Consider the following 57,671-nt stretch of genomic DNA (forward strand, 5'->3'; position numbering starts at 1 on the left):
TAACAAGGTAGCCGTAGGGGAACCTGCGGCTGGATCACCTCCTTTCTAAGGATGTTTCTAGTAAATGAGCTTGCTCATCTCGTGAAACACTTAGCAGGACAGCAAACAAAGCTGTCCATATTCGGTTACATCTTATGATGTAACTTGAACCGAGCCGTCCTCATATCTCTTCAGAACAAGAACACGAGCTACCGCTCGTATGGGTCGGTAGCTCAGGTGGTTAGAGCGCACGCCTGATAAGCGTGAGGTCGGAGGTTCAAGTCCTCCTCGACCCACCATATCCCCACGGGGAATGATGGGGCCTTAGCTCAGCTGGGAGAGCGCCTGATTTGCATTCAGGAGGTCAGGAGTTCGATCCTCCTAGGCTCCACCAAGCTTTTCCGAAAGGGAAAGCGTCGACCAAACAGGGTTTTGCGAAGCAAAGCACGAGTTGGTCAAAGGACAAGATAGTGATTAGATCGGCAAGCAGTTTCGACTGTTTGCCCGTCCAATCGGACGGTGCGACCGCGCATTGCTTTGCAATACGCTCATCGCATTGGTGACATTCCTTTGGAATGCACCTGATTGACATCGTAAAGAGAGATAAAGTTACTTTGAGAGTAATCTTAAAGTAACAAACAACACTGTTTGTTTACACCGAGTAAGGTTGTGAACTCAGTTGCTGCTCCCTCGGGAGCCGGCGTTTAACGGACTGTTTCCTCGGTCTTTTAGGCGTATCGCGATTGAAACGAACGTGTTGTCCAAGTCAAGTACACTAACCAGAGACATGACGCCTACTTCCTGCACGGAAGGTGGGCTAGATGCATGTCTCGCTGTCCAACCTATAGTGGTTGGGCGGGTAAAAAAGTATGCTTTTGATCTGGAATAAGGAAAGACAGTTTCTTACCAGCTTCTGTCTTCCACGTTAGACTGGTGTTCTACACTCTACCGGCCGTTGAGGGTCTAAATTATCCTCAAGTAGCCGAATAGGCGGTAGGACATTAAACCAGTCTTGCTTTTTCTGGATCAAATCAAGCGCGAAAAGGGCGTTTGGTGAATGCCTTGGCAGTAAGAGGCGATGAAAGACGTGATACTCTGCGATAAGCCATGGGGAGCTGAGAATAAGCTTTGATCCATGGATTTCTGAATGGGGCAACCCACCTGATATTTTGTTATTACTGCTCTTCGGAGCAGCTAATAATGAGGTAAACCAGGTATTTATAGACTGAATACATAGGTTTATAAAAGCAAACCCGGGGAACTGAAACATCTAAGTACCCGGAGGAAAGGAAATCAATTGATACTCCCCTAGTAGCGGCGAGCGAACGGGGACCAGCCGAGCCTCAATTGTGGTTAGAATGCGTTGGAATGCGCAACCAAAGTGGGTGATAGTCCCGTATAAGAAGCATGAGAGGACGTATTAAGTAGGGCGGAACACGTGAAATTCTGTCTGAAGATCGGAGGACCACCTTCGAAGGCTAAGTACTCCTTACTGACCGATAGTGAACCAGTACCGTGAGGGAAAGGTGAAAAGCACCCCGACGAGGGGAGTGAAACAGTACCTGAAACCGAACGCCTACAATCAGTTGGAGGGGCTTTACGCCCTGACAGCGTACCTTTTGTATAATGGGTCATCGACTTGGTCTCACAAGCAAGCTTAAGCCGTTAGGTGTAGGCGCAGCGAAAGCGAGTCTTAATAGGGCGTTGAGTTTGTGGGATCAGACCCGAAACCGAGTGATCTAGGCATGGCCAGGTTGAAGGTAAGGTAACACTTACTGGAGGACCGAACCCACATCCGTTGAAAAGGATCGGGATGAGCTGTGCCTAGGGGTGAAAGGCCAATCAAACTCGGAGATAGCTGGTTCTCTGCGAAATCTATTTAGGTAGAGCGTCATCCGAATACCCTCGGGGGTAGAGCACTGGATGGGTAATGGGGCCCCACAGGCTTACTGATCCTAACCAAACTCCGAATACCGAGGAGTACTAGATGGCAGACACACGGCGAATGCTAACGTCCGTCGTGAAGAGGGAAACAACCCTGACCTACAGCTAAGGCCCCTAATTCATGGCTAAGTGGGAAAGCAGGTGAGACGACCAAAACAACCAGGAGGTTGGCTTAGAAGCAGCCATCCTTTAAAGATAGCGTAACAGCTCACTGGTCTAAATAAGTTGTCTTGCGGCGAAGATGTAACGGGGCTCAAGCCATGAGCCGAAGCTTAGGATGCATTTATTGCATGGTAGCAGAGCGTAGTGTGACATAATTCCATGTCTCCTTAACCACTTCGGTGGGATTGGAGACGCGGAGTTTTCTGTGAAGCGGGCCTGTGAGGGATCCCGTGGAGAGATCACTAGTGAGAATGATGACATGAGTAGCGACAAAGAGTGTGAGAGACACTCTCGCCGAAAATCCAAGGGTTCCTGCTTAAAGCTAATCTGAGCAGGGTAAGCCGACCCCTAAGGCGAGGCCGAAAGGCGTAGTCGATGGGAACCAGGTTAATATTCCTGGGCCAGATGGAAGTGACGGATCTCGAGGGTAGTTCATCCTTATCGGATTGAATGGGCTGCTTAGAGGTCCCTGGAAATAGCTCCATCGTTAGATCGTACCCTAAACCGACACAGGTGGATAGGTAGAGAATACCAAGGCGCTTGAGAGAACTATGTTGAAGGAACTCGGCAAAATACCTCCGTAAGTTCGCGAGAAGGAGGCCCGGTTTCTAGGCAACTAGAGGCTGGGGGCACAAACCAGGGGGTGGCGACTGTTTATTAAAAACACAGGGCTCTGCGAAGTCGTAAGACGACGTATAGGGTCTGACGCCTGCCCGGTGCCTGAAGGTTAAAAGGAGGGGTGAGAGCTCTGAATTGAAGCCCAGGTAAACGGCGGCCGTAACTATAACGGTCCTAAGGTAGCGAAATTCCTTGTCGGGTAAGTTCCGACCTGCACGAATGGCGTAACGACTTCCCCGCTGTCTCCAACATAGACTCAGCGAAATTGAATTACCTGTCAAGATGCCGGTTTCCCGCGGTTAGACGGAAAGACCCCGTGCACCTTTACTACAGCTTCACACTGGCATTAGGCCGAACATGTGCAGGATAGGTGGTGGGCTTTGAAGCGTGAACGCCAGTTTGCGTGGAGCCTCCCTTGAGATACCACCCTTGTTCTGCTTGATGTCTAACCGCGGTCCGTTATCCGGATCCGGGACCCTGTGTGGTGGGTAGTTTGACTGGGGCGGTCGCCTCCTAAAGCGTAACGGAGGCGCGCGAAGGTTGGCTCAGAGCGGTCGGAAATCGCTCGTTGAGTGCAATGGCAGAAGCCAGCCTGACTGCGAGACTGACAAGTCGAGCAGAGTCGAAAGACGGCCATAGTGATCCGGTGGTCCCAAGTGGGAGGGCCATCGCTCAACGGATAAAAGGTACGCCGGGGATAACAGGCTGATACTGCCCAAGAGTCCATATCGACGGCAGTGTTTGGCACCTCGATGTCGGCTCATCTCATCCTGGGGCTGGAGCAGGTCCCAAGGGTACGGCTGTTCGCCGTTTAAAGAGGTACGTGAGCTGGGTTTAGAACGTCGTGAGACAGTTCGGTCCCTATCTTCCGTGGGTGTAGGATACTTGAGAGGAGTTGCCCCTAGTACGAGAGGACCGGGGTGAACGATCCACTGGTGGACCAGTTGTTATGCCAATAGCAGTGCTGGGTAGCTATGATCGGACAGGATAACCGCTGAAGGCATCTAAGCGGGAAGCCCCCCTCAAAACAAGGTATCCCTGAGAGCCGAGGTAGACCACCTCGTCGATAGGCCAGAGATGTAAGCGTAGTAATACGTTCAGTTGACTGGTACTAATGGCTCGATAGGCTTGATTTGATCCAGTAGAAGCAAGACTTTTACTAATCACTCAAAAGCATACACACATACATAACTGTACTGACTTGGACATTTGTTGAATTTATTCGGTTTGGTGGTCATAGCGTAAGCAAAACACCCGATCCCATCCCGAACTCGGCAGTTAAGTGCTACTGCGCCAATGGTACTGCGTCTTAAGACGTGGGAGAGTAGGTCACCGCCAAACCTAATAAGTTCAATAAATGCGTATCTCTCTAAACGATAACAATATAAAAAACGCCCGCCTAGGATAATCCCTAAGCGGGCGTTTTGCGTTAGAGGATAGCGAGACTTGACCCGGAACAGTTTCAACATTACTCAGATCGCAGGCCGTGGACGCCTGCCTCCCGCTGACGTTTGTCTTGGTTAAGTTCTACGCTCGATTATTTCTATTACCTCTTTCCGCATGTCGCGCGGATGGTAACGCGGGTCCCATCTCTAGCTGCGCGATCAAGCGAGAGAGATATGGGATATGTCTGATACCCCCACAAATACCTTCACCGATGGGCCGCTAGGCACCATCTATCTGAAAACAGCCTTGCCGATCATTGTCGTGATGGGGATGAACGGGCTTTTATCCGTTGCTGACGCGTTGTTTCTCGGCATCTATGTCGGCCCCGAAGCGCTGGCGGCGGTCACGCTGATGTTTCCGATCTATATGCTGATCGTCGCGCTCTCCACGCTGGTGTCGAACGGCATGTCCAGTTTGCTCGCTCGGTATCTTGGTGCTGGCGATTTGGAAGATGCCCGTGCTGTGTTTACCGGCGCGCACGGGCTGGCAATTGGGCTGGGTGCCTGCCTGATCCTGTCGTTCATCTTCCTGGGGCGGCCGATGACACTGCTCGCTGCTGGCGGGTCGGATGTTCTGGCCGAGATGGGCTTGGCTTATCTACGGATCACGGTGTTCTTCTCGCCGCTTCTGTTCATTCTATCGGTCAATTCCGACGCTTTGCGTAACGAAGGCCGAGTGGGTTTTATGGCCGCGATGAGCCTGCTGGTTTCTATTGCCAACATCGGCTTTAACTATGTTTTGATCGCCCTGTTAGACATGGGCGTCGCGGGGTCTGCATATGGCACTGCCGCTGCACAGGCGCTCGCTTTTGCGATTATTCTGGCTTTTCGTTTCTTGGGCGACACGTCGCTGCGGCCATCGACCTTACTGTATCATTCACTGAGAGGGGGCTGGGGCAGGATCCTTGCATTGGGCGCGCCGCAAAGCCTGAACTTCATCGGTTTGGCGCTTGGTTCGGCTGCAATTATGACGGCTCTACAATGGGTTGATAGCCCCAGCTACGCCGATACGGTTTCTGCTTACGGCATCATTACCCGCGTTATCACCTTTGCCTTTCTACCGCTTTTGGGGCTGTCCTTTGCAATGCAGACGATCACGGGCAACAACTATGGTGCAGCACTTTGGCAAAGATCGGATGCCAGCCTGCGGATCGCGATATGGATCGCGTTCATATACTGCCTTGTGATCCAGTTGCTGGTGACGCGGTTCCCCAGCCAGATTGCGGGCACATTTGTCGAAGACATGGGCGTCATTATTGAGGTGGCCCGCATCCTGCCAATCATGACCTGCGTCTTTTTCCTGATGGGGCCATTAATGATGGTTGCCGCATATTTTCAGGCCATCGGCTCGGCGACCAACGCCGCGATCTTGGGGTTGTCAAAAACCTACGTCTTTGCGATCCCGCTGACGTTCTGCCTGCCTGTTTGGTTTGGGGAGATTGGTGTCTGGTACGCAGGCCCGCTGGCCGAGCTCATGTTGCTCGCTCTTACGGGGCTGGTGCTTTGGCGCAGCGCGCAAGGGACCCAGCTGAAATGGGGTATCTTTCATCGTGAAAAGGCAGCGGCCTTATGAACACCTGAACCTGTTAGTCCTTGTCCGGTTCATCATCGTCCAGCAATAGCCGTGCGGCGCTGCCTTCGGCATCGTCGTACTGGCCGCTGCGCAGGGTCCATAGAAAACCGCACAGGCCCAAGCCACCCAAGATGATGGATACTGGGATCAGGATTAGCAGGACATTCATCGGACAAACCTGACCCGCATGGCGTTGAGGATAACGGTGATCGACGATGCGGACATGGCGATCGCGGCGAGCAATGGGGTCGCATAGCCGAGCAGGGCGACGGGAATGGCGATGGCGTTATACCCGGCGGCGATGGCAAAGTTCTGTTTCGACAAACGTGACGTGCTGCGTGCAATACGGATCAGCAGCGGGAAATCATCAAGGTTTTCGCGTAGTAATACAACATCTGCCGCGTTGCGTGACGCGTCCAACGCGGAGGACGGGGCCACGGAGGCATGTGCGGCGGCCAAAGACGCGGTATCGTTCAGCCCGTCGCCGACCATCAACACATGGTGCCCTTCGTTCTGTAATTCCGTCAGGTAGCTGTGTTTTTCCGTCGCGCTTATCTCGGCGTGAATATCCTGAACGCCAAGCTGGCGCGCGAGGGCGCTGACAGTTCCCTGCCTGTCACCGCTAAGGATTTGCGGCGGAATGCCCAAATCACGAAGCCCTTGAAGGGCCACATTGACCCCTTGGCGTGGGGTTTCGTGCAAGGGGAGTTCGACCGCAGGCTGTTCCCCGATTTTCAGCCCAAGCCCGTCAAACGATGCACCCAGCCATGCGCCCCGTCCAAGTTTGACGGTTTCACCCTCGCAAACCGCCTCCATGCCATTTCCCGAAATTTCAGTGATATCGGTAAGCGTTGCTGCTGACGCATCGGGCAACGCACCGATCAGCGCACGGGATACGGGATGGTCAGACGCTTGCGCCAACCCGCGTGCGATGGCGGCCTGTTCGGCTGTCAGATGATCCAACCGCGCACTGCCCCCGGCAAGGGTAAGCGTTCCGGTCTTGTCAAAAATCGCGACATCAACCTCGGCCAGACGTTCCAGCGCGGTGCCGGATTTGACCAAAAAACCCAACCCGTAGAGCCGCCCGATTGCCGCCGTGGCCACGGCTGGCACAGCCAGACCGAGGGCGCAAGGGCAGGTGATAATCAGCACGGCAACGGCGATATTCAACGCATGTCGGACGTCACCATCGATCAAAATCCACGCCACGAAGGACGCGAACGCCAGCAGATGCACCGCCGGCGCATAGATACGCGCCGCGCGGTCAGCGAGGTTGGTATAGCTGTTGCGGCTGTTCTCAGCCATCTCGACCAGATGCGCGACGCGCCGCAATGTTGTGTCATCGCCGACGGCGGTGGCGGTCATCTCGAACGGGGCGCCCAGATTAATCTCGCCGGCTTGAACCTGTTGACCTTTCGCCAGTGTGATCGCGGCGGATTCACCGGTCAGGAACGACCGATCTGAAAGCGCCTGCGCGCTGTCCAATCTGCCATCAACGGGCACACGCACGCCCGAGGGGATCAGCAAACGGTCACCGACAGCAAGGTCGGACACTGGCGTTTTGACGGCCTTACCGTCCTCGATCCGTTGGGCTTGGTGGACCTCAAGTGCGGCAAGTTCCTTGGCCGCGGATCTGACAGAACTGCGCGTGTGATGATCCAGATAGCGACCGATCAGCAAAAAGAACGTCAGCGAAAGTGCCGCGTCGAAATAGGCATGCGCGCCGCCGTTCAATACCTCGTACAGCGACATGCCTGTGGCCAGCAAGATCGCCAGCGAAATCGGCACGTCCATGTTCAACCCGCGCACCCGCAGGGCAGACCACGCGCTGGTGAAAAACGGTTGCCCGCAATACAGCACCGCAGGCAAGGAAATCGCGGCAGAGATCAGGTGAAACAGCTCGCGGGTGGTATCGGTGGCACCCGACCATATCGCGACTGAAAACAGCATGACATTCATCATGGCAAAGCCAGCCACCGCCAGACGCACCAACAGGTTGCGCCCCACGCTGTCTTGGCGTGTTTCAAGCATCCCGACATCCAGCGGGTAGGCGTCATATCCGATAGACTTTAGCGCCGCGACGATTGCGTCAGTGTCGATATCATCGCCATAAACCGACAACTGCTTGAGCGACAGATTGACCCGCGCGCTGTCCACATCGGGCATGGCGTTCAGCTTGCGTTCAACCTTGCCGATGCAGGCGGCGCAGTGGATGGTGGGCAGGGATAGGACAACAGCAGGGGCCGCATGATTTTCGGCGTGTTTCAACGCCAACGGGGCCGCAACGCAGCCCGGACATGCGGCAACCATTGTCATTTCTGCACCCTTACAATCACACGCTGTTGAAACAATGCCCCGTCGATCGACCGCATTTTCAGACGCAGGTTCCAGTTGCCTGCCCCCGCATCAACATCGGCCACATAGGATTGACCGTTGAATTTGAAATCCGGCGTTTGATCTGCGGCAACGCTGGTGGCGCGGCCAAAGATGGCCTCTTCGATCACGGGGGAAACCGGCGCGTCGCCTTTCAGAATGGTCAGCACCAGATGATCGCCCGTCAACGTCGCTGCGACATCCCAATTCAGCGCCTCTTGCGTCGCGCGGTCCGCGTCGAAACTTTGCGAGGCGACATAGGAATTCTTGACCTCAAGGCCCGGAAAGGTGCGCACGGCATTGAATGCCAGCGTCAGATTGACGGCGATGATGACACCAAAAGCCATCGCGAAGCCCGTGAAAACATGCCAGCCTTTAAGCTCGTGTTGCATCTAGTTTCCCTTTCCATTGAACGTTGTCGCTTTGGACGCACGTGTTTGTGCGGTGGTGTCTTCGACCCAGATACGCAGATCGGTTGCGGCGCTATTTGCCGCCTGATCTTGGGGGCGGGCCGTGACATAGACGCGCTGCAGAACCGTTGTATCCGCCGGAACATTCAGGGAAAGATCATCAGTCCCTTCCAGTTCGATGCGCAGGGTTTCATCGCTGCTCAGCCGCAGGCGGAAGTCGCGGTCTTCGCCTGACTTGTTGCGCAAACGCACGTCATAGATGTTGCGGATCGTACCGTCGGACAGGGTCACATAGGTCGGGTTCCGGACCGGGCTGACCGTCAGTTCAATATCAGAGCGGACAAACAGCGCATAGACAAGCCCCAGACCGATCAGCAGCCAAATGGCCGTGTATAGAATCGTGCGCGGCCGCAGGATATGTTTCCACAATGGTTTGACAGGCGCGCCCGCACGTTCGGCGGTTTCGTCGGACAGGGCCAGATAATCAATCAATCCGCGCGGTTTGCCGATCTTGTTCATGACATCATCGCAGGCATCAATGCACAGCGCACAGGTGATACACTCCATCTGCTGGCCGTTACGAATGTCGATACCCATGGGGCAGACGTTCACGCAGGCCATGCAATCGATGCAATCGCCTGTCTCGGCGACGGGTGCCAGAACGGGCGCGGCGGGCTTGTCGTCTTGGCGGTATGGCGTGCCGGGATAGCGTGCTTCGCCCGGGCCAGCGGCCTGCGCGTCAGCTTCGGCTTTCAGGGCTTGGGCTTTGCTGCGGCGGCGGTTGTTGCCCTTGCCACGCGGTTCACCGCGCCAATCGCGATAGGCGACGGTGATGGTGTCTGGGTCCATCATTGCGGCTTGGATGCGGGGCCAGGGGCACATGTAAATACACACCTGTTCGCGCAGGAACCCGCCAAAGATAAAGGTCGTCGCGGTCAGAATCGCGATGGTGATATAGGCCGCCGGATGCGCCGTGAGGCTGACCAGATCGCGGGCCAATGTCGGCGCGTCGGTGAAATAGAACACCCAAGCGCCACCCGTCGCCACGGCAATTGCCAACCACACCGCCCATTTCGTCAGGCGCAGCCGCCATTTGCGAAAGCCCCAGCTGGCTTTGTGCAGTCTGACGCGGGCGTTCCGGTCGCCTTCGATCCAGCGTTCCACAAGGATAAACAGATCGGTCCAGACGGTTTGCGGGCAGGTGTATCCGCACCAAACCCGGCCCAATGCCGATGTGAACAAAAACAACCCCAAGCCCGCCATGATCAGCAAACCCGCCACGAAATAGAATTCATGCGGCCAGATTTCGATCCAGAAGAAATAGAACCGCCGGCTGGCCAGATCGACCAAGACCGCTTGGTCCGGCAGGCTGGGGCCGCGGTCCCAGCGGATCCATGGGGTGATATAGTAAATGCCCAGCGTGACGATCAGGATCGCCCATTTGAAACGGCGGAAAAACCCCGTGACCTTGCGCGGAAAAATCGGTTCGCGGGGTGCATATAGGGATGGGGGGGATGTTTGATCGGTCATATGTTTCTTCCTGTTCGCCCCATTCCTTAGCCGGGTTCAGGGCCGCCCATATTGATCTTGATCAACAAACATCCCCGAAGCGGCAAGTTTTGCGAACAGGCACGCTTTCGGGGATGGACCAGTTGGGGACGCAACTGGTTGCTGCCGTGCTACTCTCCGCCTCCCAAAGAGTGCACGTATGCGGAAACGGCGCGAACGTCGGCTTCGGTCAGGCGCGGACCCCAAGCGGGCATCACTCCAAAGCGGGCGTTTTTCACGGTTTCGGTCAGGGTCTTGCGATCCCCGCCATAAAGCCAGATCGCATCGGCCAGATTGGGGGCACCCTGTGTGCGGTCACCCAATCCGGTGTCCCCGTGGCACACCGAACAATTGTCGGCGAAAACGGTGGCACCGGTCTCGGCCAGATTGGCGTCGAATTCGGCGTTTGACAGCGACACCACATGTTCGACCACGGCGGTAATCTCGTCTTTCTCCAGCATCTCGCCAAAGGCGGGCATCTGGGAATAACGCGCATCATCGTCTTGTTCGTTGCGGATGCCGTGGCGGACTGTGTATTCAATCTCGGCCATATCACCGCCCCAAAGCCAGTCATCATCCAGCAGGTTGGGATAGCCTTTGGCCCCAGCCGCACCTGACCCGTGACATTGCGAACAATTGGCGCGGAACACCGCACCGCCGCGTGCCACAGCATAACGGTTCAGATCGGCACTGGCGGGCAAGACGTCCATATCGGTCGCCAAAAGTTGCGTCACCAGATCGGCATTCTTGCCCTCATGGGCCGTAATCTCGGCCGCGACATTCGCGCGGGTGGACCACCCCAACAGGCCCTTGGTCGCCCCGGAAACCATCGGCCATGCGGGATAGGCAATCGTGTAAAGAATGCCCCAGATGATGCACAGGTACAGCGTCCAAAGCCACCAGCGCGGCAGCGGTGTGTTCAACTCTTCGATACCGTCCCAGCTGTGGCCGGTGGTGTCGGTGCCGGTGACGTCGTCTGTTTTGCCCTTAGACATGGTCATCCCCTTTATTCGTCATGCTTTTGGGTTTTGTGTCGTCGCCCAAGGGTATCTTGGCCACGCTGGCGTAAACCTTGGTGCTGCCGGGCCGAAAGGCCCACAGGACAGCGCCGGCAAAGAACAGGAACATCGCAAGCAAAACCCAGCTATCGGCGAGTTCGCGCAAGAAGGAATAGGTGTTCATTTCAGCTCTCCTTAGCGGCTGGCGTCTGGGGTGAAGGTCGAAAAATCAACCATGGTTCCAAGAACTTGGAGATAGGAAATTAGCGCGTCCATTTCCGTCAGTTCCGGTTGGCTGTCAAAGTTGGCCACGGCGGCACCGGGATAGCGTTCCAACATACCGTCATAATCGGAATCCGGGTCTGCCTGGGCGCGGAAATCTGCGCGGGCCTCTTCGATCTGTTCATCAGAATAGGGCACGCCGACAAACCTGTGGGTCTTCAACAGCGCCTCGATATGGGTCGGCTCGATCTGCGCGTCCATAAGAAAGGCGTATTTCGGCATGATCGATTCCGGCACAACGGATTGCGGATCGCTTAGGTGATCCACGTGCCACGCATCGGAATAGCGCCCACCGACGCGGGCCACGTCAGGCCCCGTTCGTTTGGACCCCCATTGAAACGGGTGGTCATACATCGATTCAGCCGCCAGCGAATAGTGGCCATAGCGTTCCACCTCGTCGCGCATGGGGCGGATCATCTGGCTGTGGCAGACATAGCAACCTTCGCGCACATAGATGTCGCGCCCCGTCAGTTCGAGCGGCGAATAAGGCCGCACGCCTTCGACTTCTTCGATGGTGTTTTCCAGCCAGAACAGCGGGGCGATTTCTACGATCCCCCCGACCGTGACCACCAGCAGCGATGCAACCAGCAGCAAGGTGGGGCTTTTCTCAAGGATGGCGTGTTTGTCGATAAAGGCCATTGTTTCAGCTCCTTATTCTGCTGGTGTTGCGTTGGAGGGCAGGGCCGTGGTGACCGGTTTCGCACCGCGAATGGTCATCCACATGTTCCACACCATGATCAGCCCACCAGTGAGGTAGAGAACCCCACCCAAGCCGCGCACCACATACATCGGGAACTTCGCAGCAACGGTGTCGGCAAAGGAGTTAACCAAGAAACCCTGATCATCGACTTCACGCCACATCAGACCTTCCATGATGCCGGTGACCCACATCGACGAGGCGTAGAGAACGATGCCAATCGTGGCCAACCAGAAGTGCCAGTTGATCGCGGACATCGAGAACATCTTGTCACGACCCCAGAGCTTCGGCGTCAGGAAGTACAGCGCACCAAAGGTGATCATACCGTTCCAGCCAAGTGCACCGGAATGCACGTGCCCGATGGTCCAGTCGGTGTAATGCGACAGAGAGTTCACAGCGCGGATCGACATCATCGGACCCTCGAAAGTGGACATGCCGTAGAACCCAAGCGAGATAACGAACATCCGCAAGATCGGGTCGGTGCGCAGTTTGTCCCAAGCCCCTTGCAGGGTCATCAGACCGTTGATCATGCCACCCCAGCTGGGCATCCACAGCACGATGGAAAACACCATACCAAGGGTCGCGGCCCAATCGGGTAGGGCGGTATAGTGCAGGTGGTGTGGACCCGCCCAGATGTACAAAAAGATCAGCGACCAAAAGTGGATGATCGACAGCTTGTAGGAATAAACCGGACGGTTCGCCTGTTTAGGGACGAAATAATACATCATCCCCAAGAAACCGGCGGTCAGGAAAAAGCCCACGGCGTTGTGGCCGTACCACCACTGCGTCATCGCGTCTTGGACACCCGAAAAGACCTGAACGGATTTTGAGCCCCAAAAGCTGACCGGGATCGACAGGTTGTTGACGATATGCAGCATCGCAACGGTGATGATAAAGCTAAGGTAAAACCAGTTGGCCACATAGATATGGCGTTCGCGGCGCTTGAAGATCGTGCCAAGGAAGACGACCAGATAAGCGACCCAAACGATGGTCAGCCAGATGTCGGTGTACCATTCGGGCTCGGCGTATTCTTTCGATTGTGTGGCCCCCAGCAGATAGCCGGTGGCGGCCAGAACGATGAACAGCTGATAACCCCAGAACACAAACCACGACAGGTTGCCGCCGAACAGGCGCACCGAACTGGTCCGCTGCACAACATAGAACGACGTACAGATCAGCGCGTTGCCCCCAAAGGCAAAGATCACCGCCGAGGTGTGCAAAGGCCGCAACCGGCCAAAGTTGGTAAAAGGCTGACCCCAGTCAAAGTTCAGCTCTGGAAAGGCCAGCTGAAAGGCGATGAAGGTGCCGACAAGGAAACCCGCGATGCCCCAAAAGGCTGTCGCGATCACACCGGCGCGGATCACACCGTCAGCGTATCCGGTTTCAGGGACGGGTACAGGTTCATCAATGCGCCGCAGCACCCAGATGAACATACCGGCGGCAACCGCCATGATGACGAAAGCATGAAACTTATAGGCCAGATCGTGACCCCAGTTCATGCCCATAGCGGCAATCAGGGCAATAATCCCCAAAACGATGAGTTTAAAATAGTTCATAATGCACCTTCTTCTTGGCGTGCCCTATTCGGGTACGCGCAGCTGTTCGCAATTGTCGGGTAGCGGCTGGGAGACTGGGCTTCTTTGATCTAAATCAATTTTGCCCAAACACTGGGCTACCGGATCACATGAACCGCGCATTTTGCGTGCCGCACGACGTAATGCGCGACCGATCCCAACAAGATGTCCGAGATGTTCGGCTGATGGGACGCGATAACGATGCAATCAGAATTGTTCTGGCTCGCCCATTTCAGGATCTGCGTGCCGGGTCGGCCTTCGGCGGTGGCGGCATGGCAATTGGGCAGCATCTTGGCCAGCTCGTCCAGCCTGCTGCGCAATGTTTTGCGCGCCTCGACGATAAAGTCGTTCGGAACGTATTCGGACACATACACCGGTATTTCTTCGATCACATGCAGCAGCGTGAAATGCGCCCCCTCGTCAGCCAGCGCACGCGCGGCCTCGAATGCGGTCTCGTTTTTCTCGGGATGGTCCAGAATCACTGGAATCAGGATATTCTTGTACATCAGGTGGTCTCCTCTTGGCTGAGAGAAGATAATCAGGTCGCAGCAGCGGCCGTTTTGATGCAGATCAAGTCTCGTTATCGACGGGTGTGTTGCGCGCCAAATTCAACGGCCATCCTTGATCTAAATCAAAGAAAACGATCCCCCGTGTATGCAAGATATTTGCATGACAGAATTTAAGCAACTTCGCCGCTATGGCATTCTGGATGCCAAAGTGCCGCGGTACACCAGTTACCCGCCCGCCAATCATTTCAGCGATCAGGTGGGGCAGGCCAACCAGTCTGAATGGCTGCGCGCCGTGCCTCAGGGTTCCGCTGTGTCACTTTATATACATATCCCGTTTTGCAAACGTCTGTGTTGGTTCTGTGCCTGCCGCACGCAAGGAACATCAACGCTCCGCCCGGTCGAGGTATATGTAGAGACCCTTTTGCACGAGGTTGATCTGATCCGCGCGCGCCTGCCCAAGGACGTGTCATTGTCGCGGCTGCATCTTGGCGGGGGAACGCCAACGATATTGCCCTCTGATCTGATGGCGCTGTTGCTGGATAAAATCTTTGCGAATTTTGAAAAGGGTGACGCGTTTGAATTCTCGGTCGAGATCGACCCGACCGAGGCATCGCCGGACTTGCTGGATACTTTGCTAAGCTATGGCATGAACCGGGCCAGCATTGGCGTCCAAGACTTCGACCCCGACGTGCAAAAGGCAATCGGGCGTTTGCAGTCGTTCCAACAGACATCAGATGTGGTGCATCACCTACGGTCCGGAAATCTGCACAGCCTGAACATGGATTTGCTCTATGGGTTGCCCTTCCAAACCCAAGAAAGCCTGAGCCAGTCCTTGCAAGAAGTGATGTCACTGCAGCCCGACCGCCTGGCGCTTTATGGCTATGCCCATGTGCCATGGATGTCTAAACGTCAGGTGTTGATCGACGAATCCGCCCTCCCCGATCCGCAAATGCGCTATGAACTGTCGGAAATCGCGCGGGTTTTGCTGACCTCTGACGGGTTTGAACAGATCGGCTTTGACCATTTCGCGCGCCCCGGCGACGGGCTTTCAATCGCCAAGGCAACAGGGCATCTGCGGCGCAATTTTCAGGGATATACCGATGACACCTCCGACGTCCTTATCGGGCTTGGGGCATCGTCGATCTCAAAATTCCCCCAAGGCTACAGCCAGAACGAATCCGCCACCGCAAAATATGTCACCGCGATCGAGGGGCAAACCCTTGCCGGCGCGCGGGGCTATGCCCTGTCTGATGCCGATCGCTGGGTGGCGTTGGCCATTGAACAGCTGATGTGCGGCTTTGCCGTGAACATCGCGCAGTTGCAGGCCGATTTTCCGACCTATGCGCCAATCATATCAACTGCGTTTACGCAGCTTGCGGCGGCATTCCCCTTGGGCGTCACGCTTCATGACAGCAGCCTAACCGTGAATCCGGGGTTCGAGCCGTTGGTGCGCATTTTGGCCGGTCAACTGGACGCATTTCAAGCATCGCAAACGTCACATAGCAGCGCGATCTGATTTCATCCCACCTGCAACAGCGACTTGGGCAATCGCCCGTGTACGCCTTTTTCTTGGTTCACCGATTGCGTCACTGCAAAATCCACCGCCAGCGAACACAGCTGATAGGCTTGGGTTTCGCTGATATCCACGCGTTCGCGGATCATCGCGATCATTTCACGCAGCGCGATTTGCAGCGCCGTATCCAGACTGGCGTGAAACCCCATCGAGATAATCTCGTCCTTGGTCTCTGCCCTTGGCAGGGTCATCTGCGCACCCGCACCTTTCAGAACGTCAAAGCGGAATGTACCGGTCAAAGCAGTCTCTAACGCGGTGATACAGACCTCTCCATCGCCTTGGCATCCATGCCCGTCACCACAGGAAAACAGCGCGCCTTTCGCGTGAACCGGCAGATACAACGTGGCCCCTTCGGTCAGCAGTTTCAAATCCATGTTGCCGCCATGCAGCCGCGGCTGGATCGACGTGACCTCGCCCCAGTTGGCGGGCGGGGCGACACCCATCACGCCAAAGAACGGGTTGAGCGGCAAAACAGCCCCCCACGGCAACCGTGCGGTTTTCGCGGCGACATCAATCGGAATATGGGTGAGCGTTTCGGCCGAAACAGGGAATTCACCGGGCAGGGTGCCCGCCGTCGGGCGCACAACATTGAACCCCCAGTCCGCACCCAGTTCGATCTTTTCGATGGTGATCTTCAGCACGTCGCCGGGCATGGCCCCCTGAACCGCGATGGGCCCGGTCAGCAGATGCGCCTGCCCCGGAATGTCCGCCGCCAAAATGGCGTGCTGTTCTGGTGCAACTGTCATCCCTGACCCATCGGGCGGCAGAACGGCGGCGCGCCCGGAAAAGGTTTGAATGGTGGCGCGGTCCCCGTCTGCGATGGTCAGAACCGGGGGATGGTCCGACCAGAAGCGCCCCCAATGAACGGTTTCAGGGGTGGCCAGAAGGGAATGATCGGGCATGTTTTGAATTCCAAAGGGATGGCAGGGCTAAAACAGGCCAGCCTCGCGTGCGATTAACGCAGCTTGGGTGCGGTTGGCCGCCCCGATTTTACGATAGAGCGTCTTCATATGCAGTTTGACAGTTGGCTCTGTAATGTCCAGATCGCGCGCGATTTCCTTGTTCGATTTCGCCTCGGTCAGCCCCTTTAGAACCTGCAACTCGCGCGGTGACAGTTTTTCGGCCAGGGGGTGTTCGGGGCTTTCATCCAGCGCGGTCATGAAATCGATGGGGGCATATTGCTCGCCCATGGCCATAAACTTGACCGCGTTGATCATCGACTTGGCCGGCAGTGTTTTCGGCACAAAACCGGCGGCACCTGCCTCAAGCGCGTTTTCAGCAATCTCGCGGGTGGCTTCGCCGGACAACAGGGCCACACGCTGACCGCCCTTCATGGCCAATGTCACGCGCAGCCCTTCAAGGCCGTTCATGCCGGGCATATTCAAATCCAGTAGCACCAAATCAAAGGGGTCTTCCGCGTCGATCAGCTTGTGCGCCTCGCCCAGATTGGCAGCCTGACGGACAGCAATATCGCCTTGCGCCTCTAGAAACATAACCAATGTATCGCGCACGAGGTCATGGTCGTCGGCGATAAGTACGCGCATTAAGGTCTCCTTGATTAGTAATACACGTAAGCCGAGATGGTGATTATTGCACGATAATAATATGATTATCCGGTCGTTTCAGCCAACGCCCTTTAGGATAGTTTTGCCCTCATATGGGTAATGATCTGCCGCAATAATCCTATATACAGCACACACATGTAGCCAGATGACGCACGTAACCGGGAATGCCGATCTGGACACTCAAGCGGCGTCAAGTGAGCGCGCAGGGGCTTACCCTATCAGTATTTTGCCAGCGTTTTTCAGGCCGCGCTTTGCATGACTATACGAAAGGATAGGTTGGTATCCAAATGCTCAGTCGTACGATCGGCGGTCTCATGTCATAGAAGCCGCAGTCAAGGATAGGATTCGCGTTATGTTGTCATCATTTTTCAAGGCCGTTATGTTTTTAACGATTTCAGTCATGCCAGTTTGGGCTGACGATCTTGGGATGGCACAAGGCGACGTACTTCTGACTGTTTCGGGTGCCATCGAAACAACAAACGCCGACGGTATGGCACAGTTTGATCTGGAAATGCTCGAAGCGCTTGATGCGGCGGTGATCGATACATCGACCATCTGGACCGATGGCACCCAATCCTTTCAAGGTGTGTCATTGGACGTATTGGTCGACCGCTTGGGTCTTACCGGCGACACCCTGCGTGCCACGGCGATCAATGACTACGCGGTCGATATCCCCATCTCTGACGCGGTAGAGGGCGGACCGATCATCGCGTATCGGCTGAACGGCGACACATTGTCCGTGCGCGACAAAGGCCCGCTTTGGATTGTGTACCCTTACGATTCAGATGCATCCTACCGCAGCGAAGTGATCTATTCGCGCAGCATCTGGCAGCTCGACCGGATCGTCGTAATAGACTAAAAGGAAGGGGCATATCGTCCCTTCGGGTGCCGCCGACCACAGGAGGCAAGCCTATATTACGTTTGGCAAAGACATCTTTACGCCTTCGGCTTGTGCTTTCAGTACTGCTGGGGGCGATTGGCATTGTGTCTATCGTATTTCTGGCCACCCACGTCGCGCGTGACCTTAGGCTGCTGAACTCCGCCAGTTCCGACAACGTGCAATGGACGCTGTCGCAAGCTGAGGTGGAGTTTGTCGAATTTCAACTGCATCTCGCGACGCTGGACACGGCGGACCCCGCCGACCTTAAAATGCTCCGGCGCGATTTTGATATTTTCTACAGCCGCATTCGAACGCTTTCGCAATCGTCGCTTTATGCCGACCTGCGCAAACAGTCCGAGTTCTTCAATAGCCTTTCAAACGTCGAACGCTTTCTGGATGAAACGGTTGATGAAATCGATGCCGATGATGCGGGCTTGATTGCGGCATTGCCTGGTATGCGCGAACGGGCCGACGACATACGCAAAATCGTGCGCCGGATGTCGAATTCGGGGCTGAACTTCTTTGCCCGCGATTCAGATATACGCCGCACCAGCGTCGCCGTTACCCTGATGCAAATGGCGTTTGGCGTTACTGCCCTGCTTGTGGCCTTGCTGTTGCTATCCCTTTATCTGGGGGTGGTGAACCGCCAGAACATTCGCCGCCGGTCCGAGGTGATCGAAGCCAGTAAACGGATGAATGTGGTCACCAGCACCGCACTGGACGCCGTAATCGTGGCAAATGCCGAAGGTCACATTCTGGATTTCAACACCGCCGCCGAACAGATTTTCGGATACACCGCACAAGAGGCGCTGGGCCAAGAGCTGGGCGCCATGATCGTGCCGGATCAGTACCGCGATGCCCACGAGGCGGGTATGCAACGCATGCGCGACCAAGGCGAAAAACGCGTCGTCGGCAAGGGCCGGATCAAGCTTGAGGCCAAGCGCAAGTCCGGCGATAGCTTTCCTGTGGAACTGGCCGTGCAATCGGCCACCACCAGCGAGGGCGAGATTTACATCGCCTTTCTGCGCGATATCTCGACCCAGGTCGAAGCGGAACGCGAATTGGTGATGGCCCGCGACAGGGCGATGGCGGGCGAAAAGGCCAAGACCGATTTCCTTGCCACGATGAGCCACGAAATACGCACGCCTTTGAACGGGCTTTTGGGCAATCTAACCTTGCTGTCCGAAACCAAACTTAGCGCTAAACAGTCGCGGTATATCAAGAATATGGACACCTCGGGCAAGCTGCTGATGAGCCATATTTCAGACGTGCTGGACATCACGAAATACGACGCGGGCAAGCTGCGCCTGCGCCCCGTTGCGATGGACATCAGTCTGCTTTTGCAAGACATCGTTGATAATCAAAGCGGTGCTGCCTCGGCCAACGGCACCACGTTGGAGTGGAGCTGGATCACTGCCCCCGTAAACTGGATTCGTGCAGACCGTGACCGCATCCAGCATATTTTGATGAACGTGATCGGCAATGCGGTGAAATTCACCCGCGACGGGCAGATCGTCATTCAGGTCGAAACCGATGAACAAGCGGGCCAATTGCCTGAATTGCAGATCACCGTATCTGACACCGGCATCGGCATGACCGAAGACCTGCAAGAGCAGATATTCGACGACTTTATGACCGGGGACAGCTCTTACGACCGGGATGTTGGCGGCACCGGTTTGGGTCTGGGCATCGCGCAACGTTTCGTCAAAGCGTTGGGTGGCAGGATTGATGTGGCCAGCAGCGTGGGGCAGGGCAGCACCTTTAGCATCCGCTTTCCGATTGAACCGATTGACGCCCCCGACCCGAAAATCGCGCAGCGCAAACCTGCGGCGCAGCCCAAAGGCAGCGCGATCCTGCTGGTCGAGGATAACGAGATCAACCGCGTTGTTGCCCGCGAAATGCTCACAGCCGCCGGGCACCTCGTGACCGAGGCACACAACGGGGCCGAGGCGGTCGAGATCGCCCAAGACATCCGTTTTGACCTGATCCTTATGGACATCAGCATGCCGGTATTGGACGGGCGCGGGGCGACCCGTGCCATCCGCGCAGGCCAGGGCGTGAACGCCAAGACGGCGATTGTCGCGCTGACCGCCAATGCAATGGCAGGCGAACAACAGACGTTCCTATCAGACGGTATGAACGACATCCTGACCAAACCCTTGGTGCGCAAAGACCTGCTGACGGTGATCGCGCAATACGGTCATCCCCAAAATGCCCCGTCCAAGCCCGCCGAGGCCGCCTCTTCCTCCGTAGCGACGCAGTATCTTGACGATCTGCGCGAGACTCTGGGGGTGGATCAGCTGTCGTCGCTGCTGGACCGCTATGCGCAAGAGGTCGACCGCACAATAACGACTTTGTCCGACCCCGCGCATAACGCGTTGCCGGACATCGCAGCTTTGGCGCATCGCTTGGCAGGGTCCTCTGCCTCAATGGGTGCGATGGAAATGCGCGCCGCATTCCTTGCGATCGAAACGTCCGCCAAAACCGGTGACAAGCTGCGCACGGATAAATGGATCGCCGGACTGCCCGAAATTTGGGCCAGAACGCGCCCCTTGCTGCAAGCCGAACGTCGCACAGTGCCCCGCGCCGACAGCTAAACCGCGCGGGTTTCTCTGCGCATACCTGTTGCAATCTCTCTTGAATAAAACGGTCTGACAGACATTCGGCTGGGGCCGCGTATCCCAAAGGATAGGGGACTAGGCGATTGCGCCCTCCACCTCTCCGGCAGCGTCGGAGACGTCGACCAAACCCTTCGGTAGGAAGAGTTCAATAATTTGATTGGACCCCCCATGCCGACAGCAACGAACGACATACCACGCATCGCGCGACCCAGATGCACCCCTCCCAAATCTGGTCGCGCCACTGCGGCGTCACGCCCGTTGACGTCACGGTTCGGTCTGGCGGCACATATACCAGTGTCCCCGGAAAGGTTTCTCCCATGACGCGCGCCTCAATTATTGTGCCAGCCTTTAATGTGGCCAGCACGCTTAAACAAACGATGCAGGCGTTGCTTGCTCAAACCTATGGTTCCTACGAGATCATCATCGTGGATGACGGATCGTGCGATGAGACACCCCAGATCGCCACGCAGTTTTCAACTGATTCACGGGTCAGCGTACTGCGTCAGGCGAACCGCGGTGTTGCGGCGGCGCGCAACGTGGGTATCTCCGTCGCACAGGGTGAGTTCATCGGCTTTTGCAACGCGGGCGATTTGTGGCTGCCCAACAAGCTGGCCCGCCACGTCAGCCATCTTCGCGCGCACCCCAAGGTCGGGGTCAGCTTCTCCGGCTCTACATTGATTGACGGGGCGGGCACTGTGAAAGGCCGCGTGCCGATGCCCTGCGTTACCGACATCTCGCCGGCCTGTATTTTCAAACGTAACCCGATTGATAACGGGTCCGCGATGGTGATCCGCCGCGCCGCGCTGACCGACATTGCCTACCGCCCCCGCCGTGAAATCCAGCGCGACTGGTATTTTGACGAAACCTTTCGCCATTGCGCGGATATCGAATGTTGGACGCGCATGGCCTTGACCACCGATTGGGCGTTCGAGGGGATACGCGATGCGTTGACCCAGACCCGCGTTACCGACGGGGGGCTGTGTGTTAAGGCCGACCGCCAGTTGGACGCGTGGGAACGTATGGTCGCCAAACTGACGCCGCTGGACCCCGCTTTCTTTCGCATGAATGCCCCTGCGGCTCGCGCCTATCAGCTGCGCGACATGTCACGCCGGGCGATCCGCGATCTTAACGGGGCACGTGCGGTTAATCTGACCTATGGCTCAATGGCGCAATCGCGCGCACCCTTGATCGAAGACCCCGGTCAATCGCTACGCACCATTTGCGCAGCCGCAGCGCTGTTTTGCGCAGGCCCGAAAACCTCGCGCCGCGTGATGCAGATAAAGGCCGCGCTATTTGGCTCCAAGGCCGTCTTGTAAGCGCGGGCATGGTGGCAAACCGCGCCGGTATCTGATCCCCAGACTTGACGCCGCGCGTGGTGGCTGACACGACTTTGGCGAAGCTCATTCTTAAGGACCAGCCATGCCCACACGCGCAATCATGATTCAGGGCACCGGCTCTAACGTGGGTAAATCGATGCTTGTGGCAGGGCTGTGCCGTGCGGCATTACGGCGGGGCATTTCGGTCGCGCCGTTCAAGCCGCAGAACATGTCAAACAACGCCGCCGTCACCCATGACGGCGGAGAGATCGGCCGCGCACAAGCCCTTCAAGCCATTGCATCGGGCCGCAGCTTGTCGGTCCATATGAACCCCGTGCTGCTCAAGCCCGAAACCGACACCGGTGCGCAGGTCGTGGTGCAGGGCCGTGCCCGATCACGGCTTGAGGCCGGCGATTTTGGCGCGGCCCGCAAGGCGTTGCTGGAACCCGTTTTGGAAAGCTTTGGCATCCTTGGCAAAACCGCTGATCTGATCATCGTCGAAGGGGCAGGCAGCCCGGCCGAGACGAACCTGCGCAAGAATGACATTGCCAACATGGGCTTTGCCCGCGCCGCAAATGTGCCGGTGATACTCGCGGGCGATATCAATCGCGGCGGTGTGATCGCCCAGATCGTCGGCACCCAAGCGGTGATGGACCCTGATGACGCGGCCATGATCGCGGGCTTTCTGATCAATAAATTCCGCGGCGATGTGCGCCTGTTTGATGACGGGTACCAAGACATCATCGACCGCACCGGCTGGACGGGGTTTGGGGTTCTGCCATGGTTCAGCGGCGCGCATTTGCTGCCCGCTGAAGATGCGGTTGATCTGGCTCGCGCACGGTCGGACGGGGCGTTTCATATTGTCTGCCCGATGCTTTCGCGCATCTCGAACTTTGATGACCTTGACCCCTTGGCGGCAGAGCCATCGGTGCGGCTGACCATGATCCCGCCGGGCATGCCGCTGCCTGCGGATGCGGATATGGTGATCTTGCCCGGTACAAAATCCACCCGCGGCGACCTGAATTTCATGCGCGCCCAAGGCTGGGATATCGACCTGCTGGCGCATGTACGGCGCGGCGGCCATGTCTTGGGGATTTGCGGCGGCTATCAGATGCTGGGGCAAACCGTGGACGACCCCCAAGGGATCGAAGGCCCCGCTGGTCAGGACGCGGGGCTTGGCCTCTTGGATGTGGATACGCGCATGGCGGCGGATAAAACCCTGACCCGCGTCACCGCGACCCATAGTGCCACAGGTGCCCAGATCGACGGCTACGAAATACATATCGGCCAAACCAAAGGCCCCGATTGCCAGCGCCCCTATTGCCAGATCGACGGTGTGCCGGATGGCGCGGTGGCGCGGGATGGCAAGATTGCAGGCACCTATCTGCACGGGCTGTTTTCCAATGACAGCTTTAGGAAATCATGGCTGGCCCAATACGGGCTGGCGGCGGCACCGGTATCCTACAGCCAAACGGTCGAGGACACGCTGGACCAGCTGGCCGACCATATGGAGCAGCATCTGGATGTCTCCGCGATTCTAGACAGCGCGGGCCCGGTCTAAGCCTTCCGCCAAAGCACTCTTGTGTCTTGATCGGATCAAGGGGATACAAGCGCACCTAATAGAAAGCAGTCTAAATGGAACGTAATCTTACACTTGTTGCCTTGTTTGCAGCACTTATCGCAGCGCTTGCGCTGATCCCCCAATTCACGCTGGCCTTTGGTGTGCCAATCACGGCGCAAAGCCTTGGTATCATGCTGTGCGGCACCGTTCTTGGGTCCAAACGCGGTGCCCTTGCTGTGCTGTTGTTCATGTTGCTTGTCGCCATGGGCTTGCCCCTGCTGGCGGGTGGTCGTGGCGGTCTGGGCGCGTTCATGTTGCCGTCGTCCGGCTTCTTGATCGGCTTCCCCTTTGCCGCATTTGTCACTGGCCTGATCGTTGAAAAATGGCAGGGCCCGTCGCTGGCCATCGTCGCGGGTGTCGCGTCGATCATCGGCGGCATCATTGTGCTTTATGCCTTTGGGATTGCCGGTCTTGCCATCGCGCTGGACAAAACCCTGCTGGAATCGGCCGCATTGGTTACCGTCTTTATCCCCGGTGACATCATCAAGGCGGTACTGGCTGGCCTGATCACAGCAGCGCTGTACAAGGCCCGCCCGGCAAGCGTGTTGTCACGCGCCTAAAGCCAAGGGTTTAAACGATTGTGAAAGCGCCCTGATGACGGGGCGCTTTCGCCCATATCCCGAATAGCCGTCATGATTTGCAGCCCGCTGTAAGTCGCGCTTAGCGCCGCGGGTTACTGGCGGGCATACACATCCTCATACCTGATAATATCGTCTTCACCCAGATAGCTGCCGGTTTGCACTTCGATCAGCACCATGGGGACTTTGCCGGGGTTTTCCATGCGGTGCACGGCCCCGAGCGGGATATAAACGGACTGGTTTTCGCTGATCAGTTGCACGGTGTCATCAACGGTGATCTTAGCGGTGCCTTCGACCACGATCCAATGCTCTGACCGGTGGTGATGGCTTTGCAGGCTCAGCGATGCACCGGGGTTCACCACGATGCGTTTCACCTGGAAACGCCCGCCAATGACCAGACTTTCGTACCACCCCCATGGCCGGTAATCGCGGGGCAGTTGGATCGCTTGGCTTGATCCCTTGGCCTTGAGCGCATCAACCGCTTCCTTCACGCGCTGCGCCTTGGATTTGTCGGCGACCAGCACCGCGTCGCCCATGGCGATGGCCACGATATTGTCCAGCCCGATACCAACCAGCTGCAACCCGTCGGTTTCCGACCGCAGCAGGGTATCTTTGCAATCAATCGCGGTGGCATTGTCCGAACAGACATTGCCCTGCGCATCGGGGCCGGATTCCATCCACACGGCATCCCAGCCGCCCAGATCGGACCAGCCCGCGCCAAAGGGCATCACGGCCAGATTGTCGGCCTTCTCCATGATCGCATAATCGACCGAGATATCATCGGCCTTGCCCCATGCAGCAGGGTCTAGCCGGGTAAAGCCAAGGTCCGGATCGGCCTTGCTGAGTGCGTCGGTGACGGCCGTCAGCAAGGCAGGTGCATGGGCCTCGTAAGCGGCAATGATCGCATCCGCAGTGAACAGAAATATCCCCGCGTTCCACAGGAAATTCCCCGCCGCCAACATCTTGGCCGCACGGTCAGCGTCGGGTTTTTCAACAAAGCGCGCCAGCGATTGTGGCGCATCTGCCCCCGCATCAGCACCCGCCGCCAGCTCAAGATACCCATAGCCGGTTTCAGGGCGCGTCGGCGTGATCCCAAAGGTCACCAGATCGCCCGACTGCGCCCGCGGCACAGCAGCCTGAACCGTCGCGGCAAAGGCATCCGTGTCGGGGATCACGTGATCCGACGGGGCCACCAGCATCAGCGCGCTCGGGTCGGTTTTGGCAATCCACAACGCAGCAGCAAGGATCGCCGGCGCGGTATTGCGCCCCTCGGGTTCGATCAGAATACCCATCGCCGCTTGTTCCACCTGCGCCAGTTGTTCGGTCACAATAAAGCGGAACGGGTCCCCCGTCACAATCACAGGTGCCGCAAAACCGTCACCAGACAATCGCCGCGCCGAGGCCTGAAACAGGCTTTCCTCGCCCATCAGCTTGGCAAATTGTTTAGGGTATGACTTGCGCGACAGCGGCCAAAGACGCGTACCAGAACCGCCACAAAGAAGAATAGGATGGATCATGATAGGAACCTTAATAGCGATTAATCTAACGAGACATTAATAAATTGGCGGGGCGAAGTCTGCGGTGCAGCGGCTAGGCACGTAATTCAGCCAACGCCTCAACAGCTTCGGGGATCGGATAGTGATGATTGCCGACAAACAGCCCGTTCACATCGATATACTGCGCATTCGGCAGGTCACCGTGGATGACATGGGGGATATGCTCCATCACCGGGTTCTTGGTAAAGTTGCCCGCGACGATGGGGCGACATTCAAACCCAAGGCCGTTCAGCTTGGTCACCAGTTCACTGCGCGTGATCCCAACATCGGGGCGCAGCAGCAGCGAGAACCCGAACCAGCTGCTTTCGCCGATTTCTTCTTGCAGGGTGAACAGCGGATGGTTTGACAGCCCGTCAACGAACAGCTTGGCATTGTCGCGCCGTCCCTTGATCAGGTCGGGCAGCTTTTTCAACTGCTCTTTGCCCAACGCGCCGGACATCTCAAGCGGGCGCAGGTTGTAGCCCGGCAATACAAAGTTAAAGCTTTCCTCGAACGGATCGTCGCTTTTGGTGCCCGTCACAAGGTTTTCTTTGGGCAGGTGCCGCGTCCAGCCATGGGACCGCATGGACAACATAATATGGTACAGCTCTTCGTCATCGGTGGTGACAAGGCCACCTTCCATGGTCGAGATGTGATGCGAGAAGAAGCTGGAAAAGCTGCCCACATGGGCGAATGTTCCGGTCTGTTTCCCGCCAAAAGTCGCACCCATAGATTCGCAATTGTCTTCCAGCAGCACGATCTTGCGGTCGCCGATGATTTCCTTGATCCGGTCAAAATCATTGGGATTGCCCAACAGGTTCACGATCATGATCGCGCGGGTCTTGTCGGTGACGGCCTCTGCCAGCGCATCCAGATCATAATTCAGCGTGCCACGGTCGATATCGACGAACTTCTGTACCAGACCGTATTGGGCCAGCGGATAATATGTCGTGGACCAACTCACGGCGGGCACGATAATCTCGTCCCCGGCTTTCAGGCGCAGGTCGTCGTTTTTCGAATAGAACAACGCGCCGGTCATCAGCAGGTTGGCTGAGGACCCGGAATTAACCATAACCGCGTATTTCGCGCCAAAGAACGCAGCAAACTGTTCTTCAAAGCTGCGGACCTCGGGGCCCATTGAATACATGTCCGATTTGATCACCCGTTGCAGGGCATCCTGCTCGGCCTGATCCCAAGAGGAGGTCGCAAGAGGAAAGCGCGCGCTCATGATTTTGATGTCTCCAGATAGTATTGATAGGTCTTGGTGATGCCATCCTCGAGAGAGGTTTGCGGCTGCCATCCCCAGGCGGTTTGGCGCGATGTATCGGACAGCTTGCGGGCCATGCCTGTTGGCTTGCTCAGATCATGGGTAAAGCTGCCGTCCCATCCGATCACCCGCGCGACGGTCTCGTAATATTCGTTGATACTGTGGTCTTGGCCGACGCCGACATTCATCAGATCGGGGATGTTTTCAATGTCATCCGCCGCGCGGAACACCGCATCCGCCAGATCGGCAGAATACATAAATTCACGCCGCGCCATACCATCGCCCCAGATTTCGACCGTCGGATCGCCCGCCAGTTTGGCGTCATACACCTTTTGAATGATCGCGGGCAGCAAATGCGATACCTGCGGATCAAACTTGTCATAGGGCCCGAACAGATTGCAAGGGATCAGCGTCTTGTACTGAAACGTCGGATCTTCGCGACGGATATATTCGCACAGCCGCAGCGCAAAAATCTTGGCAATGGCATAGCCTTCATTCGTCGGTTCCAGCTCTCCGGTCAGCAGCAAATCCTCGCTTAGCGGGTTGGCGGCAGCGCGCGGATAAATGCAGGTCGATCCCAGATTGATCAGCCGCTTCACACCGGCCTCATAGGCCCCCATGATCACGTTGCGACCAATGGTGATGTTACGGTCCAGAAACGCGACAGGTTCGGCCATATTGGCGCGGATGCCGCCGACCTTACCAGCGGAATGCACGATCAGATCGGGCTGTTCAGCCTTGATAAAATCCGCCACAGCGGCGCCGTTCATCAGGTCCAGTTCGCGGCTGGACGGGGCAACAATCTGCCAATTTGCGGCGGCGGCATGATCTTGCACATTCCGGCCCACCATGCCGGAACCACCGGTGAGGAATAGTTTCCCTGACATGGATTAATCCTCGCGCGCGATGAACGCATCAAAGCCGTGATCGATCAGCAGCCGCGCACGTTTGGCGATTTTCAGATCGCTTTGCACCATCTCCACACACATTTCCTGCGTTGTGATCTGCGGTTCCCAACCCAGCTTTTCTTTGGCTTTGGCGGGCGACCCCAGCAGCGTTTCCACTTCGGCGGGGCGGAAGTATTTCGGGTCGATCTTCAGAACCACATCGCCGGGTTTGACGCCGGGGGCATTGTCGCCTTGGATGCTGTCCACGATGGCGCATTCGTTGACGCCGGTGCCCTCGAACCGCAGGGTGATCCCCAGCTCGGCCGCCGACCAGATGATGAACTGGCGCACGGAATATTGCACACCCGTCGCGATCACAAAATCATCGGGTTCGTCCTGTTGCAGCATCATCCACTGCATGCGCACGTAATCCTTGGCATGGCCCCAATCGCGCAGCGCGTCGATGTTGCCCATGTACAGACAGTCCTCCAGCCCTTGGGCGATATTGGCCAGCCCGCGGGTGATCTTGCGCGTGACAAAGGTCTCGCCGCGGCGGGGGGATTCATGGTTAAACAGAATGCCGTTGCAGGCATACATGCCGTACGCCTCGCGGTAGTTCACCGTGATCCAATAGGCGTACATCTTGGCCACCGCATAGGGGCTGCGCGGGTGGAAAGGCGTGGTTTCGGTCTGCGGTGTCTCTTGGACCAAACCGTATAGCTCGGACGTCGACGCTTGGTAAAACTTGGTCTGTTTCTCAAGACCCAGAAACCGGATCGCCTCAAGCAGACGCAATGTCCCGTTGGCATCCACATCCGCCGTATATTCCGGCGATTCAAAGCTGACGGCGACATGGCTTTGCGCGCCAAGGTTATACACCTCGTCGGGCCGTACTTCGCTAATGATCCGCGTCAGGTTGGAACTGTCGGTCAGATCGCCATAATGCAAATGCAGCTGTGGGTTGGACACATGGGGATCTTGGTAAATATGATCGATCCGCTGGGTGTTCAGCGACGATGCCCGCCGCTTGATCCCATGCACCTCATACCCCTTTTCCAGCAGGAATTCCGCAAGGTAAGACCCGTCCTGGCCTGTAATCCCGGTGATTAGCGCGCGTTTCGTCATGGATAGCCCCGTTTCTGCCGTCAACATTATAGCGTCCCCGTCCGTGCAGGGCTAATTGTTGTTTAATCAGGATACGGGGGCACTGGCAAACCCATGCGGCACGTCGCGGGTGCAGATCAGGCGTTTGGGCGCAATATTGCCCTTGGCGGGCAAAGAAAAACCCCGCCCCCTGTGATAAGGGGCGGGGTTCAGATTGTTTAGCCGATGATGGCGTTCAGCGTGGCCGAGGGGCGCATGACCGCTTCGGTCTTGGCCGGGTCCGAATGGAAGTACCCACCCAGATCAACCGCTTTACCTTGGACCTCGGCCAGTTCGGCCATGATCTTGTCCTCGTTCGCGGCCAGCTTTTCCGCGATGGGGGCAAAATGCGCGGCCAGATCGGCGTCGCCAGTCTGTGCGGCCAAGGCTTGCGCCCAATACATCGCGAAATAATAGTGGCTCGCGCGGTTGTCGGGCTGTCCCACTTTGCGCGAAGGCGATTTGTTGTTGTCGAGGATACCTTGCGTGGCATCATCAACCGCCTTGCCCAAAATCCGCGCCTTTTCGTTGTTCTTTTGATCGGCCAGGAACTTGAGGCTTTCACCCAAGGCGCAGAATTCACCCAGTGAATCCCAACGCAGGTGGTTTTCTTCGACCAACTGCTGAACGTGCTTGGGGGCGGACCCGCCAGCACCGGTTTCAAACAAACCACCGCCCTGCATCAGCTTCACAATCGACAGCATCTTGGCCGAGGTGCCCAGTTCCAAAATCGGGAACAGGTCGGTCAGATAGTCGCGCAGCACGTTGCCGGTGATCGCGATGGAGTTCGCACCAGTGCGGATCGTCTCAAGCGTTTGGCGCGTGGCTTTTGCAGGCGACATGATCTGGAACTTGTCAGCCACGCCTTTCGCCTCAAGGATCGGCTTTACATAAGCGATCAGCTCGGCGTCATGGGCGCGGTCTGCGTCCAGCCAGAAAATCGCTTCGCAACCTTCGGCCTTTTGACGGTCGATGGCCAGTTGCACCCAGTCTTCGATCGGTGCCTTGCGGGCCGATGCAGCACGCCAGATGTCATTCGCCTCAACGCTATGTTCGGAAATCACATCGCCATTGGCCGCGATCATTTTCACAGTGCCATCGGCAGGAATTTCAAACGTGGTGGGGTGCGAGCCGTATTCCTCGGCCTTTTGGGCCATCAAACCGATGTTCTGGACGGTGCCCGATGTCGTCGGATCCAGCGCGCCGGTTTCTTTGAAATACTTGATGCTTTCGTCATAGACGGGGGCATAGGAATTGTCAGGGATCACACAGTTGGTGTCGTGTTCCTTGTTGTCCGGGCCCCAGCCCTTGCCGCCAGCGCGGATCAGCGCGGGCATGGACGCATCGATGATCACGTCAGACGGGACATGCAGGTTGGTGATGCCCTTGTCAGAGTTGACCATATACATCGGCGGACGCTCCGCCATGGCGGCTTCGACCGCGGCAACAATCTCGGCGTTGCCTTCAATGCGGGCCATCATGTCGCCGATGCCTGCGTTCGGGTTCACGCCCGCGGCTTTCAGCTCTGCATCATATTTATCGAACACCGGCTTCAGGAATTCGCGCACGGCGTGGCCGAAAATGATCGGGTCCGACACCTTCATCATCGTCGCTTTCATGTGCAACGAAAACAGCGTGCCGTCTTTCTTGGTCTCTTCGATCTGCTCGGCCAGGAACTTGTCCAGCGCCTTGGCAGACATGAATGTGGTGTCCACAACCGTGCCCGCTGGGAATGTCACGCCGTCTTTCAAAACGGTCTCGGACCCGTCCGCTGCCACATGCACGATTTTGGCTGCACCGGCTTGGGCGTCGCTCAACGTCAGGGATTTCTCGTTCGAGAAGAAATCACCGCCCGACATCGCGGACACCTTGGTCTTGCTGTCCTTGGACCATGTGCCCATCGAATGCGGGTTGGCCATTGCGTATTTCTTGACCGCAATCGCCGCACGACGGTCAGAGTTGCCTTCGCGCAGAACCGGGTTCACAGCCGAGCCTTTGATCGCGTCATAGGCGGCGCGGGCTTTTTTCTCGGCGTCGGTGCTGGGGGCCTCGGGATAATCAGGCAGGGCGTACCCTTGGGATTGCAGTTCCTTAACGGCCGCAACCAATTGCGGAACCGACGCGGAAATGTTGGGCAGCTTGATCACATTGGCATCCGGCGTTTTCACCAGATCACCCATCGCGGCCAGATCATCCGATTGCTTTTGATCGGCGGTCAGCGCGTCAGGAAACGCCGCCAGAATACGACCGGCCAGCGAAATGTCGCGGGTGCCAACAGACACGCCCGCCGCATCGGCAAAGCTGCGAATGATCGGCAGCAGGGAATAAGACGCCAGTTCGGGTGCCTCGTCTACCTTGGTGTAAATGATGTCAGGTGTGTTCGTATCAGCCATGGTTTCAAGCCTTTCAGGAAGTTTGGTATGCGATAGTACACTAAAGCAGAAATATCCACCTCATCTGCGCAAGATATATCGTCATTTTGCAAGAACGACAGCGGGTTTCGCATGGCCCGTGCCAGCCCGCATCGCATCGCCAGAACGCATCTTGCGGCGAAATCATAGGGTTGGCCTTTGTCCTGCCATCGGCCAAGGTGCGCGCAAACAGCAGTTTCAAAAAGGCACGAAGCGATGAAATCCTATCCCAAAGTTTGGTTCATGCGGCACGGCGAAACCGAATGGAACGCCGAAGGGCGCGTGCAAGGCCAAACCGAATCCGTCCTGTCGCCGCGCGGCCTGCGCCATGCCGAACAACAGGCGCGGCTGATGGCCCCCATTCTAAAGGCTGATTTGCCCTGTTTCGTTTCGCCCCTGAAACGCACGCGCCAGACAGCCGACATCGCATTGGGCGGGCGCAGCTATGAAACCGACGATCGCCTGAAAGAGGTGTTCGCCGGCGAGTGGGAAGGCCATTTGCGCGCGGACATCTACAAAAACCTGCCCGGCGGCATCACGCCCGATAGCCCGCATATGGAGTTTTATTCAGCCGCTCCGGGTGGTGAAGGCTTTGACACATTCCAAGCCCGCGTGCGGGATTTTGTGGCGTCGCTGACCCGGCCAACGGTGATCGTGGCCCATGGCCTCAGCGGTCAATTGCTGCGCGGCGAATTATGCGGGCTTGATCGGGCCGAGTTGGGCCAACTGACAAACCGTCAGGGCTGTGTCTACGTCCTCGAAAACGGGGTCGAAACGGTGCTGGAATTGGACGAAACTGTTTAACCCTGTGGCCTGCCGCGGTTTGAACAAAGGAACGTTTTGATGGCCGGTAAAATCTCTGTCGCGGTGGTGGGCTGCGGTCTGATCGGGGCCAGCTGGGCGGCCCTGTTTCTGCGTGCGGGCCATGATGTGCGCGCGTGGGACCCTGATCCGCAGACGCTTGGCGGGTTTCGGGATCGGGTCGCGGTGCCATTGGCACAGCTGGAAGAGATCGGCGGGCCGACCACTCTAGGGGAACTGCATCTGGGTGCTGATCTGGGCGACGCGCTCAAAGATGTGCGTTTGGTGCAGGAAAACGCCCCTGAAAACGTGCCGCTGAAACAAGACCTCTATGCGCAGATCGAAGCACTTGTTGCAGACGACGTTATCATCGCCTCCAGCACCTCGGCGCATCCGTGGTCGCATCTGTCGGTTGGCATGAAGCACCCCGACCGCCTGATCACCGCGCACCCGTTCAACCCGCCGCATCTGGTGCCTTTGGTCGAAATCTTTGGCACCGATGATGCGGTGGTGACATGGGCCGAGGGGTTTTATAGCAATATCGGCTCCGCCCCTGTCAGGCTCAAGAAAGAGGCCGTCGGCCATATCGCCAACCGGCTTGCATCCGCCCTGTGGCGCGAGGCCGTGCATATCGTTGCCGAAGGCATCGCTGATGTCGAGGCGGTGGACAAAGCACTGGTGAACGGCCCCGGCCTGCGCTGGTCCGTGCTGGGCGCGCATATGGCCTATCATCTGGGCGGCGGCGCGGGCGGTATGGCCGGATATCTGGACCACCTTGGGGCCAGTCAGGAGAAACGTTGGGCAAGCTTGGGCAACCCCAGCCTGACCGAAGATGTGCGTGAAAAACTGGTGGCGGGTGTTACGGCAGAGGCGGCAGGGCGCAGCATAGCCGAGTTGGAAGCAGAGCGTGACGCCGCGCTAATCGCCTTGGCCAAGCTGCGTCAGAAGTCAGATTGATCAGATAGATTTGCGCGCGCGCATCGCCGCAGTGATCGTACCATCGTCAAGATAATCCAGCTCGCCACCAATGGGCACACCTTGGGCCAGCGACGTCAGGCGCACCTGCCCGTCCAGCTGATCGGCGATATAATGCGCGGTGGTTTGCCCGTCGATCGTGGCGTTCAGGGCCAAAATAACTTCGCTGATGTTTTCGCTGGCGACCCGGTCAATCAGACGCGGAATGCGCAGTTCTTGCGGGCCGATGGCATCCAGCGCGGACAGCGTGCCGCCCAAGACATGATAGCGCCCTTTGAACACGCCCGACCGTTCCATCGCCCACAGGTCCGCCACGTCTTCGACAACGCAAATCTCGCCATTGGCGCGTTTTTCCGATGTGCAGATGTCGCAGACATCGCTGGTGCCGACGTTGCCGCAGTTCAGGCATTCCCGCGCCGTGGCCGCCACGGTTTGCATCATGTCGGCCAATGGCGTCAGCAGCAGCGCGCGTTTGCGGATCAGGTGCAGCACCGCGCGCCGCGCCGATCTGGGGCCAAGGCCAGGAAGCCTCGACATCAGATCAATCAGGGCGTCGATATCGCGTGTGCTGCTCAAGGGTGTGGACCTCGCTGCGGGGTTAAAAAGAGATTTTATGCCTTCGGCGAGGATTTAGATCCATTTGGAAAGATCAAAAGGGCAGTTTCATGTCGGCGGGCAGGCCCATGCCTTCGGTCAGTTTGCTCATCTCGGACTGGGCGCGATCGGTGGCTTTGGATTGCGCGTCTTTGATCGCGGCAAGGATCAGGTCTTCGACGACTTCTTTTTCGTCGCCGTTGAAAATCGACGGATCAATATCAAGCGATTTCAGCTCGCCCTTGGCGGTGCAGGTCGCTTTGACAAGGCCGGCCCCGGATTCACCTTCGACGATGATATTGTGCATGTCTTCTTGCATCTGCGCCATCTTGCCTTGCATTTCCTGCGCGGCTTTCATCATTTTGGCCATGTCACCCATGGCACCCAAACCTTTTAACATTGTGTCGTCTCCTGAATTTCGTGTCTTGATCTATATGCGAATTGCGACGCTGCAGGACAAGGGGGTGCCCCCCTGCGCGCTAGTCGTCCTCGAACGGGTCCCATTCGTCTTCGACCTCGGGCAGGGCCTCGGACACGGCGGCGGCGGCGATGTCTTCGGGGGTGCGGATCGACAGGATTTTTGCCCCCGGAAAGGTTGCCATCACGGCCTGCATCAGCGGGTGGTTTTCAGCCTGTGATTTCAGGGCATTTTCCTTGGCATCGCGGATTTCGGCGATGGTTTCCGCGTTGCTGTCGCCAACGATAATCACCGCCCAGCGGTTGCCCGTCCATTGTTGCAGCCGCGTGCCCAGACGTTGCGCCAGATCGCGCGGCGCGTCATCGGTGGGGGTGAATTCGATGCGACCGGGTTGATAGGCGGCCAGCCGCAGGGTGTTTTCCACCTCGACCAGCAGCTTTACGTCGCGGTTGGTGCGGATCAGTTCGACCACATGTTCAAAGCTGGGAAACCGCGCGAGCGCTTGGTCAACCGCAGGGGCGGTGGCCGTCATGGTGACACCGGACGCGCCACCCGATTGAACGTGCTGCCCCCCCATCGCCGAGGTGCTGCCGCCACCACCACCGCCGCCGTTTGGCGCGGGGGTCGGGGCCGCGGGCGGCGGCGTGGCATTGCCAAGCTTGCGCACCAGCTCTTCGGGGCTGGGCAGGTCGGCCACATGGGTCAAACGGATGATCGCCATTTCGGCGGCCATCATTGCGTTGGGCGCGCTTGCGACCTCGTCCAGCGCCTTAAGCAGCATTTGCCACAGCCGCGTCAGCACCCGCATGGGCAGGGTTTCGGCCATGGTCAGGCCGCGACTGCGTTCTTCGGGGGATACAGTGGGATCTTCGGCAGCATCAGGCGTGATTTTCACGACCGACACCCAATGGGTAATCTCGGCCAGATCGCGCAGCACGGCCATCGGATCGGCCCCGTCCGAATACTGGCTGCTCAGTTCATTCAACGCACCCGCCGCATCGCCGCGCAGGATCATGTCGAACAGATCAAGCACCCGGCCACGGTCGGCCAAACCCAGCATCGCGCGCACTTGCACGGCGGTGGTTTCGCCCGCGCCATGGCTGATCGCCTGATCCAGCAGGGATGTCGCATCGCGCGCCGATCCTTCGGCGGCACGGGTGATCAGCGCCAGCGCATCATCGGCAATCTCGGCCCCTTCGGCCCCCGCGATTTTGCGCATCAAACCGATCATCACCTCGGGTTCGATCCGGCGCAAATCAAACCGCTGACAGCGCGACAGCACCGTGACCGGTACCTTGCGAATTTCCGTGGTCGCAAAGATAAATTTGACGTGTTCGGGCGGTTCCTCAAGCGTTTTCAGCAGGGCGTTGAACGCGCCTGTCGACAGCATGTGCACCTCATCGATGATGTACACTTTGTACCGGGCCGAGGCCGCGCGGTAATGCACAGAATCAATAATCTCGCGGATGTTGCCGACACCGGTGTTCGATGCGGCATCCATCTCCATCACATCGACATGGCGGCCTTCCATGATGGCCACGCAATGTTCGCATTCGCCACAAGGTTCGGTCGTGGGGCCACCATTCCCATCCGGCCCGATGCAGTTCATCCCCTTGGCGATGATCCGCGCGGTGGTGGTTTTGCCGGTGCCCCTGATCCCGGTCATGATAAACGCCTGCGCAATGCGATCAGCCTCGAACGCATTTTTCAGGGTCCGTACCATGGCGTCTTGGCCGACCAGATCGGTAAAGGTCTCGGGCCGGTATTTGCGGGCAAGAACGCGGTAGGCGGTGGTGTCTGACATGACGGTCCTTCGGGGATTCGGGTTGCACCATAAGATAGGGCGGGGGCGGGGCAGCGTCCACCGTTGTTGGGCCGGGGAATGTGCGGCCCCGCGTTAAGCGTTGAATGCGATACCGCCTAGAGTGTAAACATATCCGAACCATACCGATATAACACATCAAATCTTACAACTGGGGGCACGCGATGCGGCTGCGAGGGATACGGCGAAGCAAGAATGTTGAAGTACGCGGCGGCCGCCGGGGCAGTGGCGGGCGCGCAGGCGGTCTGGGGCTTGTCGGCGTGTTGGCGGTTCTGGCCATCGGCTATTTCACCGGCATTGATGTGTCGCCCTTGATCGGTGCTGGCGGCAGCCAACCCCAGCAAAGCGCGCCTGTCAGTCAGGCAGACGCCCAAGCCACGCAGTTTTCGGCGCAGGTTCTGGCCACAACCGAAGATGTCTGGGGCAAGATTTTCCACGAACAATTGGGCCGTGATTATGTGCCGCCAAAGCTGGTCGTGTTCTCAAGCGTGACGCAAAGTGCGTGCGGCGGCGCATCCGGCGCGTCGGGGCCGTTTTACTGCCCCGCCGATCAAAAGGCATATCTGGATACGGATTTTTTCAACATGCTCTCGCAGCGCATGGGCGCGGGCGGTGATTTCGCCGCCGCCTATGTGATCGCCCACGAGGTCGCGCACCATGTGCAAAACCAGCTGGGTATCCTGCCCAAGGTCGACGCGCTGCGGCGGCAATCCTCCAAGGCAGAGGCGAACGCACTCACCGTCCGGCTTGAGCTGATGGCCGATTGTCTGTCCGGCATTTGGGCGCAAAACGTCAAAGGGCTGATGGAGCGGGGCGATCTGGACGAGGCGTTGAATGCGGCGCGTAAAATCGGCGATGACTATTTGCAAAAGCAGGCCGGTCGCGCACCGCAGCCGCATACCTTTACCCACGGCACATCCGCACAAAGAGCAGGCTGGTTCCAGCGCGGCTATGACAGCGGGCAGGTTGGTCAATGCGATACTTTTGCGGCTGAACGGCTGTAAGGCATGCTGCGTTCGGTCGTGTAAGGTAAAATTTACTTTTATAAACAGGTAGTTAAGTTACCCATGGGTAACTTGGCTGCTGAGCGCAGGCGTGCCGAGGCTCTCAAATGGACAGCGGCATTTCGGGGGCGTGTGATTTTGGGGATTTTGGCTACCCCTCTCGTGCCATCCTTTGGATGACCCTGCCGAGGTGACGCGCATTTTGCTTTGCAAAATACGCTTAGGTGAGAGGCTGATAACGACCCAAGTGGGGCTCGTTACGGCTGCTTCCTTCCGGATCTGACCGGGTTGGCGAGGCACCTGCCCGCACCAACCTCTCAAGGGTCATATAGTATAGCGTTTTTCAAAGTGCAAGGTTCACAAGGTGATCTGGATGCGGTCAAATCCGGTTTCCGTGTGTCCCAGTATTTCGGGGCAAAGCGCGCTGATCTGCGAAAAATACCGCGCGGCATTGGGGCTGGATTCGAACACGGCCTTGAACGTACCGCCACAGTTCAACTGCCATGGGGTGATGTGCATCCAGTCGGTGAAACCGTCGTTTTGCAAGGCCTGCACAATCGCTTGCACCGGGGTCAGATCGCTTTGGAACAGGGGGGCGGGCAGGTTCAGGTCGGTATATCCGCCGCCGCCCGCCGCGCGAAAATGGTTCGTGGCGATGATGAACTGTTGATCGGCGGTGACCGCCGCGCCCGCGTGCATCAGCGATGTGATCCGTTCGCCAACGGGGCGCGATGGATCAATGATATAATCCAGCCCGTAAATCGTATCAAAAATAAAGCTGGGGTTGCGTTCGTCCCGCAGCTGTTGGTCGGGTGTGTCGGGGCTTAGCTGGTTGTACACACAGGCCGAATGTTCCAGCCAGTCGCGCAGCATCGCCCCGGTGATCCGCAAGGCGCAAATCCGGTTGGTGGCAGGGGCGAAATTCGCCAGATGCCGGCGCAGTACCGGCCCTTGCGGTATGTGGATATAGTTCGTCGGGCCGCTTTTTTCGCCCACAGTGCGGGTGGTGGCGGTTGCTAATATGGGCAGGTGATCATAGCCGCTGCCCGCCAATCCTTGCTTGACCTCGATCGCCTTGGACCTTGCTGCAAGGGCCAGCGTGTCGGTGGGGCGCACCATCCCGAAATAGCTGTGCAGATCACAGCCGATCTCGGCGACCGGTTCTGCAAGATAGGCGCGTGTGGCCTGATGGGCCGGGATGGTTTGGTCGATGATGGCGGGGTCGGGTTTCAGGGTGCCCGCATTGGGCCAAAGCCTGCTGGTGTATTTTTCGATATGCCAGCCGCCGCCCGGCGTTTGCACTAGATCAAGGTCGATCACCCCCAGATCAGACGCCCCGTTGCCCGGCATCACGATGGGCGATGCGGTGACAGGACCGGTACAGGTGACGGGGGCCAAGGGGTATCGCTGATGCGTGTGGCCCGCGATGACCACATCGATATCAGGCACTTGCGCCAATGCGGCGGCCCCTGAATTGCCGGTGATCTTTTGCCCATCGGACGGGGTGATACCCATATGGGCAAGGGCGATGACCAGCCCGGCCCCATCCCTTCGCAGCTTCTTGGCGGCGGTGGCCAGTGACACAAGCGGGTCCTGGATACGTGCATCCGTGGGCAGTTGCGATGCGTTCCAAATGGCGGTCTCTTGGGGCAGGGCCGACAGAATGCCGAGGGTCAGCGCGGCCCCTTGCGATGTATCGGTGCCGGTTTTCAGCACGGCATGGGGGCGCACGCCCGCAATAGCACCGCCGGAAAGATTGGTCGAAAGCACCGGCGCATCCAACTGACCAATCACATCGGCCAGATAGCCGGTGCCATAGTCCAGATCGTGATTGCCCAGCCCGATGGCGTCATATTCCATCGTGTTAAAGGCGCGGATTATGGGGTGCGTGGACGCGGTGCCAGACGTGCTTTGCCAATCGGCCAAAGCGGTGCCTTGCAAGAAATCACCATTATCCAACAAGACCGTCGACCGCCCCTGTGATCGGGCTTCGTCGCGCGCGGCGGTGACCATGGTGGCCAGTCCGGCCAGACCGGCGGTGCTGCTTGGCGCGTCGAACGCATAGTCGAACCCCGTGAGGTTCATGTGTAAATCGGTCGTTGCAAGTATCCGCAGCTTTGCGGTGATGCGCGTCATGAGGGGGCGACCCTAGCGGTTGATGGCATAAGGTGGCCTGTGCTGTCGGCTGGTGTCGATGGTCAAAGGCTTGGCTCCGGACTTCTGTATTCTCGCTAAGGTGGATGTATTGTATTTCACTCTCGCTTCGATTGAAAGCGTCTCGTGCGGGAAATCCCGGCGGGCTTGGCTTTGGGTCTTATGCTGGCTACCAAGTGGGCAAACCAGATTTGAGGGACGATATGAAGCACGCTGAAACAGTAACATTCGGGGGATCGTCGCTTGACCGTGCAGGGGAACTGCGCGGCGATAAAGAGGCCGTCGCGGCGGCAAAGGCCGATGATGCCGCCCGTGCGATATTGTTTTGGCGGGGTAAGGTTCTGATCGATCCCACACGTCCTGCGTCCCTTGTGCGTTTGCCGCTTGATCATCCGGCGCTTGACGATGCCAGTGGTACACCAATTCTGCTGGGCCGAGAAGACGGTGCAGCACGGTTTGCCTATGACCTGTCGCAGTGGATGCCCGACGACGTTGACCCGCGTCAGTTGGGGCAATTTCTGGACCCAAGCGAACAGCACCACCCGATGCTGCCGCAGGACTATGTTTTTGTCGAATTGCGGCGTGTGATGACCTGGCTGGACCCGCGCGATGCGGAACTGGCCGCAACTGGCAAAGCGATTTTGGCGTGGCATGATATTCACGGGTTTTGCGCCCGTTGCGGGTTTGAAACCGTGATCAATGACGCAGGGTGGCAGCGTAATTGTCCGGCCTGCCGCGCATCGCATTTTCCGCGCACTGACCCGGTGGTTATCATGCTGATTACCCATGGTAATTCGGTTCTTATGGGGCGGTCGCCGGGCTGGCCTGCGGGGATGTATTCGCTGCTGGCCGGGTTTGTTGAACCGGGCGAAACGCTTGAGGCCGCCGTGCGCCGCGAAGTGTTCGAGGAATCGGGCGTGCGCGTGGGCGAGGTCAGCTATCTGGCGAGCCAACCATGGCCGTTTCCAGCGTCTTTGATGTTTGGCTGCGCGGGTGTTGCAACCAGCAACGAGATCACCATTGATCCCAAAGAAATCGAAGACGCGGTTTGGGTCACGCGCGAGGAAATGCTGGACGTGTTCGCAGGCCAGCACACCACCATCCTGCCCGCACGCAAAGGCGCCATTGCGCATTTCTTGCTGGAAAACTGGCTTGCGGATACACTGGATTGATATGATTGATTGAGATGGCATTTCTTTAGGTTAATTGGACGGTATTATGAAATTTTCGACGAAAGAGGATATCGACGCACCTATTGATGCGGTGTTCGAGATGCTGTGCGAGTTCGACAACTTTGAACGCGCGGCCATGCGGCGCGGGGCAGAGGTGCGGCGGGTCGATACAAAGACCGAGCCGGGCACCGGTATGAAATGGGAAGCGGCCTTTGACATGCGGGGCAAGCGCCGCGAGATCGAGGTTGAAATGGTGACCTTTGACCAGCCGACCGAGATTTGCCTTGAATCGATGTCGCCGGGGTTGCTTGGCACCGTGTCCTTTGAACTTCTGGCATTGTCACGCAGCCGCACACGGATCGCGGCCAGCCTTGAGATCAAACCGAAAACCCTGTCGGCGCGTTTGTTGGTGCAGTCTTTGAAGCTGGCCAAAACGTCATTGACCAAGAAATTCAAACGGCGCGTTGCCGAATATGCCAAAGACATGGAAGAGCGGTATCAGCAGGCCAAGTAAGGTCTGCTGAACTGCATGTATAGCTGCGCCAAGATCAGCTTTGCCGGTCGGGGTCGGCCGGATAAACGCCCAGAATTTCCAGCATATTGGTGAAATATCCCAATTCCTCAAGCGCGCGTTGCACGGCGGGATCGTCGGGATGCCCTTCGATGTCGGAATAGAACTGGGTCGCGGTGAACGATCCGCCGACCATATAGCTTTCCAGCTTGGTCATGTTGATGCCGTTTGTCGCGAAACCACCCATCGCCTTGTACAGGGCTGCGGGGATGTTGCGGACTTCAAACACGAAAGTTGTCAGCATTTTTTCGGCGCGGCGGGTCATGTCGATATCGGGGGCCATCAGCAAGAACCGCGTGGTGTTGTGATCAAGGTCTTCGATGTCGCGCGCCAGCACGTTTAGCCCGTGAATATCGGCGGCAACTTCGCTGGCCAGCACGCCGGTGTTGCGGTCATTTGACGCGGCCAGCTCTTCTGCGGCACCGGCGCTGTCTTTTGCCGCCTCTGATGCGATCCCATGGGCGTCAAGCCAGCTGCGCGCCTGCGGGATCAGCACCATATGGGCGCGGGCCAGTTTGATATCTTCTAGTGGAACGCCGGGTTTGGCCATCAGGCAGATGCGCACCCGTACAAAGGCCTCGTCGATGATGTGCAGGCCGCTTTTGGGCAGTAAACGATGGATATCTGCGACGCGGCCATAGGTCGTATTCTCAACCGGAAGCATGGCAAGATCGGCGCGGCCTTCGCTGACGGCAAGGAACACATCCTCGAATGTCAGGCAGGGGACGGGAATCATATCGGGGCGCGCTTGGAGGCATGCCTCGTGGCTGTAAGCGCCCAAAGCACCCTGAAAAGCGATGCGAGGAGAGTTTTTTTGGCTCATTTCGGGCATCCTTTATCAGACCTTTACTATTGTCAGCGCTTCGTAGGGGTAACTACACCTTGCCCCGACGAAGGGAAAGCAATAGATACGCGGACAACCCTATGCCCGAATACCAACGATGGACCTTCACGCATGTTCGATACAATGACGATCACTAAAGTAGCTGCCGGCTTGTTTGGGGCTTGGCTTGTTCTTTTGCTTGGCAAGTTCGCCAGCGAAGTAGTTTACCACAACGAAGTGCACGGTGACGCGGGATATGTTGTCGAAGTCGCGTCGGCTGGTGGCGATGAACCCGCTGAAGAAGTTGATTTCTCGGCTGTGTTGGCGTCTGCCGATGCCAGCGCCGGTGCCAAAGTTTTCCGCAAATGCGGTGCCTGTCACAAAGTTGAAAACGGCGAAAACGCAGTTGGTCCGTATCTGTACGGCGTCGTTGGCCGCCCCGTGGACAGCGCCGATGGCTTTACCGCCTATTCCGGTAACCTTGAACAAGCAGCTGATGTTTGGACACCGGAAAACCTGAACGCATTCCTGACCAAGCCATCCGCATTCGCGCCCGGCACCACCATGGGTTTCGCGGGTCTTGGCAAAATCGAAGATCGTGCGAACGTTATCGCGTATCTCGACAGCCTCGACGACTGATCTGTCGATCTGATTTTACGAAGGGCCGCCCCACCCGTGGGCGGCCTTTTGCGTTTTGCGGTCGCATTTCAGTGAGATAACATATTCGCAACTTGTATTCGGGCGCTTTGGGCCGTTAGCTTATGCGCTAGGACGGCCCTGCCGATATGACATTTTGCAAAGGAACATCTTGATGCCCCGCACCCATGCCCGCGCTGCAATACGCGCACGCACTATGACATCTCAGCCGGTTTGGATGATGTTGCTGGCGTTGGGGGTTATGTTGGTCGGCGTCGCAGCCTATGCCCAAGAGGGCAAGATTATCCGCAGCCACGGGTATTCGTTTTACGGTGATCTGAAATACCCCGCCGATTACCGGCATTTTGACTATGTGAACCCCGATGCCCCCAAGGGCGGCGAGATTGCGATCTCGACCCTTGGGACGTTTGATTCGATGAACCCCTATTCCCGTAAGGGTCGCGGTGGGGCGTTAAGCAGCATTATGTACGAAAGCCTGCTGGGCGAAGGGACGGGCGGGGAGCAAGCCCCGGCGGATGTTTATGGCGAAAGCTATTGCCTGCTGTGCGAGAGCCTTGAGTATCCCGAAACCAAAGACTGGGTGATCTTTCACATGCGCAAGGATGCCAGGTTTTCGACGGGCGATCCGGTCACCGCCCATGACATCGTGTTCAGCCATAACCTGCTGTTGGATCAGGGCCTGAAATCCTATGGCGATGCCGTGCGCAAGCGTATCCCCAAGGTCGAAGCGATTGATGATTACACGGTCAAATTCTATTTCACCCCCGGCATCTCGCGCCGCAGCCTGATCAGCCAAGTGGGCGGTGTGCCCGCGTGGTCCAAGAAGTGGTTTGATGAAACCGGCGCGCGGCTGGACGAATCCCGCTTGATGACGTCGCCGGGGTCTGGCCCCTATACTGTGGAAACGGTCGATGTGAACCGGCGCATTGTCTACAAACGCAACCCTGACTACTGGGGCAAGGACCTGCCGTTCAACGTGGGCCGCAATAATTTCGATACGATTCGGGTCGAGTATTTCGGCGACGAAAATTCCGCGTTCGAGGCGTTTAAAGCAGGCGAATACACCTTCCGCGCCGAGGGCAGTTCAAAGAAATGGGCGTCGGCCTATGATTTCCCCAAAGTTGCCGCCGGTCAGGTGGTCAAAGAGGAGATCCCCGATGGGGCCCCGCCCACACCCGCGGGCATTGTTTTCAACCTTGGCCGCGATGTGTTGAAAGACAAACGTGTCCGTCAGGCGATTGCCTTGGGCTATAACTTTGAATGGACGAATGAATCGCTGCAATTCGGGCTGTTCAAACCGCGCGCGTCTTTCATCCAAGACACGCCTTTGATGGCCACCGGAAAACCGCAGGGCATGGAGCTTGCCTTGCTTGAACAGCTGGGTGATCTGGTGCCCCCTGAAATGCTGACCGAAGATGCGGTTATGCCGCATAGCTCGGACGGGTCGCGGCTGTTGGATCGGCGCAACCTGCGCCGCGCGATGAAGCTGCTGGATGATGCCGGATGGGCCGTGGGGACAGATGGCAAACGCTATGACGCAAGCGGGCAGCCGCTGCGCCTGAATTTTTTGATGGATTCTGCCGGGTCGCCCACGTTGTCTGCGATTGTCGAAAACTTTATGTCGAATTTGCAGAACATGGGCATCGATGCGGTGCTTGAGAGAGTCGACAGTTCGCAATTTACGGCCCGCCAACGGGATCGCGATTACGATCTGATTTACGATCAATATCCGACGTTTCTGGGCACCGGCACAGGCTTGGCCCAGTTTTTCGGGTCAGAGGCGTCCAGCTATTCGGTATTCAACCCCGCAGGTGTGGCCAGCCCGATGATCGACGCGATTATTGAAGTGTCCCTCGCGGCGCAAACCAAGGAAGAGGAAGACGCCAGCCTGATCGCGCTGGACCGTGCCTTGCGCTACGAGTTCTTCATGATCCCGACATGGTACAATGACAGTTTCTGGACGGCGTATTATGACCAGTACGAACACCCCGAAAACCAGCCTGCCTATGCCTTGGGCTATCTCGATTTCTGGTGGTACAACGCCGACAAAGCAGCGGCCTTGCGCGCCGCTGGTGCGCTGAGGTAAACGCCGCATATGGGCGCTTATATTCTTCGACGGCTATTGCTGATTATTCCCACTTTGATTGGGATTATGCTGATCAACTTTGCGCTGGTGCAGTTCGTGCCCGGCGGCCCGGTTGAGCAGGCAATCGCCCGTATTCAAGGCGGCGGTGACGTGTTCGAAGGGTTCTCGGGCGGGGGGAATGACGCGGGCAATGCGGATATTGCAGGCAGCACAGAAAACTATGTCGGCGCGCGCGGTTTGCCCCCTGAATTCATCGCAGAGCTTGAGAAAGAGTTCGGCTTTGACAAGCCCCCGGTTGAGCGGTTCCTGAACATGATGTGGAACTATATGCGCTTTGATTTCGGAGAGAGCTATTTCAGGTCGATCAGTGTTATTGATCTGATCAAGGAAAAGCTGCCGGTGTCGATTACGCTGGGGCTGTGGTCGACGGTGATCGCATATCTGGTGTCGATCCCGCTGGGTATTCGCAAGGCGGTCAAGGACGGCACAGCTTTTGACACATGGACATCTGGCGCGATCATTGCGGCCTATGCGATCCCGGGGTTTTTGTTCGCGATTTTGCTGCTGGTGCTGTTTGCGGGCGGATCATACTGGCAGATATTCCCGCTGCGGGGGCTGACATCGGATAATTTCGACCAGCTTAGCCCGCTTGCCAAGGTCGGCGATTATTTCTGGCACATTACCTTGCCGGTGCTGGCATCGACCATATCGGCCTTTGCAACGCTGACCTTGCTGACGAAAAACAGCTTTCTGGACGAGATCAAAAAGCAATATGTGATGACGGCGCGGGCCAAGGGGTTGTCGGAACGCAAGGTGCTGTATGGCCATGTGTTCCGCAATGCGATGTTGATTGTGATCGCGGGTTTTCCGGCGGTGTTTATCGGCGTGTTCTTTGGCGGGTCGCTGATCATCGAGACGATATTCAGCCTTGATGGGCTGGGTCGTTTGGGGTTCGAGGCAGCGGTCGCCCGTGATTATCCCATCGTGTTCGGCACCTTGTTTATCTTTGGTCTGATCGGGCTGGTCGTCGGTATTCTGTCTGACCTGATGTATGTATTCGTCGATCCGCGGATCGACTTTGAGCGGCGGGAGGGGTGATCTGATGGCATTATCCCCCCTTAACCAGCGCCGCTGGCATAATTTCACCCGCAACCGCCGCGCCTATTGGAGCCTTTGGATTTTCGCGATCCTGTTCGGGATTTCGCTGTTCGCGGAGTTCGTGGCGAACGACAAGCCGATCTTGGTGAATTATCGCGGTGATTATTTCATGCCGATCTTTCAGTTTTATCCCGAAACGGCGTTCGGCGGCGATTTCCAGACCGAGGCCGTGTATCGCGACCCCGAGGTGAAATGCCTGATCGCAACTGGCGGGCTGGTGGATTGTTTTGACGATCCCGATCAGTTGATCGAGGACGCCCAAGACGGTGAAATTGACGGCCAAGCGATCGAAAAAGGCTGGGCGATCTGGCCGCCGATCCCCTATTCGTTCAACACCGCCGTGGACCGGCCCGGTGCGGCCCCCTTGCCGCCCAACCGTCAGAACCTGCTGGGCACCGATGGCACCAAACGTGACGTGTTGGCGCGGGTCATTCACGGGTTCCGGCTGTCGATCCTGTTTACCTTGATTGTGACGGGTGCCGCATCGCTGATCGGCATTATTGCGGGGGCGGTTCAGGGCTTCTTTGGCGGATGGACCGACCTGATCTTTCAACGGGTGATCGAGATTTGGTCGTCCACCCCGTCGCTGTATGTGATCATCATTATGTTCGCCATTTTGGGGCGCAGTTTCTGGCTGCTGGTGTTCTTGCTGGTGCTGTTCAGTTGGACATCTTTGGTGGGCGTTGTGCGTGCCGAATTCTTGCGGGCGCGCAACCTAGAATATGTGCGCGCGGCGCGGGCGCTTGGGGTGGGGAATGTGACGATCATGTTCCGGCACATGCTGCCCAACGCGATGGTGGCCCTGCTGACGATGCTGCCGTTTATCATTACGGGCACGATCAGCACGCTGGCGATCCTTGACTTTTTGGGCTTTGGTTTGCCGTCTTCGGCCCCGTCGCTGGGCGAGCTGACATTGCAGGCAAAACAGAACCTGCAAGCGCCGTGGCTGGCGTTCACGGCGTTCTTTACCTTTGCCATCATGCTGTCTTTGCTGATTTTTATCTTTGAGGGCATCCGTGATGCATTCGACCCAAGAAAGACATTCTCATGACTGGTGCGCCAACCATGACCGAGACTAAATCCGCCCTGCTAGAGGTCAAAGACCTGCGTGTGTCCTTTCGTCAGGAGGGGGCGTTAACGCAAGCCGTTAAAGGTGTCAGCTTTACCGTTGAACGGGGCGAGACTGTTGCCTTGGTCGGTGAATCCGGTTCGGGTAAATCTGTGTCTGCGCTAAGCACGGTGTCGCTGCTGGGTGACAGCGCCGAGGTGTCGGGGTCTGTCCTGTATGACGGGCAGCAGATGATCGGGGCGAGCGATGCCTTGCTGCGCAAGGTGCGTGGCAACGATATCAGTTTTATCTTTCAAGAGCCTATGACCTCGCTGAACCCGCTGCACACGATTGAAAAGCAGTTGGGGGAATCGCTGGCGCTGCATCAAGGTGTGGTCGGCACCGCCGCGCGGCAACGCATTATCGAGCTGCTGAACAAGGTGGGCATTAACGACGCCGAAAGCCGTCTGGGGGCCTATCCACATCAATTGTCGGGCGGGCAACGGCAGCGCGTGATGATCGCCATGGCGCTGGCCAATAAGCCAGATGTGCTGATCGCGGATGAACCGACGACGGCGCTGGATGTGACCATTCAGGCGCAGATTTTGGACCTGCTGAAAGAGCTGAAAGACAGCGAAGGCATGGGCCTGCTGTTCATCACCCACGACCTAGGCATTGTGCGCCGCATCGCCGACCGCGTTTGCGTCATGCAACATGGCGAGATTGTCGAGCAAGGCCCGACAGCGCAGATTTTCGATAACCCGCAACATCCCTATACGCAAAAGCTGCTGGGGGCGGAGCCATCAGGCCGTCCTGACCCCGTGCCAGAGGGTGCCGAGGTGATCGCAAGCACGGATCATCTGAAGGTGTGGTTTCCCATCCAGCAGGGGTTCCTGCGCAAGACCGTGGATCACGTGAAGGCGGTGAATGACGCCAGCCTGACAGTACGTGCCGGCGAAACCGTTGGGATCGTAGGCGAATCCGGGTCGGGCAAGACCACCATGGCGCTGGCGATCATGCGGTTGATTGCGTCAGAGGGTGGCATAAACTTTGCGGGGCAAGACGTGCGCAAATGGTCGACGCGTGAATTGCGACGCCTGCGCAAAGACATGCAAATCGTGTTTCAGGACCCGTTTGGCAGCCTGTCGCCGCGGATGACCTGTATGCAGATCATCGCCGAGGGGCTGACCATCCACAACGTCGATCCCGAGCGAAACCAACGCGAGTTGGTGCGTGATGTGATGGTCGAAGTGGGGCTGGACCCGGCCACGATGGACCGCTATCCGCACGAGTTTTCAGGCGGCCAGCGCCAACGTATTGCGATTGCGCGCGCGATGGTTTTGCGGCCGCGTTTGCTGGTGTTGGATGAGCCGACCTCGGCGCTGGATATGACCGTGCAGGTGCAGATCGTTGATCTGCTGCGCAATCTTCAGCGCAAGTATGGCTTGGCCTATCTGTTCATCAGCCACGACCTTAAAGTCGTGCGTGCGATGTCGCATAAGGTGATCGTGATGAAGCGCGGGGATGTCGTTGAATATGGCGATGCCGATACGCTGTATGACAATCCGAAATCGGATTACACGCGTAGCTTGTTGCAGGCGACCACCTAAGAAATAGACGGTCGGTGCCTGTTTAGCCGGGGCCGATCATGAAGCAGCTGACATTGCGGGCGGCCAAGCGACGGCAGGCCAGATCGGCGGTCTCACGGGTCATGCCCAGGAAATTCGCATCATACCCTTGGGGGCGTTGGACCACTTTGCGCAATGTGCCGTCCAGCGTCGAAATCTCGGACAGGGCGGTTTTGACCAGGACGGTTTCGGCGGCATAGCGGCTGGGGAAACGACCCACATTGACGCCCCAGTGACGCCCGCCGGATGTCGAAACGCGTGTGACCACCTCTTGCTGTTGCGGTGGTGCCTTTTGGACCTGTGTCGGTGCAATGGATGCGATGAGCCCAGTTGGCCGCGCGGTGGGGCGCGGGGACACGGCGGCAAGGCTGGCGGATTGTACATCCTTGGCGGGGGCCGCTGCCACGGCTTGTTTGATCGCGGCATTGATGTCCTGCGCCAATAGGGGCGAGGTGGCGACCGGTGCCTCTGCCGTGGCGATGACCACGGCGTCGTTTGTGGTGGGGCGCAGGTGCGGGCGCTTGGAGGTTGTGACCGCGCCAACGAGGCGAATGGTCTTGCCTGCGCCACCGGAATTATTGGCAACCGGCGTGTCTTCGATGTCGGCATAAAGCGGCTTGGCAGGTTTGATAAGCGGCGCTTTGGAAGGGGCGCGGCGGAAACCAAGGTCCATCAGTTCCGCAACTTTTGCGTTGCGTGCGGTGGTCGAGGTGCCGCCAAACACGGTCACGATGATCCGTTCATTGCCGCGCTCTGCCGAGGCGGTCAGGTTAAAGCCCGCAGCGCGTGTGTAACCCGTTTTGATCCCGTCGGCACCTTTGTAGGACGCCAGAAAGCGGCGGTTGGTATGGCTGACCTTGCGCACGCCGGCATCGGCGGTGATGCGGGAAAACAGGTTGTAATATTCGGGGAAATCATACAGCAGGTGGCGGCCCATGGTGGTCATGTCACGCGCGGTGGACATGTGACCGGATTCCGTCAGGCCGTGGGCGTTTTTAAATGTGGTGTTGGTCATGCCAAGCGCCTTGGCCGTGCGGTTCATGCGGCGGGCAAATTTGGCTTCGGAGCCGGAGATCGCTTCGCCGATGGCGGTGGCGGCATCGTTGGCCGATTTCACCGCAGCGCCGCGGATCAGATAGCGCAATGCAATGGTCTGGCCCGGCCGCATACCCAGTTTGCTGGGCGGTTCGGAGGCTGCGTGTTTGCTGATCTTGACCTTGGTATCGAGCGAAATCTCACCGCGCTTGATCGCGTCAAATGCGATGTAAAGTGTCATCATTTTTGTGAGGGAGGCCGGATGCAATCGCGTGTCGGCATTTCGGGAATGAAGAACCTCGTTGGTTCTGGCATCAATAACGTAGGCGGCGTAGGGAGCTGCCATGGCGCTAAGGGGTAGCACCACCAAAATCCAGATAGCCGCAAGAATGAATAGCCCATACCGGGCCGGCTGCACGCGCCGCGCTCTCATGATAACTGCCTTTGCTCTGCCTCGGACCGCCGATTTTTCGACTGGCCACTAATTATTAAGCTTAACGTACCACAGGTCGCATTTTCGATAAACCCTTTGAAATCAAGGATTACATGAAAAGGTGAATATTCCGTGAGCCACATCTAGCGGAAGCGATTCGGGCAACCACTAAAGATGCTATTGTGACGGCAATGTGGCGTTGATTTGACGGAAATAATGCGAATCTTGCGGCGGTCTGAGGGCGCAAAAATCAGGTTAGAATTTGTTCTAATTCTGAGAGATCCGCGATTTGCCGGAACCGTTGCGCATGATGGGGGGGCTCCGCATGTTCAAGCGCCCAGGTTTGCCCGTGCGGCACATGGATGCCCCAACCGCCCGCATCGACCATCGGGACCACGTCGGATTTCATCGAATTGCCGACCATCATGCCCCGTTCGGTGCCGTCGCCAAACTGGTTGAAAATGCGCTTATAGGTCGCCGGGGTCTTGTCCGACACGATCTCGATCCCGTCGAACATATCGCGCAAGCCCGAAAGCGCGAGTTTGCGTTCCTGATCCAAAAGATCGCCCTTGGTGATTAACACCAGTTTGTAGCGCCCTTGCAGCGCCTCGAGGGTTTCCTGAGCGTGGGGCAGTAAATCGACGGGATGAGACAGCATTTCGCGGCCCGCATCCAAAATTTCGGCGATGACGGTTGCGGGGACTTTGCCATCCGTGACCTCGATCGCGGTTTCGATCATCGAAAGGGTGAACCCTTTGATCCCAAAACCATAATGCGGAATGTTCCGCCGTTCGGCGATCAGCAGCCGATCCATCAGCGTGTCGGGCGCGGTATGATCGCGCAGCAGGTCGGCAAAGTGGTCTTGGGTCAGGACGAAATAATGTTCGTTGTGCCAAAGCGTGTCATCGGCATCAAACCCGATCAGGGTGAGCGGCTTGGCCATCTTTCCAAGATCCTCTTTTATAATGTCTGTTTCAGGCTATATAGACGCTTATACGACTCACTTGAACCACTTCTCTCGCAGCAGGAGCAGCAATGCGCCTTGATGATATTATGATGGCCGGCAAGGATCGCGACGACGAAGATGTCGATCTGCTGACCAAAGTCAAACCCAAGACCAAGCGGCCGCCGATGTATAAGGTGATGCTGCTGAACGATGATTTCACCCCGATGGAATTTGTCGTCCACGTGCTTGAGCGTTTCTTTGGTCTGAACCATGCGCAAGCGTTCGAGATCATGCTGACGGTTCACAAAAAGGGTCTGGCGGTTGTGGGTGTGTTCAGCCACGAAATTGCTGAAACCAAAGTGGCGCAGGTCATGGATTTCGCGCGCAGGCATCAGCACCCGCTGCAATGCACCATGGAAAAAGAAGAATAACACTTGATTGATGCACGTTTGCAGCTGGCGCTTGACGGCGGTGGCCTTGAATTACCGGATGAGGGGACGATTGCCGTCTTCCAGCCGCCCCGTGACAGTGATTTGCCCGGCCTTGATAAGGACCGCGTTCAGATCATTCAGGATTTCAAACCGGATTATGACGTTTGGGCCGCCCGCGGCTATGACGTGGTGCGCAGCTTTGAGGGCAGCTATGCCGCTTGCATCGTCTGTCTGCCCCGCGCCAAGGCAGAAGCCCGCGCGATGATCGCCGACGCCTGCGAGGCCTGCGACGGCATCGTGGTGATCGACGGCCAAAAAACCGACGGCGCTGACAGTATCCTGCGCGAAATGCGCAGCCGCGTGACCATTCACGGACCGATTTCAAAGGCGCATGGCAAACTGTTCTGGATCGCCGAACCAGCCGCAGAGTTTTTTGTGGATTGGAAACAGGGGCCTGAACAAACCGATGGCGGTTTCTGGACCGCGCCGGGTGTCTTCTCGGCGGACGGGGTTGATTTGGCTTCGGCGCTTTTGGTGGACGCATTGCCAGAAAAGCTGGGCGCTGAGGTTGCCGATCTGGGCGCGGGTTGGGGTTTTCTATCCGCGCATATTCTGACCCGGGAAAGCGTTCAAAAGCTTTACGTTGTCGAGGCAGGGCATATGGCATTGGAATGTGCCCGCCGGAATGTCGGTGACGACCGCGCCGAATTCCTGTGGGAAGATGCCACGGCGTGGGAGCCACCGCACCGTTTGGACGCGGTTGTGATGAACCCGCCATTTCACACCGGCCGCGCCGCCGAACCGCAAATCGGTCAGGCCTTTGTCGCGGCGGCCGCGCGCATGTTGGCACCGCAAGGCAAGCTGTGGATGGTCGCGAACCGTCACCTTCCTTATGAGGCCGAGCTGAAAACACGCTTTGCCCATGTAGAAGAGATTGGCGGGGATGCGCGGTTCAAGCTGTTTCACGCAGCCCGGCCCCTGCGAAAACGTCGCTAAGCGCCCGTTGGCGGTATAAGGAACCAGTTTTATGTCATTTTCGATCAAAGGCAAAAACGTCATCGTGACAGGTGCTGCAAACGGGATCGGCCTAGCGATTGCGCGACAGTTTGCTGACAAAGGTGCCAATGTCATGTGCGCCGATATGGATGAAAAGGCCCTGACCGAAGAGTTCGGCAATACCAAAGACGAGGGCAATATCCGCTTTTTTGCAGGGGATTTGCGCCAGCGTTTGACGATTGCCAATCTTGTATCCGCAACCATTGATGCCTTTGACGAGGTCGATGTGCTGGTGAACGCCTCGCGGCAGTTTTTGCCGACGGACGCATTGAATAACGAAGACACCAGCGTTGAAACCCTGTGGCAGGAAAACGTGATGACCGCGTTGCAGTTGACGCAGCAGGTGTCGAAACGGATGATCAAGCAGGCCGAGGACCGCCCCGAGGGGGTGGTGGGGAGCATTATCAACCTCAGCTCGATCGCATCGCGGCACACGCGACCCGAGCTGATGGCCTATTCGATGGCCGCCGCCGCGCTGGAGCAGATGACACGGTCGATGGCGCTGACGCTGGCCCCGCACCGGATCAGGGTGAATGCCGTTGCGTTCGGGTCGGTGATGAGCGGATCGTTGAAGGCGTCGGTCGCGGATAACCGTGAATGGCGCGATGATATTCGCAGCCACACGCCGCTGGGCCGTATCGCTTCGCCATCCGAATTGACCGACACCATTCAGTTTCTCGCGACGGACAGTTCCAGCTTTATGACGGGCGAAGTGATCGTGGTGGACGGTGGCCGTTCGCTGCTGGACGCGGTGGATGCACCTGCGCACTGATCTGCGCGAACGAGGTAATAGAATATGACAGATAATTTCGAGGCTGAAAAAGCGCGCGCGGCCGCGTGGTTTCACGAACTACGCGACCAGATTGTCGACGCGTTCGAAGGGTTGGAAAACGGACATGATGCCGGGCCATTGGCAGATGCGCCTGCTGGCCGGTTCGAGGTCACAAAAACGACCCGCAGCAGCGACGATGGTTCGGATGCCGGTGGCGGCTTGATGAGCGTCATGCGCGGCGGGCGTGTGTTTGAGAAGGTTGGCGTCAATATCTCGACCGTTTATGGCACGCTGGGCGAGCGGGCGCAGGTGGCCATGGCCGCGCGCAAGGGCATTCCTGGCATGAAAGACGACCCGCGGTTTTGGGCCTCTGGCATCAGTCTGGTGGCACATATGCAAAACCCCCATGCCCCGGCGGTTCACATGAACACCCGCATGTTCTGGACACCCCATGCGTGGTGGTTTGGCGGCGGATCAGACCTGAACCCTTGCATCGAATATGCCGAGGATACCGCGCATTTTCACGACCAGCAAAAGGCCCATTTGAACCCCCATGGTTTGGGCTTGTACCCCAAGCTTAAGGAATGGGCCGACGAATATTTCTATATCCCGCACCGTAAGCGTGCGCGCGGTGTGGGTGGTATTTTCATGGATGATCATTGCACCGGCGATTGGGAGGCGGATTTCAAGCTGACCCAAGACATCGGTCGTGCGTTCCTGCCCGCCTATGTCCCCCTTGTCGAAAAGCGCAAAGCGCAAAGCTGGGATGACGCGGATAAGGATGCCCAGTTGGTGCATCGCGGGCTCTATGCTGAGTATAATCTGGTCTATGATCGCGGGACGAAATTCGGGCTTGAGACCGGGCATGATGCCAATGCCGTATTGATGAGCCTGCCGCCCTTCGCCAAATGGGTGTGATGCTCTGACAGCGGGCAGGGGGCCAGCCCCCGTCCTGCGGACTCCCCCGGGATTTTGGACCATTTGGAAATGGGCAGAGGCGGGGGGTTATGCGCCCCCGTGCCAATCAAAGAAATGCGAGCCGGCTTGGGCGAGCAGTTCCTGCGCGAGGTCGACGCCCATTTGACCGCCATCCGAGATCGGGCCGCTGCGGGTGCCTTTGATGACTTCTGATCCGTCGGGGCGCAAGACTTCGCCGCGCAAGTGCAGGGTGTCGCCGTCCAGTGTGGCAAGCCCTGCGATAGGGGTTTCGCAAGAGCCGTCCAGTGTGAGCAGGAAAGCGCGTTCCGCGGTCAGGCGTTGGCCTGTGGGGGTGTCGTGGATGGCGGACAGCAGCGCCTCTGTCTCGGCGTCGCCAGCGCGGCGTTCGATGCCAATCGCGCCTTGGGCGACGGCGGGCAGCATGTCGGTGTCGTTGATCGGGGTGGCGGGGACGTTTGCCATGTCCAGACGGTTCAGCCCTGCCATGGCGAGGAAGGTACATTCGGCCACGCCATCGGCCAGCTTGCGCAGGCGGGTCTGTACGTTGCCGCGGAATTCAACAACTTGCAGATCGGGGCGCTTGTGCAGCAATTGCGCGCGGCGGCGCAGGCTGGAGGTGCCGACGACCGCGCCTTGGGCCAGTTGATCCAGCGCGGACATCTGGGGCGCGACAAAGGCGTCGCGCGGGTCTTCGCGCGGCAGGAAGGTATCGAGCAGCAGGCCGCCGGGTTGGATAGTGGGCATGTCTTTCATCGAATGCACGGCGATGTCGATCTTGCCTGCCAGCAGGTCTTCTTCGATTTCGCGGGTGAACAGGCCCTTGCCGCCGATTTCCTTGAGGGGCCGATCCTGGATCATATCGCCGGTGACCTTGATCACCACCACCTCGAACGCGGTCAGGGGCAGGTTAAACGCCGAGGACAGCCGCGCACGGGTTTCATGGGCTTGGGCCATGGCGAGGGGCGAGCCACGGGTGCCGATGCGCAAAGGGTTCTGAGGGGTAGGCAAGGTCAAGGTCATGAAGTTCTCTTTGGGCCAAGTCAATTTTGTGCGACAATGCGGCACCCGCGCCTTGACTTCCAGCCCTCACATCTTGACCAAGGCAAAAGATTACCTGAGGAGCCGACACATGGCGCAGACAACAGCCCCAACCAAAACCATTTTGCGCGCTTTGGCGGGTGAAACGCTGGCGACACCGCCGATCTGGATGATGCGGCAGGCGGGGCGCTATCTGCCCGAGTATAAGGTCACGCGCGCCGAGGCGGGGGATTTCCTGTCGTTGTGCTATAATCCTGACCTGGCGACCGAGGTCACTTTGCAGCCGATCCGACGCTATGGATTTGATGCGGCGATTTTGTTTGCGGATATTTTGCTGGTGCCACAGGCGCTGGGGGCGGATCTGTGGTTTGTCACCGGCGAAGGGCCGCGCTTGTCCACGGTCACCACGCAGGCGGATTTCGACAAGCTGAAACCCGTTGATGTTATTCACGAGACGCTGAACCCGATCTATCAGACCGTGCGCAACCTTGCCGGGGCTTTGCCGCCGGAAACCACGTTGATCGGCTTTGCGGGCGCGCCATGGACTGTGGCGACCTATATGATTGCGGGGCAGGGGACCAAGGATCAGGGGCCCGCGCATCAGTTGCGGATCAATGACAACCCGTTGTTCGAATCGCTGCTGAACCTGATCACCAAGGCGACGATTGAATATATGTCGGCGCAGATCGAGGCCGGTGCCGAGGTCATGAAGATTTTCGACAGCTGGGCGGGGTCGCTGTCGGGCGAGGCATTCCAGAAATACGCGCTGGAACCTGCGCGCGAGATCACCCAAGAATTGAAGAAACGCCACCCGGGCATTCCGATCATCGGCTTCCCGCGTGAGGCGGGCGATCAATATATTGGTTTTCACAAGGCCACCGGTGTGGATTGCGTTGCGCTGGATAATTCCGTGTCTGCTGAATGGGCTGCGGCCAATGTTCAGGTGGATGGCTGCGTTCAGGGCAACCTTGCGTCACGCCATATGGTTACCGGCGGGCAGGATTTGATCGATGAGACACGCACCATCGTAAAGGCCTTTTCCAAGGGGCCGCATATCTTTAATTTGGGTCACGGCATCACGCCGGACGCCAATCCTGACAACGTTCAATTGATGATTGATACGGTTCGCGACGCAGGTTGATGACATTAGATTGGTTTTGGCCCTTGACGGGGGCCAAGGCCCGTCATATTCGAAGCGCCGATGGCGTTATAGCTCAGTTGGTTAGAGCGAACGACTCATAATCGTTAGGTCCCTGGTTCAAATCCAGGTAACGCCACCATCCCCCACCTATATAAGTCCGCTATGTGGCCCAAGAATTCGCCAGTTGTGTGAATTATTTTGCATTAGCGGGGCATTTCGTTTGACGGTTACAAAGTCAGGCGCGCTAAGTTGCACGAAAGTGCGAATTTGCCGGTGCGCAGAGACCAATGCGAGATCGTCCAAAAGAGTATCGAAAAGATAATGACAAGTATTGTTAGATGGCCTAACAATATTTGTTAAGAAACGCTGCGTTCCCTGATCTAGCTGGGAACATGCGATTCAGGGGAGGGAAACGGATGTATCGAGGAGAGCATCACATCTGTGATTGCGGTGCATTTGTTGTTTGTCCCCCGTATTGAGCGACCCCACGGAAAGCCCGCATTAAAGTGGGCACCGTTACGACCAACGAATAGGGAGAGAAAACATGATGATGAGAAGAACCATACTGGGTGCCGCTGCGGCAGCGCTTGCTGTTGGGATGAGTGCGACAGGTGCCTTGGCGCAAGACGTCACGCTGCGCATGCACCAGTTCCTGCCGCCACAGGCCAACGTGCCAATGCAGGTGTTGGACGTTTGGGCCGATAAGGTTCAGGCAGACAGCGGCGACCGGATCAAGGTTGAACGCTATCCGTCCATGCAGCTTGGCGGTAAACCACCAGAGCTGATGGACCAAGCGATTGATGGCGTGGCCGACATCGTCTGGACCGTGGTCGGCTATACGCCGGGCCGCTATCCATCGACCGAAGTGTTTGAGCTGCCGTTCATGGTGAACGACGCACGCGCGGCCAGCTCTGCCTATTGGCAGATGTTTGAAAAGCACATGAAAGATGGCGAATTCAAAGATGTGCACATCTTGGGCACATGGGTGCACGGCCCCGGTCTGCTGCACACCAACAAGGAAGTGCGCACGCCTGCTGATATGCAGGGTCTGAAAATCCGCGGCGGATCACGTTTGGTGAACCAGCTGTTGGAAACGACCGGTGCGACGCCGGTTGGTATGCCGGTGCCTGCGATCCCCGAAGGCCTGTCCAAAGGAGTTATCGACGGGACGACCATCCCGTGGGAGGTTACGCCTGCGCTGAAAGTGTCAGAACTGGTCAAGAACCACACCGAGTTCGCGGGCTCTGCGCTGTATACGCTGACGTTTGTTCTGGCGATGAACAAAGACAAGTACGAAAGCCTGCCTGACGACCTGAAAAAGGTTATCGACGACAATTCCGGCCATGAATTCTCGGTTTTTGCAGGGGGGACGCAAGCGGATGCCGACGGCCCCGCGCGCGAAATCGCGGTGGGTCTGAACAACAACATCGTCACCCTGTCCGACGCGGAAACGCAGGTTT

47 protein-coding genes, 3 tRNA genes, 2 rRNA genes and 1 other RNA gene (1 of these 53 running past the window's edge) are annotated in these 57,671 nt (G+C 57.6%); 28 read left to right on the forward strand and 25 right to left on the reverse strand.

Translation table 11 applies throughout. The features are described 5' to 3' along the window. Nucleotides 1-201 precede the first annotated feature (201 nt). The 5 genes from AADJ11_RS06130 to AADJ11_RS06150 all read left to right on the forward strand — a co-directional run bounded on the left by AADJ11_RS06130 (nucleotide 202) and on the right by AADJ11_RS06150 (nucleotide 5,721). A tRNA-Ile gene (locus tag AADJ11_RS06130) sits at nucleotides 202-278 on the forward strand. A gap of 19 nt (nucleotides 279-297) precedes the next feature. Next, nucleotides 298-373, forward strand: a tRNA-Ala gene (locus AADJ11_RS06135). A gap of 635 nt (nucleotides 374-1,008) precedes the next feature. Continuing rightward, nucleotides 1,009-3,839 (forward strand): 23S ribosomal RNA (locus AADJ11_RS06140). Between the two features lie 90 nt (nucleotides 3,840-3,929). Then, nucleotides 3,930-4,044 (forward strand): 5S ribosomal RNA (gene rrf / locus AADJ11_RS06145). Nucleotides 4,045-4,329: 285 nt separating this feature from the next. Further along, complete coding sequence (locus AADJ11_RS06150) at nucleotides 4,330-5,721, forward strand: MATE family efflux transporter (protein WP_341233683.1); 1,392 nt, start codon at nucleotides 4,330-4,332, stop codon at nucleotides 5,719-5,721. A gap of 13 nt (nucleotides 5,722-5,734) precedes the next feature. Here the strand turns inward: AADJ11_RS06150 and ccoS are convergent, their stop codons facing one another. From ccoS to AADJ11_RS06195, 9 genes are all read right to left on the reverse strand, one after another. Next, nucleotides 5,735-5,890, reverse strand: coding sequence for a cbb3-type cytochrome oxidase assembly protein CcoS (gene ccoS / locus AADJ11_RS06155; RefSeq protein WP_341233684.1), 156 nt, complete (start codon nucleotides 5,888-5,890; stop codon nucleotides 5,735-5,737). Continuing rightward, nucleotides 5,887-8,037: a heavy metal translocating P-type ATPase gene (locus AADJ11_RS06160; protein ID WP_341233685.1), complete on the reverse strand. Its 2,151-nt coding sequence runs from the start codon at nucleotides 8,035-8,037 to the stop codon at nucleotides 5,887-5,889. The genes ccoS and AADJ11_RS06160 overlap by 4 nt, the downstream gene beginning before the upstream one ends. Beyond that, nucleotides 8,034-8,486, reverse strand: a complete 453-nt coding sequence (locus AADJ11_RS06165) for a FixH family protein (RefSeq protein ID WP_341233686.1) — start codon at nucleotides 8,484-8,486, stop codon at nucleotides 8,034-8,036. Before AADJ11_RS06165 ends, AADJ11_RS06160 begins: the two co-directional genes overlap by 4 nt. Then, on the reverse strand, nucleotides 8,487-10,034 hold the full coding sequence (gene ccoG / locus AADJ11_RS06170) for a cytochrome c oxidase accessory protein CcoG (RefSeq protein WP_341233687.1): 1,548 nt from the start codon (nucleotides 10,032-10,034) through the stop codon (nucleotides 8,487-8,489). A gap of 149 nt (nucleotides 10,035-10,183) precedes the next feature. Beyond that, nucleotides 10,184-11,047 (reverse strand): cytochrome-c oxidase, cbb3-type subunit III, encoded by an 864-nt coding sequence (gene ccoP / locus AADJ11_RS06175; RefSeq protein WP_341233688.1) that lies wholly within the window; start codon nucleotides 11,045-11,047, stop codon nucleotides 10,184-10,186. Then, entirely contained in the window at nucleotides 11,040-11,234 is a 195-nt protein-coding gene (locus AADJ11_RS06180) for a cbb3-type cytochrome c oxidase subunit 3 (protein ID WP_341233689.1), read from the reverse strand. The genes ccoP and AADJ11_RS06180 overlap by 8 nt, the downstream gene beginning before the upstream one ends. Nucleotides 11,235-11,245: 11 nt before the next feature. Next, nucleotides 11,246-11,971 carry a cytochrome-c oxidase, cbb3-type subunit II gene (gene ccoO / locus AADJ11_RS06185; protein WP_341233690.1) on the reverse strand — a complete coding sequence of 242 codons (726 nt, stop codon included), beginning with the start codon at nucleotides 11,969-11,971 and terminating at the stop codon, nucleotides 11,246-11,248. Nucleotides 11,972-11,983: 12 nt separating this feature from the next. Beyond that, nucleotides 11,984-13,588 carry a cytochrome-c oxidase, cbb3-type subunit I gene (gene ccoN / locus AADJ11_RS06190; protein WP_341234466.1) on the reverse strand — a complete coding sequence of 535 codons (1,605 nt, stop codon included), beginning with the start codon at nucleotides 13,586-13,588 and terminating at the stop codon, nucleotides 11,984-11,986. A 113-nt stretch (nucleotides 13,589-13,701) separates the two neighbouring features. Continuing rightward, nucleotides 13,702-14,109 carry a universal stress protein gene (locus AADJ11_RS06195; protein WP_341233691.1) on the reverse strand — a complete coding sequence of 136 codons (408 nt, stop codon included), beginning with the start codon at nucleotides 14,107-14,109 and terminating at the stop codon, nucleotides 13,702-13,704. Nucleotides 14,110-14,272: 163 nt separating this feature from the next. On the opposite strand from AADJ11_RS06195, the gene hemN reads away from it, so the two are divergent. Then, nucleotides 14,273-15,628: an oxygen-independent coproporphyrinogen III oxidase gene (hemN, locus tag AADJ11_RS06200; protein WP_341233692.1), complete on the forward strand. Its 1,356-nt coding sequence runs from the start codon at nucleotides 14,273-14,275 to the stop codon at nucleotides 15,626-15,628. Between the two features lie 2 nt (nucleotides 15,629-15,630). Here the strand turns inward: hemN and AADJ11_RS06205 are convergent, their stop codons facing one another. Further along, nucleotides 15,631-16,587 (reverse strand): acetamidase/formamidase family protein, encoded by a 957-nt coding sequence (locus tag AADJ11_RS06205; protein ID WP_341233693.1) that lies wholly within the window; start codon nucleotides 16,585-16,587, stop codon nucleotides 15,631-15,633. 27 nt (nucleotides 16,588-16,614) lie between these two features. Further along, nucleotides 16,615-17,229, reverse strand: coding sequence for a response regulator transcription factor (locus tag AADJ11_RS06210; RefSeq protein ID WP_341233694.1), 615 nt, complete (start codon nucleotides 17,227-17,229; stop codon nucleotides 16,615-16,617). A 421-nt stretch (nucleotides 17,230-17,650) separates the two neighbouring features. Here AADJ11_RS06210 and AADJ11_RS06215 point away from each other — a divergent pair, with 421 nt between their 5' ends. From AADJ11_RS06215 to AADJ11_RS06235, 5 genes are all read left to right on the forward strand, one after another. After that, the gene (locus AADJ11_RS06215; RefSeq protein ID WP_341233695.1) at nucleotides 17,651-18,109 is read left to right on the forward strand and encodes a molybdopterin-dependent oxidoreductase; all 459 of its coding nucleotides are present in this window, start codon (nucleotides 17,651-17,653) and stop codon (nucleotides 18,107-18,109) included. 125 nt (nucleotides 18,110-18,234) lie between these two features. After that, nucleotides 18,235-20,727 (forward strand): ATP-binding protein, encoded by a 2,493-nt coding sequence (locus AADJ11_RS06220; RefSeq protein WP_341233696.1) that lies wholly within the window; start codon nucleotides 18,235-18,237, stop codon nucleotides 20,725-20,727. A 341-nt stretch (nucleotides 20,728-21,068) separates the two neighbouring features. After that, entirely contained in the window at nucleotides 21,069-22,067 is a 999-nt protein-coding gene (locus AADJ11_RS06225) for a glycosyltransferase family A protein (RefSeq protein WP_341233697.1), read from the forward strand. 103 nt (nucleotides 22,068-22,170) lie between these two features. Then, nucleotides 22,171-23,628: a cobyric acid synthase gene (locus AADJ11_RS06230; RefSeq protein ID WP_341233698.1), complete on the forward strand. Its 1,458-nt coding sequence runs from the start codon at nucleotides 22,171-22,173 to the stop codon at nucleotides 23,626-23,628. A 74-nt stretch (nucleotides 23,629-23,702) separates the two neighbouring features. Beyond that, nucleotides 23,703-24,248, forward strand: a complete 546-nt coding sequence (locus AADJ11_RS06235; protein WP_341233699.1) for a biotin transporter BioY — start codon at nucleotides 23,703-23,705, stop codon at nucleotides 24,246-24,248. 113 nt (nucleotides 24,249-24,361) lie between these two features. Here the strand turns inward: AADJ11_RS06235 and AADJ11_RS06240 are convergent, their stop codons facing one another. From AADJ11_RS06240 to AADJ11_RS06260, 5 genes are all read right to left on the reverse strand, one after another. Then, nucleotides 24,362-25,783 carry a mannose-1-phosphate guanylyltransferase/mannose-6-phosphate isomerase gene (locus AADJ11_RS06240; RefSeq protein ID WP_341233700.1) on the reverse strand — a complete coding sequence of 474 codons (1,422 nt, stop codon included), beginning with the start codon at nucleotides 25,781-25,783 and terminating at the stop codon, nucleotides 24,362-24,364. Nucleotides 25,784-25,856: 73 nt separating this feature from the next. Continuing rightward, nucleotides 25,857-27,029 carry a DegT/DnrJ/EryC1/StrS family aminotransferase gene (locus tag AADJ11_RS06245; RefSeq protein ID WP_341233701.1) on the reverse strand — a complete coding sequence of 391 codons (1,173 nt, stop codon included), beginning with the start codon at nucleotides 27,027-27,029 and terminating at the stop codon, nucleotides 25,857-25,859. Then, a complete protein-coding gene (locus AADJ11_RS06250) occupies nucleotides 27,026-27,955 on the reverse strand; it encodes a GDP-L-fucose synthase (protein WP_341233702.1) in 930 nt (309 codons plus the stop codon). The genes AADJ11_RS06245 and AADJ11_RS06250 overlap by 4 nt, the downstream gene beginning before the upstream one ends. Nucleotides 27,956-27,958: 3 nt before the next feature. Then, nucleotides 27,959-29,080, reverse strand: a complete 1,122-nt coding sequence (gene gmd / locus AADJ11_RS06255) for a GDP-mannose 4,6-dehydratase (RefSeq protein ID WP_341233703.1) — start codon at nucleotides 29,078-29,080, stop codon at nucleotides 27,959-27,961. Between the two features lie 197 nt (nucleotides 29,081-29,277). Continuing rightward, nucleotides 29,278-31,491: an NADP-dependent isocitrate dehydrogenase gene (locus AADJ11_RS06260; protein WP_341233704.1), complete on the reverse strand. Its 2,214-nt coding sequence runs from the start codon at nucleotides 31,489-31,491 to the stop codon at nucleotides 29,278-29,280. A 234-nt stretch (nucleotides 31,492-31,725) separates the two neighbouring features. Between AADJ11_RS06260 and AADJ11_RS06265 the strand changes: the two genes are divergently transcribed. Continuing rightward, nucleotides 31,726-32,313: a histidine phosphatase family protein gene (locus AADJ11_RS06265; protein WP_341233705.1), complete on the forward strand. Its 588-nt coding sequence runs from the start codon at nucleotides 31,726-31,728 to the stop codon at nucleotides 32,311-32,313. Nucleotides 32,314-32,352: 39 nt separating this feature from the next. Then, nucleotides 32,353-33,267 (forward strand): 3-hydroxyacyl-CoA dehydrogenase NAD-binding domain-containing protein, encoded by a 915-nt coding sequence (locus AADJ11_RS06270; protein ID WP_341233706.1) that lies wholly within the window; start codon nucleotides 32,353-32,355, stop codon nucleotides 33,265-33,267. Here the strand turns inward: AADJ11_RS06270 and recR are convergent, their stop codons facing one another. The 3 genes from recR to AADJ11_RS06285 form a co-directional block, all read right to left on the reverse strand. Further along, nucleotides 33,268-33,861: a recombination mediator RecR gene (recR, locus tag AADJ11_RS06275; protein WP_341233707.1), complete on the reverse strand. Its 594-nt coding sequence runs from the start codon at nucleotides 33,859-33,861 to the stop codon at nucleotides 33,268-33,270. Nucleotides 33,862-33,934: 73 nt separating this feature from the next. Continuing rightward, nucleotides 33,935-34,279 carry a YbaB/EbfC family nucleoid-associated protein gene (locus AADJ11_RS06280; protein ID WP_339763917.1) on the reverse strand — a complete coding sequence of 115 codons (345 nt, stop codon included), beginning with the start codon at nucleotides 34,277-34,279 and terminating at the stop codon, nucleotides 33,935-33,937. 79 nt (nucleotides 34,280-34,358) lie between these two features. Beyond that, a complete protein-coding gene (locus AADJ11_RS06285) occupies nucleotides 34,359-36,101 on the reverse strand; it encodes a DNA polymerase III subunit gamma/tau (protein ID WP_341233708.1) in 1,743 nt (580 codons plus the stop codon). Nucleotides 36,102-36,283: 182 nt separating this feature from the next. On the opposite strand from AADJ11_RS06285, the gene AADJ11_RS06290 reads away from it, so the two are divergent. Continuing rightward, the gene (locus AADJ11_RS06290) at nucleotides 36,284-37,123 is read left to right on the forward strand and encodes a neutral zinc metallopeptidase (RefSeq protein WP_341233709.1); all 840 of its coding nucleotides are present in this window, start codon (nucleotides 36,284-36,286) and stop codon (nucleotides 37,121-37,123) included. 222 nt (nucleotides 37,124-37,345) lie between these two features. On the opposite strand, the gene ffs is transcribed toward AADJ11_RS06290, so the two are convergent. After that, an RNA gene (gene ffs / locus AADJ11_RS06295) (signal recognition particle sRNA small type) lies at nucleotides 37,346-37,443 on the reverse strand. A 37-nt stretch (nucleotides 37,444-37,480) separates the two neighbouring features. Then, on the reverse strand, nucleotides 37,481-39,259 hold the full coding sequence (locus AADJ11_RS06300) for a 5'-nucleotidase C-terminal domain-containing protein (RefSeq protein ID WP_341233710.1): 1,779 nt from the start codon (nucleotides 39,257-39,259) through the stop codon (nucleotides 37,481-37,483). A 221-nt stretch (nucleotides 39,260-39,480) separates the two neighbouring features. Between AADJ11_RS06300 and nudC the strand changes: the two genes are divergently transcribed. Together nudC and AADJ11_RS06310 are read left to right on the forward strand one after the other, a co-directional pair. Continuing rightward, nucleotides 39,481-40,449 carry an NAD(+) diphosphatase gene (gene nudC, locus AADJ11_RS06305; RefSeq protein WP_341233711.1) on the forward strand — a complete coding sequence of 323 codons (969 nt, stop codon included), beginning with the start codon at nucleotides 39,481-39,483 and terminating at the stop codon, nucleotides 40,447-40,449. Nucleotides 40,450-40,495: 46 nt separating this feature from the next. Then, nucleotides 40,496-40,963 carry an SRPBCC family protein gene (locus AADJ11_RS06310; RefSeq protein ID WP_341233712.1) on the forward strand — a complete coding sequence of 156 codons (468 nt, stop codon included), beginning with the start codon at nucleotides 40,496-40,498 and terminating at the stop codon, nucleotides 40,961-40,963. Nucleotides 40,964-40,997: 34 nt separating this feature from the next. Here the strand turns inward: AADJ11_RS06310 and AADJ11_RS06315 are convergent, their stop codons facing one another. Further along, nucleotides 40,998-41,843, reverse strand: coding sequence for a prephenate dehydratase (locus AADJ11_RS06315; protein ID WP_093917621.1), 846 nt, complete (start codon nucleotides 41,841-41,843; stop codon nucleotides 40,998-41,000). Nucleotides 41,844-41,975: 132 nt separating this feature from the next. On the opposite strand from AADJ11_RS06315, the gene AADJ11_RS06320 reads away from it, so the two are divergent. From AADJ11_RS06320 to AADJ11_RS06340, 5 genes are all read left to right on the forward strand, one after another. Further along, complete coding sequence (locus AADJ11_RS06320; protein ID WP_341233713.1) at nucleotides 41,976-42,482, forward strand: cytochrome c family protein; 507 nt, start codon at nucleotides 41,976-41,978, stop codon at nucleotides 42,480-42,482. A gap of 172 nt (nucleotides 42,483-42,654) precedes the next feature. Further along, nucleotides 42,655-44,586, forward strand: a complete 1,932-nt coding sequence (locus AADJ11_RS06325; RefSeq protein ID WP_341233714.1) for an extracellular solute-binding protein — start codon at nucleotides 42,655-42,657, stop codon at nucleotides 44,584-44,586. Between the two features lie 9 nt (nucleotides 44,587-44,595). Then, nucleotides 44,596-45,684 carry a microcin C ABC transporter permease YejB gene (locus AADJ11_RS06330; RefSeq protein WP_341233715.1) on the forward strand — a complete coding sequence of 363 codons (1,089 nt, stop codon included), beginning with the start codon at nucleotides 44,596-44,598 and terminating at the stop codon, nucleotides 45,682-45,684. A gap of 4 nt (nucleotides 45,685-45,688) precedes the next feature. After that, on the forward strand, nucleotides 45,689-46,795 hold the full coding sequence (locus tag AADJ11_RS06335) for an ABC transporter permease (RefSeq protein WP_341233716.1): 1,107 nt from the start codon (nucleotides 45,689-45,691) through the stop codon (nucleotides 46,793-46,795). After that, on the forward strand, nucleotides 46,792-48,402 hold the full coding sequence (locus tag AADJ11_RS06340; protein ID WP_341233717.1) for an ABC transporter ATP-binding protein: 1,611 nt from the start codon (nucleotides 46,792-46,794) through the stop codon (nucleotides 48,400-48,402). Before AADJ11_RS06335 ends, AADJ11_RS06340 begins: the two co-directional genes overlap by 4 nt. 22 nt (nucleotides 48,403-48,424) lie before the next feature. Here AADJ11_RS06340 and AADJ11_RS06345 read toward each other — a convergent pair whose 3' ends face one another. Next, entirely contained in the window at nucleotides 48,425-49,888 is a 1,464-nt protein-coding gene (locus AADJ11_RS06345; RefSeq protein WP_341233718.1) for a serine hydrolase, read from the reverse strand. 250 nt (nucleotides 49,889-50,138) lie between these two features. Next, on the reverse strand, nucleotides 50,139-50,831 hold the full coding sequence (locus tag AADJ11_RS06350) for an HAD family hydrolase (protein ID WP_341233719.1): 693 nt from the start codon (nucleotides 50,829-50,831) through the stop codon (nucleotides 50,139-50,141). 92 nt (nucleotides 50,832-50,923) lie between these two features. Here AADJ11_RS06350 and clpS point away from each other — a divergent pair, with 92 nt between their 5' ends. From clpS to hemF, 4 genes are read left to right on the forward strand one after another with little or no spacing between them, the layout of a single operon-like run. Then, complete coding sequence (gene clpS / locus AADJ11_RS06355) at nucleotides 50,924-51,265, forward strand: ATP-dependent Clp protease adapter ClpS (RefSeq protein ID WP_341233720.1); 342 nt, start codon at nucleotides 50,924-50,926, stop codon at nucleotides 51,263-51,265. 3 nt (nucleotides 51,266-51,268) lie between these two features. Beyond that, a complete protein-coding gene (locus AADJ11_RS06360; RefSeq protein WP_341233721.1) occupies nucleotides 51,269-52,261 on the forward strand; it encodes a class I SAM-dependent methyltransferase in 993 nt (330 codons plus the stop codon). Between the two features lie 31 nt (nucleotides 52,262-52,292). Then, a complete protein-coding gene (locus AADJ11_RS06365; protein ID WP_341233722.1) occupies nucleotides 52,293-53,093 on the forward strand; it encodes an SDR family oxidoreductase in 801 nt (266 codons plus the stop codon). Nucleotides 53,094-53,117: 24 nt separating this feature from the next. Further along, a complete protein-coding gene (hemF, locus tag AADJ11_RS06370; RefSeq protein ID WP_341233723.1) occupies nucleotides 53,118-54,011 on the forward strand; it encodes an oxygen-dependent coproporphyrinogen oxidase in 894 nt (297 codons plus the stop codon). Between the two features lie 87 nt (nucleotides 54,012-54,098). On the opposite strand, the gene hemC is transcribed toward hemF, so the two are convergent. Further along, nucleotides 54,099-55,052: a hydroxymethylbilane synthase gene (hemC, locus tag AADJ11_RS06375; RefSeq protein ID WP_341233724.1), complete on the reverse strand. Its 954-nt coding sequence runs from the start codon at nucleotides 55,050-55,052 to the stop codon at nucleotides 54,099-54,101. 109 nt (nucleotides 55,053-55,161) lie between these two features. Between hemC and hemE the strand changes: the two genes are divergently transcribed. The 3 genes from hemE to AADJ11_RS06390 all read left to right on the forward strand — a co-directional run. Then, nucleotides 55,162-56,211 carry a uroporphyrinogen decarboxylase gene (gene hemE, locus AADJ11_RS06380; protein ID WP_341233725.1) on the forward strand — a complete coding sequence of 350 codons (1,050 nt, stop codon included), beginning with the start codon at nucleotides 55,162-55,164 and terminating at the stop codon, nucleotides 56,209-56,211. A gap of 62 nt (nucleotides 56,212-56,273) precedes the next feature. Next, nucleotides 56,274-56,350, forward strand: a tRNA-Met gene (locus AADJ11_RS06385). A 405-nt stretch (nucleotides 56,351-56,755) separates the two neighbouring features. Beyond that, on the forward strand, nucleotides 56,756-57,671 hold the 5' portion of the coding sequence (locus AADJ11_RS06390) for a TRAP transporter substrate-binding protein (protein WP_341233726.1). 119 nt of this gene lie beyond the right edge of the window; the window shows 916 of its 1,035 coding nt (coding positions 1-916); its start codon is at nucleotides 56,756-56,758; its stop codon lies off the right edge, out of view.

Source organism: uncultured Sulfitobacter sp., from assembly GCF_964021855.1.
Classification (GTDB): domain Bacteria; phylum Pseudomonadota; class Alphaproteobacteria; order Rhodobacterales; family Rhodobacteraceae; genus Sulfitobacter.

What these genes read in the sequence shown, in the direction of transcription:
- AADJ11_RS06150 (WP_341233683.1), top strand. Translation starts at nt 4,330, where the DNA reads ATGTCTGATACCCCCACAAATACCTTCACCGATGGGCCGCTAGGCACC.
- ccoG (WP_341233687.1), bottom strand. Translation starts at nt 10,034, where the DNA reads ATGACCGATCAAACATCCCCCCCATCCCTATATGCACCCCGCGAACCG.
- hemC (WP_341233724.1), bottom strand. Translation starts at nt 55,052, where the DNA reads ATGACCTTGACCTTGCCTACCCCTCAGAACCCTTTGCGCATCGGCACC.
- AADJ11_RS06325 (WP_341233714.1), top strand. Translation starts at nt 42,655, where the DNA reads ATGCCCCGCACCCATGCCCGCGCTGCAATACGCGCACGCACTATGACA.
- AADJ11_RS06330 (WP_341233715.1), top strand. Translation starts at nt 44,596, where the DNA reads ATGGGCGCTTATATTCTTCGACGGCTATTGCTGATTATTCCCACTTTG.
- AADJ11_RS06335 (WP_341233716.1), top strand. Translation starts at nt 45,689, where the DNA reads ATGGCATTATCCCCCCTTAACCAGCGCCGCTGGCATAATTTCACCCGC.
- AADJ11_RS06285 (WP_341233708.1), bottom strand. Translation starts at nt 36,101, where the DNA reads ATGTCAGACACCACCGCCTACCGCGTTCTTGCCCGCAAATACCGGCCC.
- AADJ11_RS06165 (WP_341233686.1), bottom strand. Translation starts at nt 8,486, where the DNA reads ATGCAACACGAGCTTAAAGGCTGGCATGTTTTCACGGGCTTCGCGATG.
- nudC (WP_341233711.1), top strand. Translation starts at nt 39,481, where the DNA reads ATGAAGCACGCTGAAACAGTAACATTCGGGGGATCGTCGCTTGACCGT.
- AADJ11_RS06240 (WP_341233700.1), bottom strand. Translation starts at nt 25,783, where the DNA reads ATGATCCATCCTATTCTTCTTTGTGGCGGTTCTGGTACGCGTCTTTGG.
- AADJ11_RS06210 (WP_341233694.1), bottom strand. Translation starts at nt 17,229, where the DNA reads ATGCGCGTACTTATCGCCGACGACCATGACCTCGTGCGCGATACATTG.
- AADJ11_RS06195 (WP_341233691.1), bottom strand. Translation starts at nt 14,109, where the DNA reads ATGTACAAGAATATCCTGATTCCAGTGATTCTGGACCATCCCGAGAAA.
- AADJ11_RS06270 (WP_341233706.1), top strand. Translation starts at nt 32,353, where the DNA reads ATGGCCGGTAAAATCTCTGTCGCGGTGGTGGGCTGCGGTCTGATCGGG.
- AADJ11_RS06345 (WP_341233718.1), bottom strand. Translation starts at nt 49,888, where the DNA reads ATGAGAGCGCGGCGCGTGCAGCCGGCCCGGTATGGGCTATTCATTCTT.
- AADJ11_RS06245 (WP_341233701.1), bottom strand. Translation starts at nt 27,029, where the DNA reads ATGAGCGCGCGCTTTCCTCTTGCGACCTCCTCTTGGGATCAGGCCGAG.
- AADJ11_RS06230 (WP_341233698.1), top strand. Translation starts at nt 22,171, where the DNA reads ATGCCCACACGCGCAATCATGATTCAGGGCACCGGCTCTAACGTGGGT.
- ccoS (WP_341233684.1), bottom strand. Translation starts at nt 5,890, where the DNA reads ATGAATGTCCTGCTAATCCTGATCCCAGTATCCATCATCTTGGGTGGC.
- AADJ11_RS06205 (WP_341233693.1), bottom strand. Translation starts at nt 16,587, where the DNA reads ATGCCCGATCATTCCCTTCTGGCCACCCCTGAAACCGTTCATTGGGGG.
- AADJ11_RS06315 (WP_093917621.1), bottom strand. Translation starts at nt 41,843, where the DNA reads ATGAGCCAAAAAAACTCTCCTCGCATCGCTTTTCAGGGTGCTTTGGGC.
- AADJ11_RS06340 (WP_341233717.1), top strand. Translation starts at nt 46,792, where the DNA reads ATGACTGGTGCGCCAACCATGACCGAGACTAAATCCGCCCTGCTAGAG.
- ccoP (WP_341233688.1), bottom strand. Translation starts at nt 11,047, where the DNA reads ATGTCTAAGGGCAAAACAGACGACGTCACCGGCACCGACACCACCGGC.
- AADJ11_RS06350 (WP_341233719.1), bottom strand. Translation starts at nt 50,831, where the DNA reads ATGGCCAAGCCGCTCACCCTGATCGGGTTTGATGCCGATGACACGCTT.
- hemF (WP_341233723.1), top strand. Translation starts at nt 53,118, where the DNA reads ATGACAGATAATTTCGAGGCTGAAAAAGCGCGCGCGGCCGCGTGGTTT.
- AADJ11_RS06280 (WP_339763917.1), bottom strand. Translation starts at nt 34,279, where the DNA reads ATGTTAAAAGGTTTGGGTGCCATGGGTGACATGGCCAAAATGATGAAA.
- AADJ11_RS06290 (WP_341233709.1), top strand. Translation starts at nt 36,284, where the DNA reads ATGCGGCTGCGAGGGATACGGCGAAGCAAGAATGTTGAAGTACGCGGC.
- AADJ11_RS06160 (WP_341233685.1), bottom strand. Translation starts at nt 8,037, where the DNA reads ATGACAATGGTTGCCGCATGTCCGGGCTGCGTTGCGGCCCCGTTGGCG.
- hemN (WP_341233692.1), top strand. Translation starts at nt 14,273, where the DNA reads ATGACAGAATTTAAGCAACTTCGCCGCTATGGCATTCTGGATGCCAAA.
- AADJ11_RS06180 (WP_341233689.1), bottom strand. Translation starts at nt 11,234, where the DNA reads ATGAACACCTATTCCTTCTTGCGCGAACTCGCCGATAGCTGGGTTTTG.
- AADJ11_RS06235 (WP_341233699.1), top strand. Translation starts at nt 23,703, where the DNA reads ATGGAACGTAATCTTACACTTGTTGCCTTGTTTGCAGCACTTATCGCA.
- hemE (WP_341233725.1), top strand. Translation starts at nt 55,162, where the DNA reads ATGGCGCAGACAACAGCCCCAACCAAAACCATTTTGCGCGCTTTGGCG.
- AADJ11_RS06300 (WP_341233710.1), bottom strand. Translation starts at nt 39,259, where the DNA reads ATGACGCGCATCACCGCAAAGCTGCGGATACTTGCAACGACCGATTTA.
- AADJ11_RS06250 (WP_341233702.1), bottom strand. Translation starts at nt 27,955, where the DNA reads ATGTCAGGGAAACTATTCCTCACCGGTGGTTCCGGCATGGTGGGCCGG.
- clpS (WP_341233720.1), top strand. Translation starts at nt 50,924, where the DNA reads ATGCGCCTTGATGATATTATGATGGCCGGCAAGGATCGCGACGACGAA.
- AADJ11_RS06320 (WP_341233713.1), top strand. Translation starts at nt 41,976, where the DNA reads ATGTTCGATACAATGACGATCACTAAAGTAGCTGCCGGCTTGTTTGGG.
- gmd (WP_341233703.1), bottom strand. Translation starts at nt 29,080, where the DNA reads ATGACGAAACGCGCGCTAATCACCGGGATTACAGGCCAGGACGGGTCT.
- AADJ11_RS06265 (WP_341233705.1), top strand. Translation starts at nt 31,726, where the DNA reads ATGAAATCCTATCCCAAAGTTTGGTTCATGCGGCACGGCGAAACCGAA.
- AADJ11_RS06310 (WP_341233712.1), top strand. Translation starts at nt 40,496, where the DNA reads ATGAAATTTTCGACGAAAGAGGATATCGACGCACCTATTGATGCGGTG.
- AADJ11_RS06215 (WP_341233695.1), top strand. Translation starts at nt 17,651, where the DNA reads ATGCCAGTTTGGGCTGACGATCTTGGGATGGCACAAGGCGACGTACTT.
- AADJ11_RS06225 (WP_341233697.1), top strand. Translation starts at nt 21,069, where the DNA reads ATGACGCGCGCCTCAATTATTGTGCCAGCCTTTAATGTGGCCAGCACG.
- AADJ11_RS06260 (WP_341233704.1), bottom strand. Translation starts at nt 31,491, where the DNA reads ATGGCTGATACGAACACACCTGACATCATTTACACCAAGGTAGACGAG.
- ccoO (WP_341233690.1), bottom strand. Translation starts at nt 11,971, where the DNA reads ATGGCCTTTATCGACAAACACGCCATCCTTGAGAAAAGCCCCACCTTG.
- AADJ11_RS06365 (WP_341233722.1), top strand. Translation starts at nt 52,293, where the DNA reads ATGTCATTTTCGATCAAAGGCAAAAACGTCATCGTGACAGGTGCTGCA.